This window comes from Martinezella tropici (genome assembly GCF_008370325.1).
Classification (GTDB): Bacteria; Pseudomonadota; Alphaproteobacteria; order Rhizobiales; family Rhizobiaceae; genus Rhizobium; species Rhizobium tropici_B.
In genome coordinates this window covers 115344-171849 of record NZ_VNIP01000004.1, presented here as the reverse complement: position 1 = coordinate 171849, position 56506 = coordinate 115344, and the positions used below count along the sequence as shown (strand labels likewise).

Annotated in this window: 59 protein-coding genes and 2 pseudogenes (2 of these 61 only partly in view); 27 read left to right on the top strand and 34 right to left on the bottom strand. The window is 58.7% G+C overall.

All coding sequences use genetic code 11. The features are described from left to right. Positions 1–931: the 5' portion of a polysaccharide biosynthesis/export family protein gene (locus tag FP026_RS06585; RefSeq protein WP_149633827.1), read on the bottom strand. 410 nt of this gene lie to the left of the window's left edge; the window shows 931 of its 1341 coding nt (coding positions 1–931); the start codon lies at positions 929–931; its stop codon lies off the left edge, out of view. A gap of 323 nt (positions 932–1254) precedes the next feature. Between FP026_RS06585 and FP026_RS06580 the strand changes: the two genes are divergently transcribed. Next, complete coding sequence (locus FP026_RS06580) at positions 1255–2451, top strand: glycosyltransferase (RefSeq protein WP_149633826.1); 1197 nt, start codon at positions 1255–1257, stop codon at positions 2449–2451. Between the two features lie 237 nt (positions 2452–2688). Beyond that, complete coding sequence (locus tag FP026_RS06575; protein WP_149633825.1) at positions 2689–2940, top strand: hypothetical protein; 252 nt, start codon at positions 2689–2691, stop codon at positions 2938–2940. A 122-nt stretch (positions 2941–3062) separates the two neighbouring features. On the opposite strand, the gene FP026_RS06570 is transcribed toward FP026_RS06575, so the two are convergent. Continuing rightward, positions 3063–4136, bottom strand: coding sequence for a LacI family DNA-binding transcriptional regulator (locus FP026_RS06570; protein ID WP_149633824.1), 1074 nt, complete (start codon positions 4134–4136; stop codon positions 3063–3065). A 219-nt stretch (positions 4137–4355) separates the two neighbouring features. On the opposite strand from FP026_RS06570, the gene FP026_RS06565 reads away from it, so the two are divergent. The 6 genes from FP026_RS06565 (at position 4356) to FP026_RS06540 (ending at position 11189) form a co-directional block, all read left to right on the top strand. Next, complete coding sequence (locus FP026_RS06565; protein WP_149633823.1) at positions 4356–5309, top strand: sugar phosphate isomerase/epimerase family protein; 954 nt, start codon at positions 4356–4358, stop codon at positions 5307–5309. 58 nt (positions 5310–5367) lie between these two features. Then, positions 5368–6600: an ABC transporter substrate-binding protein gene (locus tag FP026_RS06560; protein WP_149633822.1), complete on the top strand. Its 1233-nt coding sequence runs from the start codon at positions 5368–5370 to the stop codon at positions 6598–6600. Between the two features lie 71 nt (positions 6601–6671). Continuing rightward, positions 6672–7559, top strand: a complete 888-nt coding sequence (locus tag FP026_RS06555) for a carbohydrate ABC transporter permease (RefSeq protein ID WP_149633821.1) — start codon at positions 6672–6674, stop codon at positions 7557–7559. After that, the gene (locus tag FP026_RS06550) at positions 7559–8446 is read left to right on the top strand and encodes a carbohydrate ABC transporter permease (RefSeq protein WP_149633820.1); all 888 of its coding nucleotides are present in this window, start codon (positions 7559–7561) and stop codon (positions 8444–8446) included. Before FP026_RS06555 ends, FP026_RS06550 begins: the two co-directional genes overlap by 1 nt. A gap of 4 nt (positions 8447–8450) precedes the next feature. After that, complete coding sequence (locus tag FP026_RS06545) at positions 8451–9533, top strand: ABC transporter ATP-binding protein (RefSeq protein ID WP_149633819.1); 1083 nt, start codon at positions 8451–8453, stop codon at positions 9531–9533. Positions 9534–9551: 18 nt separating this feature from the next. After that, complete coding sequence (locus FP026_RS06540) at positions 9552–11189, top strand: GMC oxidoreductase (protein ID WP_149633818.1); 1638 nt, start codon at positions 9552–9554, stop codon at positions 11187–11189. A 110-nt stretch (positions 11190–11299) separates the two neighbouring features. Here the strand turns inward: FP026_RS06540 and FP026_RS06535 are convergent, their stop codons facing one another. Next, positions 11300–12202 carry a LysR family transcriptional regulator gene (locus tag FP026_RS06535; protein WP_246665269.1) on the bottom strand — a complete coding sequence of 301 codons (903 nt, stop codon included), beginning with the start codon at positions 12200–12202 and terminating at the stop codon, positions 11300–11302. Positions 12203–12423: 221 nt separating this feature from the next. On the opposite strand from FP026_RS06535, the gene FP026_RS06530 reads away from it, so the two are divergent. Next, positions 12424–13305 (top strand): NmrA family NAD(P)-binding protein, encoded by an 882-nt coding sequence (locus tag FP026_RS06530; protein WP_149633817.1) that lies wholly within the window; start codon positions 12424–12426, stop codon positions 13303–13305. A 75-nt stretch (positions 13306–13380) separates the two neighbouring features. Here the strand turns inward: FP026_RS06530 and FP026_RS06525 are convergent, their stop codons facing one another. From FP026_RS06525 to FP026_RS06495, 7 genes are all read right to left on the bottom strand, one after another. Next, on the bottom strand, positions 13381–13680 hold the full coding sequence (locus FP026_RS06525) for a hypothetical protein (protein ID WP_149633816.1): 300 nt from the start codon (positions 13678–13680) through the stop codon (positions 13381–13383). Positions 13681–14234: 554 nt separating this feature from the next. Beyond that, positions 14235–16028 (bottom strand): ABC transporter ATP-binding protein, encoded by a 1794-nt coding sequence (locus FP026_RS06520; RefSeq protein WP_432444105.1) that lies wholly within the window; start codon positions 16026–16028, stop codon positions 14235–14237. An 11-nt stretch (positions 16029–16039) separates the two neighbouring features. Then, a complete protein-coding gene (locus tag FP026_RS06515; RefSeq protein WP_149633814.1) occupies positions 16040–16900 on the bottom strand; it encodes an ABC transporter permease in 861 nt (286 codons plus the stop codon). Continuing rightward, positions 16897–17838 (bottom strand): ABC transporter permease, encoded by a 942-nt coding sequence (locus tag FP026_RS06510; protein ID WP_149634102.1) that lies wholly within the window; start codon positions 17836–17838, stop codon positions 16897–16899. The genes FP026_RS06515 and FP026_RS06510 overlap by 4 nt, the downstream gene beginning before the upstream one ends. A gap of 21 nt (positions 17839–17859) precedes the next feature. Further along, positions 17860–19377 carry an ABC transporter substrate-binding protein gene (locus FP026_RS06505; protein WP_149633813.1) on the bottom strand — a complete coding sequence of 506 codons (1518 nt, stop codon included), beginning with the start codon at positions 19375–19377 and terminating at the stop codon, positions 17860–17862. Between the two features lie 82 nt (positions 19378–19459). After that, positions 19460–20941 (bottom strand): M81 family metallopeptidase, encoded by a 1482-nt coding sequence (locus FP026_RS06500; RefSeq protein WP_149633812.1) that lies wholly within the window; start codon positions 20939–20941, stop codon positions 19460–19462. Between the two features lie 505 nt (positions 20942–21446). Beyond that, a complete protein-coding gene (locus FP026_RS06495; RefSeq protein WP_188112519.1) occupies positions 21447–21821 on the bottom strand; it encodes a hypothetical protein in 375 nt (124 codons plus the stop codon). 342 nt (positions 21822–22163) lie between these two features. Between FP026_RS06495 and FP026_RS06490 the strand changes: the two genes are divergently transcribed. Further along, entirely contained in the window at positions 22164–22601 is a 438-nt protein-coding gene (locus FP026_RS06490) for a CBS domain-containing protein (RefSeq protein WP_149633810.1), read from the top strand. A 273-nt stretch (positions 22602–22874) separates the two neighbouring features. On the opposite strand, the gene FP026_RS06485 is transcribed toward FP026_RS06490, so the two are convergent. Continuing rightward, a complete protein-coding gene (locus tag FP026_RS06485; RefSeq protein ID WP_149633809.1) occupies positions 22875–23072 on the bottom strand; it encodes a hypothetical protein in 198 nt (65 codons plus the stop codon). Between the two features lie 10 nt (positions 23073–23082). Next, the gene (locus FP026_RS06480; protein ID WP_149633808.1) at positions 23083–23265 is read right to left on the bottom strand and encodes a hypothetical protein; all 183 of its coding nucleotides are present in this window, start codon (positions 23263–23265) and stop codon (positions 23083–23085) included. Between the two features lie 363 nt (positions 23266–23628). Here FP026_RS06480 and FP026_RS06475 point away from each other — a divergent pair, with 363 nt between their 5' ends. The 3 genes from FP026_RS06475 (at position 23629) to FP026_RS06465 (ending at position 25711) form a co-directional block, all read left to right on the top strand. Continuing rightward, complete coding sequence (locus FP026_RS06475; protein WP_149633807.1) at positions 23629–23832, top strand: hypothetical protein; 204 nt, start codon at positions 23629–23631, stop codon at positions 23830–23832. Between the two features lie 157 nt (positions 23833–23989). Beyond that, positions 23990–24991 (top strand): DNA topoisomerase IB, encoded by a 1002-nt coding sequence (locus FP026_RS06470; protein WP_149634101.1) that lies wholly within the window; start codon positions 23990–23992, stop codon positions 24989–24991. A gap of 114 nt (positions 24992–25105) precedes the next feature. Then, a complete protein-coding gene (locus FP026_RS06465) occupies positions 25106–25711 on the top strand; it encodes a hypothetical protein (protein ID WP_246665268.1) in 606 nt (201 codons plus the stop codon). A 23-nt stretch (positions 25712–25734) separates the two neighbouring features. Here FP026_RS06465 and FP026_RS06460 read toward each other — a convergent pair whose 3' ends face one another. From FP026_RS06460 to treS, 3 genes and pseudogenes are all read right to left on the bottom strand, one after another. Continuing rightward, positions 25735–25956 (bottom strand): hypothetical protein, encoded by a 222-nt coding sequence (locus FP026_RS06460; protein WP_149633806.1) that lies wholly within the window; start codon positions 25954–25956, stop codon positions 25735–25737. 186 nt (positions 25957–26142) lie between these two features. Then, on the bottom strand, positions 26143–26376 hold the full coding sequence (locus tag FP026_RS06455) for a DUF2934 domain-containing protein (RefSeq protein ID WP_149633805.1): 234 nt from the start codon (positions 26374–26376) through the stop codon (positions 26143–26145). A gap of 329 nt (positions 26377–26705) precedes the next feature. Beyond that, a pseudogene (gene treS / locus FP026_RS06450) lies at positions 26706–28352 on the bottom strand (maltose alpha-D-glucosyltransferase); the annotation flags it as partial. A gap of 221 nt (positions 28353–28573) precedes the next feature. Between treS and FP026_RS06445 the strand changes: the two are divergent. Then, positions 28574–28861, top strand: coding sequence for a DUF3175 domain-containing protein (locus FP026_RS06445; protein WP_149633803.1), 288 nt, complete (start codon positions 28574–28576; stop codon positions 28859–28861). Between the two features lie 67 nt (positions 28862–28928). Here the strand turns inward: FP026_RS06445 and FP026_RS06440 are convergent, their stop codons facing one another. Continuing rightward, the gene (locus tag FP026_RS06440; protein WP_149633802.1) at positions 28929–29348 is read right to left on the bottom strand and encodes an HD domain-containing protein; all 420 of its coding nucleotides are present in this window, start codon (positions 29346–29348) and stop codon (positions 28929–28931) included. 346 nt (positions 29349–29694) lie between these two features. On the opposite strand from FP026_RS06440, the gene FP026_RS06435 reads away from it, so the two are divergent. The 3 genes from FP026_RS06435 (at position 29695) to FP026_RS06425 (ending at position 31802) form a co-directional block, all read left to right on the top strand. Next, positions 29695–30222: a hypothetical protein gene (locus FP026_RS06435; RefSeq protein ID WP_149633801.1), complete on the top strand. Its 528-nt coding sequence runs from the start codon at positions 29695–29697 to the stop codon at positions 30220–30222. Between the two features lie 67 nt (positions 30223–30289). Then, positions 30290–30451, top strand: a complete 162-nt coding sequence (locus FP026_RS06430; protein WP_113248975.1) for a DUF1328 domain-containing protein — start codon at positions 30290–30292, stop codon at positions 30449–30451. Positions 30452–30791: 340 nt separating this feature from the next. Beyond that, positions 30792–31802 carry a PAS domain S-box protein gene (locus FP026_RS06425; RefSeq protein ID WP_210247959.1) on the top strand — a complete coding sequence of 337 codons (1011 nt, stop codon included), beginning with the start codon at positions 30792–30794 and terminating at the stop codon, positions 31800–31802. 177 nt (positions 31803–31979) lie between these two features. Here the strand turns inward: FP026_RS06425 and FP026_RS06420 are convergent, their stop codons facing one another. The 5 genes from FP026_RS06420 to FP026_RS06405 form a co-directional block, all read right to left on the bottom strand. Then, the gene (locus FP026_RS06420; protein ID WP_149633799.1) at positions 31980–32480 is read right to left on the bottom strand and encodes a ferritin-like domain-containing protein; all 501 of its coding nucleotides are present in this window, start codon (positions 32478–32480) and stop codon (positions 31980–31982) included. 96 nt (positions 32481–32576) lie between these two features. Beyond that, positions 32577–32753 (bottom strand): hypothetical protein, encoded by a 177-nt coding sequence (locus tag FP026_RS30155; RefSeq protein ID WP_188112518.1) that lies wholly within the window; start codon positions 32751–32753, stop codon positions 32577–32579. A 345-nt stretch (positions 32754–33098) separates the two neighbouring features. After that, entirely contained in the window at positions 33099–35384 is a 2286-nt protein-coding gene (locus FP026_RS06415) for a xanthine dehydrogenase family protein molybdopterin-binding subunit (protein WP_149633798.1), read from the bottom strand. Then, complete coding sequence (locus tag FP026_RS06410) at positions 35381–36370, bottom strand: FAD binding domain-containing protein (protein WP_149633797.1); 990 nt, start codon at positions 36368–36370, stop codon at positions 35381–35383. The genes FP026_RS06415 and FP026_RS06410 overlap by 4 nt, the downstream gene beginning before the upstream one ends. After that, positions 36367–36897, bottom strand: a complete 531-nt coding sequence (locus tag FP026_RS06405; protein ID WP_149633796.1) for a 2Fe-2S iron-sulfur cluster-binding protein — start codon at positions 36895–36897, stop codon at positions 36367–36369. Before FP026_RS06405 ends, FP026_RS06410 begins: the two co-directional genes overlap by 4 nt. A 361-nt stretch (positions 36898–37258) precedes the next feature. On the opposite strand from FP026_RS06405, the gene FP026_RS06400 reads away from it, so the two are divergent. The 6 genes from FP026_RS06400 (at position 37259) to FP026_RS06380 (ending at position 41490) form a co-directional block, all read left to right on the top strand. Then, entirely contained in the window at positions 37259–37408 is a 150-nt protein-coding gene (locus tag FP026_RS06400) for a hypothetical protein (RefSeq protein WP_120670580.1), read from the top strand. 194 nt (positions 37409–37602) lie between these two features. Next, a complete protein-coding gene (locus FP026_RS06395; protein ID WP_246665267.1) occupies positions 37603–39099 on the top strand; it encodes a CHAD domain-containing protein in 1497 nt (498 codons plus the stop codon). Between the two features lie 236 nt (positions 39100–39335). Continuing rightward, positions 39336–39635, top strand: a complete 300-nt coding sequence (locus FP026_RS06390; protein ID WP_149633795.1) for a hypothetical protein — start codon at positions 39336–39338, stop codon at positions 39633–39635. Positions 39636–39954: 319 nt separating this feature from the next. Next, on the top strand, positions 39955–40209 hold the full coding sequence (locus FP026_RS06385; protein ID WP_149633794.1) for a hypothetical protein: 255 nt from the start codon (positions 39955–39957) through the stop codon (positions 40207–40209). 93 nt (positions 40210–40302) lie between these two features. Beyond that, complete coding sequence (locus FP026_RS30150; protein ID WP_188112517.1) at positions 40303–40455, top strand: hypothetical protein; 153 nt, start codon at positions 40303–40305, stop codon at positions 40453–40455. 105 nt (positions 40456–40560) lie between these two features. Then, positions 40561–41490, top strand: a complete 930-nt coding sequence (locus tag FP026_RS06380; protein ID WP_149633793.1) for an NADP-dependent oxidoreductase — start codon at positions 40561–40563, stop codon at positions 41488–41490. A 119-nt stretch (positions 41491–41609) separates the two neighbouring features. On the opposite strand, the gene FP026_RS06375 is transcribed toward FP026_RS06380, so the two are convergent. From FP026_RS06375 to FP026_RS06350, 6 genes are all read right to left on the bottom strand, one after another. Continuing rightward, on the bottom strand, positions 41610–41924 hold the full coding sequence (locus FP026_RS06375) for an SDR family oxidoreductase (RefSeq protein ID WP_281408578.1): 315 nt from the start codon (positions 41922–41924) through the stop codon (positions 41610–41612). 114 nt (positions 41925–42038) lie between these two features. Next, positions 42039–42914: a shikimate dehydrogenase gene (locus tag FP026_RS06370; protein ID WP_149633792.1), complete on the bottom strand. Its 876-nt coding sequence runs from the start codon at positions 42912–42914 to the stop codon at positions 42039–42041. Positions 42915–43055: 141 nt separating this feature from the next. Continuing rightward, entirely contained in the window at positions 43056–43727 is a 672-nt protein-coding gene (locus FP026_RS06365; RefSeq protein WP_149633791.1) for a TetR/AcrR family transcriptional regulator, read from the bottom strand. An 83-nt stretch (positions 43728–43810) separates the two neighbouring features. Further along, positions 43811–45697, bottom strand: a complete 1887-nt coding sequence (locus tag FP026_RS06360) for a bifunctional sugar phosphate isomerase/epimerase/4-hydroxyphenylpyruvate dioxygenase family protein (RefSeq protein WP_149633790.1) — start codon at positions 45695–45697, stop codon at positions 43811–43813. 80 nt (positions 45698–45777) lie between these two features. After that, complete coding sequence (locus tag FP026_RS06355) at positions 45778–47118, bottom strand: MFS transporter (protein WP_149633789.1); 1341 nt, start codon at positions 47116–47118, stop codon at positions 45778–45780. Positions 47119–47392: 274 nt separating this feature from the next. Further along, positions 47393–47854 carry a MarR family winged helix-turn-helix transcriptional regulator gene (locus FP026_RS06350; RefSeq protein WP_149633788.1) on the bottom strand — a complete coding sequence of 154 codons (462 nt, stop codon included), beginning with the start codon at positions 47852–47854 and terminating at the stop codon, positions 47393–47395. 125 nt (positions 47855–47979) lie between these two features. Here FP026_RS06350 and FP026_RS06345 point away from each other — a divergent pair, with 125 nt between their 5' ends. Next, positions 47980–48396: a nuclear transport factor 2 family protein gene (locus tag FP026_RS06345; protein WP_149633787.1), complete on the top strand. Its 417-nt coding sequence runs from the start codon at positions 47980–47982 to the stop codon at positions 48394–48396. Here FP026_RS06345 and FP026_RS06340 read toward each other — a convergent pair. From FP026_RS06340 to FP026_RS06330, 3 genes are all read right to left on the bottom strand, one after another. After that, a complete protein-coding gene (locus FP026_RS06340; RefSeq protein ID WP_149633786.1) occupies positions 48393–48599 on the bottom strand; it encodes a hypothetical protein in 207 nt (68 codons plus the stop codon). The two genes, FP026_RS06345 and FP026_RS06340, sit on opposite strands and share 4 nt — an antisense overlap. Positions 48600–48746: 147 nt before the next feature. Further along, the gene (locus FP026_RS06335) at positions 48747–49097 is read right to left on the bottom strand and encodes a hypothetical protein (RefSeq protein ID WP_149633785.1); all 351 of its coding nucleotides are present in this window, start codon (positions 49095–49097) and stop codon (positions 48747–48749) included. 174 nt (positions 49098–49271) lie between these two features. Further along, positions 49272–49727, bottom strand: a complete 456-nt coding sequence (locus FP026_RS06330; RefSeq protein WP_149633784.1) for a hypothetical protein — start codon at positions 49725–49727, stop codon at positions 49272–49274. A gap of 104 nt (positions 49728–49831) precedes the next feature. Between FP026_RS06330 and FP026_RS06325 the strand changes: the two are divergent. Further along, positions 49832–50282: pseudogene (locus tag FP026_RS06325) on the top strand (chromate transporter); the annotation flags it as partial. A gap of 44 nt (positions 50283–50326) precedes the next feature. Here FP026_RS06325 and FP026_RS06320 read toward each other — a convergent pair. From FP026_RS06320 to FP026_RS06310, 3 genes are all read right to left on the bottom strand, one after another. Further along, a complete protein-coding gene (locus FP026_RS06320) occupies positions 50327–50734 on the bottom strand; it encodes a hypothetical protein (RefSeq protein ID WP_112345609.1) in 408 nt (135 codons plus the stop codon). Positions 50735–51273: 539 nt separating this feature from the next. After that, positions 51274–52149 (bottom strand): hypothetical protein, encoded by an 876-nt coding sequence (locus FP026_RS06315; RefSeq protein WP_149633783.1) that lies wholly within the window; start codon positions 52147–52149, stop codon positions 51274–51276. A gap of 143 nt (positions 52150–52292) precedes the next feature. Next, a complete protein-coding gene (locus FP026_RS06310) occupies positions 52293–53351 on the bottom strand; it encodes a helix-turn-helix domain-containing protein (protein WP_149633782.1) in 1059 nt (352 codons plus the stop codon). A 160-nt stretch (positions 53352–53511) separates the two neighbouring features. On the opposite strand from FP026_RS06310, the gene FP026_RS06305 reads away from it, so the two are divergent. Next, positions 53512–54567, top strand: coding sequence for a DUF1176 domain-containing protein (locus FP026_RS06305; protein ID WP_149633781.1), 1056 nt, complete (start codon positions 53512–53514; stop codon positions 54565–54567). A 116-nt stretch (positions 54568–54683) separates the two neighbouring features. Here the strand turns inward: FP026_RS06305 and FP026_RS06300 are convergent, their stop codons facing one another. Continuing rightward, positions 54684–55571, bottom strand: a complete 888-nt coding sequence (locus FP026_RS06300) for a LysR family transcriptional regulator (protein WP_149633780.1) — start codon at positions 55569–55571, stop codon at positions 54684–54686. Positions 55572–55648: 77 nt separating this feature from the next. On the opposite strand from FP026_RS06300, the gene FP026_RS06295 reads away from it, so the two are divergent. Continuing rightward, on the top strand, positions 55649–56506 hold the 5' portion of the coding sequence (locus tag FP026_RS06295) for an MFS transporter (RefSeq protein ID WP_246665265.1). 411 nt of this gene lie beyond the right edge of the window; 858 of the gene's 1269 nt are visible here — the first part of the coding sequence; its start codon is at positions 55649–55651; its stop codon lies off the right edge, out of view.

Here is a 56506-nt window from a genome sequence, read left to right as displayed (position 1 = left end):
CGGCAACGATCCGTTCCAGCGAGGTCTTGCGAGACGTCGTCAGGATCTTGGTATCGACCAGCTTGGAAATATCGCTCAATTCATCCTGTGCGATCTTTACCTGCTCGTCCTGCGACGACATCTTCTCATCGAGAATGTTGATTTCATTGCGCAGCAGGACTTCCAGATCCGCGGCGGCGGCAAGTTGCTGGCGCAAGGCCTCGGCCCGTGCATTGAACAGATCGAGCTCGCTCGTCATGATCTGCCAGACCGTCGACCCTTGCGGGGCGGCCTTGATCTCCGGCGGAAATGTGATTGCCGGCTGATCGTTGAGTTCCGCCAACAGGCGCGCACGCCGGGCTCCGAGCTGCTTCAGCTGCAGCTCCATGCGACTGATTTCCCCCGCATAGCTGATCTGCTGCGCCTCGGAGTAATCCCCCGCCTGGGTTGAGCGGCGCTCGCGCCCCCCGGCCATGGCGATCGCCTGCCTGACGGTCAGGCCCGGCCTGAATTCCAGCTCGCTTCGCTTCTCCACCGCGCCCGACACGTAAACCACCGGATATTTGACGACCTCGACCGAAGCCGTGGGCGCCACCGCCAAGCCGGTGATCTGCTTCAGCCTTTCACCGATATCGGCGCTGATGTCGTCGACCGTCTTGTCGCCGACCTGCATCCGCCCGATCATCGGAATCGAGATCGAGCCGGATTGCGACACGACATATTCGCCGTTCAGCGCCGTCCATTCCTTATATTCGCCGGTCGCGGCGATCCATTCGACGATGGCGACCTTGATCCGGGCCTGAGGCCCGACATGGTAGACCTCGCTGGCTGCCGCAGCATGGGTGATGTCGAACACGCCCGCGCCGGAAAGCATCAATGCCAGCAGCCATGGCGCCATGCGCCGAGGCGGCCTGGAGATGGAATGGTAAGGCAAAGCTGAAACTCTAAACATGAGCCGAAATCTCGCTTTCGTGTCGTTTGCACCGTCGGACAGCCGACGCGCCCTCTTCGTAATCTTAGCAACGAGATCAGCAGCTGAACGCATAGCGTGTAAATCCCCTACCGAAGCAACAGGGCTTATCATTTCTGACAGGGAGGAAGACGTTCCTACAGTCCCTTAGTCGGGTGGATATATCCTTGTGTGCAGGCTTCGATCCCCGGCTAAATCTTTTGGTTACTCCCTTCGGCCATTTGGATGCCGTGGTGAACCGATGTGGGCGCTGTCGCAAAAGTTGCCGTCTGACAATGTTGTTTCGACCCATGGAGGGAAGAGCAATGCGCGTAGCGATCGTCCATTACTGGCTTGTGTCGATGCGGGGTGGAGAGAAAGTCGTCGAGGCGCTCTGCGACATGTATCCGGACGCCGACATCTTCACCCTCGTCTACGATGAAAGCCGCGTCTCGGAGAAGATCCGCAAACATAAGATCGTCACATCGTTCCTGCAGCGGATCCCGGGAGCGGTCAGAGGCTATCAATCGCTTCTGCCGCTCATGCCCTTCGCGTTGGAGAGTTTCGATCTCTCGGCATATGATCTGATCATCTCCAGTGAATCGGGTCCTGCCAAGGGCATCATTCCGCCGCCGCAGGCAACGCATATCTGCTATTGCCATTCGCCCATGCGCTATCTCTGGGATCACTATCATTTCTACCGATCCCATGCGGGGCTCGCATCACGGCTGATGCTGCCGATGCTCGCGCCACTTTTGCGTTCCTGGGACGTCAATACCAGCCTGCGCGTCGATCGTTTCGTCGCCAACTCGCATCATGTCTGCGATCGCATCAGCAAATATTACCGGCGCCCCGCGACCGTGGTCTATCCACCGGTCAGTGTCGATGACTTCGCGCCGGCAGCATCGATTGAGGACTTCTATCTCTGCGCCGGCCAGCTGGTTCCCTATAAGCGGATCGATCTCGCCGTGGAGGCGTTCACCCGGATGAACCGCAAGCTGGTGGTGATCGGCGAAGGCAAGCAGATGGATCAACTGAAGCGCATTGCCGGTCCCTCCGTCACCTTCCTGGGCCGAACCTCGTTTGCAGTGCTGAAGGAGAAGCTGGCGCGGTGCCGCGCCTTGATCTTTCCCGGCGAAGAAGATTTCGGCATCGTTCCGGTCGAAGCCATGGCCAGCGGAAGACCGGTCATCGCCTATGGAAGCGGCGGAGCGCTGGAGACGGTCGTGCCGGGCGTGAGCGGCGTTCTCTTCAACACGCAGTCTGCAGATGCGCTGATCGAGGCCGTGCTCGATTTCGAGACCATGCAGCATCGCTTTCGCCCTGAAGCGCTGCGGGCACACGCGGAACAATTCAGCCTGCACAAGTTCACGACGGGCATGCGAGCGATCATCAACGAGGAACTGATGATCCGCAAAGCCATCAGACTTCGCAATCCCCAGGTCATCGCAGCGGTTCAACGCGGACTTGAAGCACAATTGCCTGCCCTTGCGGCAAAGCCGCACAGCACGACGCTGCAATAGACCACGCAGAACCATTACCTGTGATCGCCGCCGGGATAGGCACTTTCCCGCCGCGCCAGTTTTTCCGCCTGCTCACTTCCCTATCGTGCTCGTCAACCGGAGCTATGCACTCCTCGTACTGCGCGTCCGAAACCGTCGGTTAACCATCTCAAACCTACCCTTCGCACCGACGCTTCCGAATGAACTGATTCCATGTCCGGCTCCGGCAAGACAGGGCAAGGCAAAAAGGATCCGACGATGACCGACGATGCAGCCGAGATGACGCTCTCATCCGAAATCCAGGCCTTGGAGAGCCATTACTGCGAATACCCCGGCTGCCTGAAGCGGGGCAGCCTCGGCTACGATGTCGGCGATGGAGAAAGCCAGTATTTCTGCCATGGGCACAGATGGAGAGATTATCGCCGCGGCGGAGCACGGCGATGGTTCTTCGATGAAGAGGCGACGGGAATCGAAGCCATCATGGTCGAGCCGCGAAGCCTTGCTTCGTAAGGGCGCGGGTCGCATGAAGCACCCCGGGCGGTGATCTTCCAATGGCAAGCCCGCCCTGGGATATCAGGTGGTAGCGGCCCCTCCCCAGATCGCTCGGATCGCGTCACATTTCGCATCTCGCTTTAATTTTTCGGCGGCGCCACGCTTTCCCGCAGGATCAGCTTGCTGCGGATGGTGACACGCAGATCCCTCTCCTTCTCCACCTGTCCGATGGCATCAAGCAGGCGGGCGACGGCGGCCTGACCCATTTCCTCGAACGGCTGCTCGATCGTCGAGAGCGGTGGGAAACAGAATTCGCAGACCGGCGCACCATCGAAAGAAATCACCGACAAATCGTCGGGAATGCGCAGCCCCGTTCGCTTAATGCGGCTTATGAATGAGATCGCCATGTCGTCGCTGGTGGCGATCACCGCCGTCGGCCGGTCCTTCAGCAGTGCAAAATCGGCGGCAGCCTGAACGCCGATCTCGAAGCCCTGCTGATAATCGAGATTGCCTCCGGATCGCGACAACGCTTCCTTCGAAATCCCGGCATTGCGCAAGGCTTCCAGCGCACCGGCATATCGCTCGACATCGTGATAATTGTCCTGCGGACCGGCGATGTAGAAAAAGCGCCTGTGACCCATTCTGATCAGCTCTGCCGCCGCGTCCCGGACCGCCTCGCGATCGTTGGTCACGATGCTCGACACACCGGCGTCGCTCATGTCGAGCAGCATGGAGACGATCGGCAGGCCCGCATTGGCAAGAGACCGGCCATCGACCTCCGGCAGCTTCGATGACAGGATGATGGCGCCGCGAATGGTGCCACCAAAGGCGAGATTGAGAATATGCCTTTCGGATTCCGTGTCGCGGCCAAGATTGGCAATCATCAGATTATAGCCATTCCGCAGCAAGGCCTTGTTGATGCTCTGCAGGACCTGCGGGATGACCTGGGAGACGCCATAATAGTAGATCGACCCGGGAAGGATGATCATGATCGTGTTCGATTTGCCGACCCTCAGGCCGCGAGCCATGGCGTTCGGCGTATAGCCGAGCTGCTTGGCGGCCGCATCGATCTTGGCGCGCGTCTTCTCGTTGACACGTCCTGGATTGGCAAGAGCCCGGCTTACCGTGGAGATCGCGACCCCTGCGAGCCTCGCGACATCGGCCATCAACGGCCCGGATTGCTCCTCAACGGGCATATCCTTGTTATCTCTCACTTTTTTGTTTCCTTCCCGGTGCCTCACGCAGCGGATGCTATGGCAATTTCTTCCACTTAGCAAACGTTTGCCAAAAATCGCTTGCATATGGGAACGACTTGTCTATCATCAAGTGATGGCAAACGATTGCCAAATGATAGAACATTGAAATCATTGTGGATTATTCACTGCGGATGCGATCCGCAGGCGATGGTCCCTACCTTTGGAACGGACAGCATCATGGGCTCGACCGAACGGCTTCGCTTTGGCGTGGATCTCGTCACCTTCTTCCATCCCGGCTTCTGGGGTGTCGAGGATTATGACGGCGTCATCGCGCATGCCAACCGTAACCCACGCGCCTTTTGGGACAAGATCCTCGATGCGGTTGAGGTATCCGGCGTCACCGGTGTCGAGCTGACCTTCTCTCCTTTCAACTGGCAGGATGCGACGAAAACCTACGGTTCGGTCGAAGCCTTTGCGAGCGAGCTTGCCAGGCGCGGCTTGACGCTGGCGAGCGGCTTCTTTGCCGAGCTCGAGGCGGCGGGCGATTTCACCGAAGCGTCGGCGCAGGCAGCCATCATCGAAAAGGCGGAGAAGTACGCCGCGTTTCTCAAGGCTTGCGGCAGCGACATCATGGTCATCGGCGCGCCGCTGCGCCAAACGCTCGGCGCCGAGCCCGTTCGGTTCTTCGATTTCGAGCAGGCCCGCAAGATCGCCGACTTTCTCAACCGCCTTGGCGCCACCCTCTACGCAAAGGGCGTGCGGCTTGCCCTTCACACGGAGGCGCACTCGATCTTTGCCGCCTCGCGCGATGTCGATCTTCTGATGCTGCTGACGGATCCCGCCTATGTCCACATGTGTCCGGACACGGCCCACATCATCGTTGCCGGCTCCGATCCGCTTCAGGTGGTCGATCGCCATTACGAGCGGGTCATCATCTCTCATTGGAAGGATGCGCTTGGCCCCATGCCGGTAGATACGCCGATCGACGAGCATATTCACGATCGCCATCGCCCCTATTTCTGCGGCTTTGGTCTCGGCCGCGTCGACTGGCCGGGCTGGATCAGGCTCCTGCGCGACCGCGGCTACCAAGGCTGGGCCATTCTCGAGCTGGACGCCGCACCCGATCCGGTCGGCGACATCGCCAACGGCCTGACGCTCGTGCGGCAGGCATTGCTGCCGATCTATCGCTGATTTCATAAACCGAAGACCAATGGCCCCGCAAAGAGGGCCCTTTTGAAGAGGTGGAACAATGAAGAACACGATGAAATTACTCACGATGGGGGTAGCACTCGCGGCCACCTTCGCTCCGGCCCATGCCGAGGACAAGGCAAAGGCTGAAGTCATGACCTCCTGGACATCAGGCAGCGAAGCCACCGCACTCGATGTCATCAAGCAGGAGTTCGAAAAACGCGGTGGGGTCTGGAAGGATTCGTCCATTGCAGGCTTCGGTGCTGCCGACGCCGCCTTTCAGAACCGGCTGGTCGCCGGCGATCCGCCGACCGCCAAGCAGGCGGTAATCGGCCTTGCCAATGCGGATTTCGTCGGCCAGGGCCTGCTGAGCCCGATCGACGATGTCGCGAAGGCCGGCAAATGGGCGGACGTGCTGCCGAAATCGATCCATGACCTCATCGCCTATAACGGCCAAGTCTATCTCTCGCCCACAGGCGCCCATGGCGAGAGCTGGGTCTTCTATTCCAAGGATGCTTTCGCCAAGGCCGGCGTGAACGAGGAGCCCAAGAGCTGGGACGAGTTCTTCGCCGCACTCGATAAGCTGAAAGCCGCCGGCGTGCAGCCGGTTGCCTGGGGCGGCCAGTCCTGGCAGGAATCCAAGGTCTTCAACATGATCCTGCTGACGCAGGTCGGTATCGATGGTTTCCTCAAGATCTATGTCGACAAGGACAAGGGCGACGCGTCGGTCGGCGGCGTGAAGAAGACGCTCGATATTCTCGGCAAGCTGCGCGGTTATGTCGACGAGGGTGCCGCGGGACGCAACTGGAACGACGCGACGGCCATGGTCATCACCGGCAAGGCAGGCGTACAGTTCATGGGCGACTGGGCCAAGGGCGAATTCGTTGCGGCGGGCAAGCAGTTGGGCAAGGACTACAACTGCATGCTCGTTCCCCAATCCCCGGGCATGGTCTATGTCGCCGACGCCTTCTCCTTCCCGAAAATTGCCGATGCGGCATCGCAGAAGGGCCAGACGCTGCTGGCCGAAGTCGCCATGGACCCAACGGTTCAAGTCGCGTTCTCGCTCAAGAAGGGCTCGGTGCCGATCCGCACGGACGTCGACAAGTCGAAGCTCGATATGTGCGCGCAGAAGGGACTGGAGCTGATGAGCGCCGGCAAGATCGTTCCGGATCAGGCGCTGATCCTCTCACCGCAGCAGGCAGGCGCGCTTAACGACTTCGTCGACGAGTTCTGGAGCAACCCCTCGGAAGACAGCGCCTCGGGTGCCGAGAAGTTCTTCGGGATCTTCGAATAGCGCCGTTGTTTCGGGCCGATCGATGGTGCAATCGTCGATCGGCTCCTCCGTCCCTTTGAGAGAGTTTGCTCATGCAAGCCAAGCGCAGACGTTCCCTGGCTGCGACCTTTGCACTGCTACCGACATGGATTGCTGCGATCTTCGTCTATATCGGTACCATGGTCTGGTCGGTCCGGCTGTCCTTCACGGATTCGACGATCTTCCCGTCGTCGAACTATGTCGGCTTTGCCCAATATATCAGGCTGTTTAAGAATTCACGCTGGTTGGCATCGCTGGAGAACGTGCTGATTTTCGGCATACTCTATGTCGCGGGATGTCTGGCACTTGGCTTCGTGCTGGCAGCGGCCCTTGACCGCAAGGTCCGCTTCGAAAGCGTATTCCGCACCATATTCCTCTACCCCTATGCCATGTCCTTCGTGGTCACCGGTCTGATCTGGCAATGGATGCTGAACCCGACGCTCGGCATTCAAGCGACCGTTCGAGCGCTCGGCTGGCAGGGCTTCGTCTTCGACTGGATCGTCAATCGCGACATGGCGATCTACACCGTGGTCTTCGCCGGCGTTTGGCAGGGCGCCGGTCTCGTCATGGTCATCGCACTGTCAGGCATGCGCGGCATTAGCGAGGAGCAGTGGAAGGCCGCCCAGATCGACGGCATTCCGGTCTGGCGCATCTATCTGTCGATCATCCTGCCGCAACTCGGACCGGCACTTGCGGCATCCGGAATGCTGCTCTCCATGGGCGTGATCAAGACCTACGACCTGATCGTGGCGCAAACCGGCGGCGGTCCGGGCTATTCCACCGAAGTGCCGGCAAAATTCATCATGGACAACCTGTTCGAACGCCAGAACCTCGGGCTCGCCAGCGCTGGCGCCACCGTGCTGGTGCTTTCCGTCGTCATGGCCGTCGCCCCGTTCCGCTATGCGTTGGCCATGCGTGCCAGAAGAAGGGGAGCGCATTGATGACAACCCGCCTCCATCCTCGTGGCTCCAAGCCGTCCAGGCTCAGTGTCGGCCAGATCGGGCTCTACGTCTTCCTGATCCTGTCGGCGCTGTTCTTCCTGCTGCCTCTCTACACCATGCTCGTGACCTCATTGAAGTCGATGGAAGAAATCCGCCAAGGCCATATCTTCGCCCTGCCGGCCGCCATCGATTTCGATGCGTGGAAGACCGCATGGTCGGGAGCCTGCATGGGAACGCAATGCCTTGGCGTGCGCATCGGTTTCTGGAATTCGGTCAAGATCACCGTGCCCGCCGTGGTCATTTCCGTCTTCATCGGGGCAATCAACGGTTATGCGTTGTCGCTGTGGCGACCGAAGGGCTCGAACCTTCTGTTCGGGCTGCTGATGGCCGGCGGCCTGATTCCCTATCAGATCTTCCTCTATCCGCTGGTGCGGCTGCTCGCCAATCTAAGCCTCTACAATTCGGTCGCCGGTGTCGTCCTGGTGCATGTGATCTTCGGCCTGCCGCTGGTCACGCTGCTGTTCCGCAACTATTTCGTCGCCATCCCGGAAGAGCTCTGCAAGGCAGCCCGCGTCGACGGAGCCGGCTTCTGGCGCATTTTCCTCGAGATCATGCTGCCGATGTCGATACCGATGGTGGTCGTCGCCTCCATCTTCCAGTTCACCGGCATCTGGAACGACTTCCTGATCGGCCTCGTCTTTGCCGGGCGCGACAACCTGCCGATGACGGTCCAGCTCAACAACATCGTCAACACTACCATGGGCGAGCGCGCCTACAACGTGAACATGGCCGCCACCATCCTGACCGCCGTCGTTCCGCTCGCCATCTATTTCTTCTCCGGCCGCTGGTTCCTGCGCGGTGTCGCAGCCGGCGCCGTCAAAGGGTAATGCCATGCAGCCTGCCGTATCGGTAAAAGACCTCAAAATTGCCTATGGTGACCATACCGTCATCGAGAAGCTCTCCATCGACATCGCTCCGCGCGAGTTTCTGGTGCTTCTCGGTCCATCCGGCTGTGGGAAATCGACGCTTCTCAACGCAATCGCTGGACTGCAGGACATCCGCGACGGCGAGATATGGATATCGGACAAGAACGTCACCTGGGAGGAGCCGAAGGACCGCGGCATCGGCATGGTTTTCCAGTCCTACGCGCTTTATCCCCGCATGACAGTACGCAGGAACCTTTCCTTCGGCCTGCGCGTCGCCGGCTTGCCCAAGCCGGAGATCGAGGCCCGCATCGCCCGCACAGCATCCCTGCTGCACCTTGAAAATCTGCTCGACAGGCGGCCGTCGGAACTGTCGGGCGGACAGCGCCAGCGCGTCGCGATCGGCCGCGCCCTGGTCCGCGAGGTGGATGTCTTCCTGTTCGACGAACCGCTCTCCAATCTCGACGCCAAGCTTCGCAACGAGCTGCGCGTCGAGATCAAGAAGCTGCACCAGAGCCTCGGCAACACGATGATCTATGTGACGCACGATCAGGTCGAAGCGCTGACGCTTGCCGACCGCATCGCCATCATGAGGGACGGCGTGATCCAGCAGCTTGCGAGCCCCTCCGAGATCTATCACCGCCCCGCCAATCTCTTCGTTGCAGGCTTCATCGGCGCGCCGGCGATGAACTTCATCAAGGGCGAGATTGCGATCAAGGCTGCTGCCCCGGTTTTCGAAAGCAACGGCCTCACCGTCCAACTGAGCGACTATCCCTTTCTGGCGCCCGTCAAACCGGGTCCTGTGACGCTCGGGATCCGGCCGGAACATATCGCCCCGGATGGAGGAACGGGATCCCTGCCCACCATCGCCGGCATCGTCTCGGTGGTCGAGCCGATGGGCGCCGATACCATTGTCTGGTTCGATTGGGCCGGGCAAAGCCTCTCCTATCGCATCATGGGCGACACAGCACTTCCGCCCAGCGCGGCAATCTCACCCTGCATCGATATCGCCAAGGCCTCCCTCTTCGACGCCGATGGCGTCCGTCTTTGAAATATACGGAAAATATCTATGTCTCAGACTGTTTATGACGCGCTGGTCATCGGCTCCGGCGCCGCCGGCTCCTTTGCCGCCAAGGAATTGACCGCTCAAGGCCTTTCCGTGCTTTTGCTCGAAGCCGGCCCGGCGGTGAGCCAGAAGGATTTCGATCCGGCGCGCAAGAAGCTGCCGGCCAGCAGCATCAACATCTGGGAGCGCGCACGCGCGACGCTGAAGGGGCAACCCATTCAGGCGCGCGCCGCCTTCTTTACCGAGCGCTTCAGCCATTTCTTCGTCAACGACCGGAAAAATCCCTATACGACCCCGAAGGATGCGCCTTTCCTTTGGATTCGCGGGCGGCAGGGCGGCGGCCGCCTGCACAGCTTCGGCCGCGTGCTGCTGCGCTGGACGGATGACGACTTCAAGATCCGGTCGAGAACCGGCAAGGGCGTGGACTGGCCGGTCGGCTATGACGACCTCGTGCCTTACTACGAAGAAGTCGAGACCTGCCTCGGCCTCAATGGCAATCCCGACGGCGTGGAGACGCTGCCGGACGGCATCTATATCAATCCGGCGAAACTAACGCCGGCCGAACAGGTCTTCAAGAACGAGGTGGAGGGCCGCTGGCCGCAACGGCATGTCGTGTCCTGGCGCTATATCGCGCCGGATGCGGAACGCACGCCGAAACCGTTGAGGGAGGCGCTTGCGACCGGACGCCTGACCATCCGCCACGACGCCATTGTCCGCCGCATCATGACGGACGAGCAAGGGGATCGCGCTACGGGCGCAGAGTTCATCGATCGCGTCACCGGCAGGGTCGAGACCGCGCGCGCCAACCTCGTCGTGCTGTCGGCGTCGCCGATCGAAAGCGTGCGGCTGCTTCTGAATTCGGCATCCCCGCGCCATCCCGAAGGCCTCGGTAACAGTTCCGGCGCGCTCGGGCGTTATTTCATGGATCAGCTGCCCTGCCTTGCCTTCGGTTCCTTTTCCAAGGCGAAGGGATGGGCGGTGGATGATTCCGCGCCCGTCGATCCATTCTACAACCCCTCGGGAGGCATCTTCGTGCCGCGTTTCGGCGCCGGCGATGCAGGGCGCGGTGATTTCGACTACCAGGGGAGCATCGGCCGGGCACCCACGCCCGATGACGAGCCGGCGCGGCTGGCATTCTTCGGCTTCGGCCGCATGCTGCCCTATGCGGATAACCGCGTAAGCCTCAACGCGCGGCGAAAGGACGCTTGGGGGATTCCCGTTCCTCATATCCGCTGCGTCATGGGCGAGGAGGAACATGCGCTTCTGCGCCAGCAGGAAGAGGTGCTGATCGAAATGGTGCGCAGCGTCGGCGGAGATCTGGAGTTCATCGGCTCACCCACCGGCCTCAGGGAAATGGGGCGCGGCGCTTTCCCGGATGCCGATCCCTTCAGCCGCTTCATGTTCCGCAAATGGTTCCGCAAGACCATGTGCATGGGCGCGGCAATTCACGAGACGGGCGGCGCGCGGATGGGGGATGACCCAAGCAATTCCGTGCTCAACCCCTATAACCAGCTTTGGGACGCACCCAACGTCATTGTCACGGACGCCAGCGCATTCCCCGGCAGCGGCATCGCAGGCACGACCCTCACCGTCATGGCCTTGACGATCCGCGCATGCCGGAATCTCATCGGCCAGTTCTAGGAAAATCACGGGAGCCGCAATCGGAAGAACGCGGTTCCCTTCTCCGAGCCGCAGCCGCCTTGCGCTGGGATTGAACCGCTCTCGAGCGATCGAGGCCCTGGGCAGGCCCTTCACATTGCTCCTCTCGCAACCTCCTCGACGAATGCGAGAAATGCCCTCACTTTCGCAGGTGGCAGATGGCGGGAAGGATGATAGGCGTAGAGTGGATAGTGCTCATCCGACCAATCGGAAAGGATGGGCACGAGTTCGCCTCGCGCGAGGAAAGGCGCAAGCCCGATCGACAGGCTCTGAAAGATGCCCTGCCCCGCAACGCAGGCGGAGATCGCAACGGACGGGTCATCCAGCATAAGACGGCTTGAGATTTTAAGCTCCATGCTCTCGCCTCTGCGCTGAAACTCCCAGGGAAATGGCAAGCCGCTTTGGGGATCGCGAAAGAGAAGCGCTTCGTGATGCGCAAGATCATGCGGCGAGCGCGGTTCACCATGCCGCTTGAGATAGGATGGGGCAGCGACCGTCATCACCCGGGTCTCCAGGAGCTTGCGGACAATGAAGGATGACGTGTCCGGAGGACCGAAGCGCACTGCCACATCGATCCCGCTCATCATCTCCTCACGGTAGTTGCTGGTGGAAAGATCGAGCGATAGCTGCGGATGGCGAGCCAGAAACTGCTGCAGCTCGGAGGCAAGAACGGTTCGTGCGAACCAGGGGTCGACCGAAACGCGCAGCCGTCCCCGCACCGCCGACGCTGTCCCCGAAACCTCGGCGGCCGCCTCTTCCAGACCGCTGAGAAGTGGAATGACCTGCGAATGAAATCGGCGCCCTTCCTCGGTGAGGCTGACCTGCCGAGGGTTTCGATCAAACAGCCGTACGCCGACCCGCGCCTCCAGCCGCCCTATCGCCCGGCTGACGCCCGACGGGGTCAGCCCCAACATCTCGGCCGCCCGCGCGAAATTTCCCGCTTCGGTGACTGCGGCCATGACGCCAATACCGGTCAGAAGACGAGTATCGAACACACTTTATCTCCGTTGCCATACGGGTCGGTGGCGCCAAGGTGCGCATAGTGATTTTTAGTCATCTTAGCATTGATATTAATGCGCGTGAATCACGGCTCTTTGGAGCTTACAAGCAAGAAGTATTCACGCAGTCGACCTCCACGACGCCTTCGAGCATGGCTTTTGCCAGGCTCGCCCGGGCTTGTGCTCTGTCAACTCAACCGTGTCCCTGGAGAATTATCATGTATGCAATTACCGGAATCACCGGAAAGGTGGGCGGCGCGCTGGCGCGGGAACTCATTGCCAAGCAGCAGCCGGTCCGCGCTGTCCTTCGAAACAAGGCGAAGGCGGCGGAATGGCGCGATCGTGGCTGCGATATCGCCCTGGCGGAGATGGATGACGAGAAAAGTCTTGCTGCGGCCTTCAGCGGAGCCGATGGCGTTTTCATTCTGCCGCCTTCCGAATTCGATCCGGAGCCGGGCTTTCCCGAAGCCAGGCGCGTGATCGAAGCGGTGGGTAATGCACTTTCCCAGGCTCGCCCCGGCAAAGTCGTATGCCTGTCGACCATTGGAGCGGATGCACCATACGAGAACCTGCTGAGCCAGCGCACATTGATGGAGCGGGTGTTGAGCGGTCTCGATCTTCCGCTCACCTTCCTGCGGCCCGGCTGGTTCATCGAAAACGCGATATGGGATGTGCCATCAGCAAGGGACGAAGGCGTTTTGCGTAGCTTCCTTCAACCCGCCGACAAGGCATTTCCGATGGTCGCGACGCTGGACGTCGGAAAATGTGCCGCGAGCCTGCTCATCGAGGATTGGAGCGGCATCCGGATCGTCGAGCTCGAAGGAGCGGTTCGCGTATCGCCGAACGATCTGGCCCGCGCCTTCGCTGCAGAGGTCGAACGTCCTGTTCGTGTCGAGATCGTGCCGCGTGAGAGCTGGGAAGAGATTTTTCGAGCCCAAGGGGCGCGAAATCCCCTCCCGCGCATTCGCATGCTGGATGGTTTCAACGAAGGTTGGATCGAATTTCGCGACCAAGGCCGATCGGCCGTGAAGGGGACAACGCCATTCGAGCATGTCATCCACGAACTCGTACAGGGAAACCGCGTTCACGATCAGGATTGATGCAATCGAGACGTCTCGGACCGCTCCCGGTCCTCATGGACACTTCGAAGCTTCCTCCGCCGGCGGAGGCTTCTGCTAGCCGGTGATCGAAAGCCGCTCGATCCCACGCCCATTGTTCGCCGGCTTTACCCGACCCGTTCTTGCGCCGTTGCGAACAAAATCGCTCACCGCCCAGGAAACACCGACAGTTTGAAGATGCGCCGCGTTTTCTATTCCCATTTTGATCAAAATTGCCAACCGTTCGGCTAGGATGTCGCGCGAGTGTTCACTGTCATCGAACCACGGCTGTTTGGTGATGCTGGTCAATACTTTTTGGAGTGTATCGGTCTGCTTAGGCGACAGACAGCCACTCATAACACGGCGAAAACGCTCCATTACGCATTCTCCAAACGCTATCGCTCGTGTCGTTTCGCGAACTGCTGCATCTTCGAAGGGAATTTGCCTTATTGGCCTGGGTGCCATCAGGCCCTCTTCCCCCGATCGACGCTTGCCGACGATCCACTCTCACATTGCGATCACCCTGCCTTCACGGCTTGGGACATTAGGCAGATCCCTATCCCGGTTCCTACGTCCATTTTTGACGAGCGACGGATACAGCAAGCATCAGCGTGGGCATTTGGACACCTTTTGATGGTGCTGTGGAGCGGTTCGCTCTATCAAGTCAGTGTGCGTCCGGCGACAATGAAAGGGGCATATTGATTGCCGCCGGACGCTGCACTCTTCGGCTCGCGGGTGGCATCCGGGCCGACAATTAGAATATTAGCATCAAGCGTAAGTCTGACGTACCTACCCGAATGGGTTGCTGCATTCGCCTGCCACCTACCCGCCGGAGGGGAGCGCATGCCTCCACCTCGAAATGGTCGGTAGAAGCGATCGGAATGCCGGTTGCCTCGGCGGCGTTTTTGCAATTCATCGCGCGAGCCGCGCCGCTATGCTTCCTGTACGAAATGCCCCGGAGAAACCTCCCGGTAGGTCCGTTTCGGCGGCTCGTAATCGAGCGGCCTTACCGCACTCTTGATCTCATCCGAAGGCTGCGGCACCAACTGGCCACGACGCGACGGATCCGGGATCGGCACGGCCGAAATCAGCCGCCGCGTATAGGGATGCTGGGGATTATCGAAGATCGCCGCACGCGGGCCTATTTCAACGATTTCTCCAAGAAACATGACGGCGACCCGATGGCTTACCCGCTCCACGACCGCCATGTCATGGCTGATGAAGAGATAGGCGAGCTGACGTTCCTCCTGCAGCTCAAGCAAGAGGTTGGAAACCTGCGCCTTGACCGAAACGTCGAGCGCCGAGACGGCCTCGTCCGCGATGATAAACTTCGGATCGAGCGCCAGCGCCCGGGCGATCGAGATACGTTGACGCTGGCCGCCGGAAAATTCGTGCGGATGGCGGTCGGCCATCTTCGCTGACAGCCCGACCTGTTCGAGCAGCTCGCTGACCCGCCCCTTCGCTTCACGCCTGCCTATCACGCCATGGGCAAGCATCGGCTCCGCGATTGCCGAGCCGATGGTGATACGCGGATTGAGCGATGCAAACGGGTCCTGAAAGATCATCTGCGACGTGCGACGCATCGCGCGCAATTCGCGTGTATTCGCTTCCGTAACGTCCCGCCCATCGATCATGACAGAGCCGGCGGTTGGATTGATCAACCGGATGATCGCGCGACCAGTCGTCGATTTGCCGCAGCCGGATTCGCCGACCAGCGAAAGGGTTTCGCCGGGACGCAGATCGAACGAGACACGCTCGACGGCATGGATGCGGCCATTTGGCAGGTCGAACCGGACCGAAAGATCATCGACCTTGAGAATGGGTGCAACCGCCTCGGAAACGCCGCGCATTTCGCGGCCGTCGATCGCTTCTCCGCTCGCCTGATCGACCTCGGGAAAGCGTTTGGGCGCCACGGCATTGCCCATCGTGCCGAGCCGCGGAATAGAAGCAAGCAGCGATTTCGTGTAGACGGCCTTCGGCGCGGCGAAAATCTCGCGCGTCGGGCCGGTCTCGATCATCTCGCCGCGAAACATGACGACCGTGCGGTCGGCGATTTCAGCAACGACACCCATGTCATGCGTGATGAAAAGTACGGCCATGTTCTCTTCACGTTGCAACTCGCGAATGAGGTGAAGGATTTCCGCCTGGATCGTGACGTCGAGCGCCGTCGTCGGCTCGTCGGCAATCAGCAGCTTGGGCCGGCAGGCAAGCGCCATGGCAATCATGACGCGCTGGCGCATACCGCCCGAGAATTTATGCGGATATTCGTTCAGCCGGGTTTTGGCTGCGGGAATGCGCACGCGCTCCATCAGCCGCACGGCCTCGGCCTCGGCCGCGTGCCAGGAGAGGCTCTGGTGCAGCACAAGCGCCTCTGCGATCTGGTTGCCGATGGTGAACACCGGATTGAGCGATGTCATCGGCTCCTGGAAGATCATGCCGATCGAACCGCCGCGAACCGAGCGCATTTCCGCCTCGGAAACCTTGAGGAGATCCTTGCCGGAAAGCAGGATCCTGCCTTCACTTCGCGCCCTGTCTGAGGGCAGAAGACGCATTGTCGAGAGCGCCGTCACACTCTTGCCGGAGCCGGATTCACCGACGATGGCGACGGTTTCCCCGGCACCGACCTGCAGATTGATATCGCGGATGACGGCACGCCAGCCCTCGCTCGTCCTGAACGACGTCGTCAGGTCCTCAATGGCGAGGACAGGCTGGGTGGCGGAGGTCATGTCGGTCATGATCAGCTCTCCTTCACAAGACGCGGATCGACCAGATCGCGCAGGCCATCGCCGAGCAATTGCAGCGATAGGACCGAGAAGACGATGGCAAGGCCGGGAAAGACCATGAGCCAGGGCGCATTGTTCATGAATTCCCGGCCGGAAGCGAGCATGGTTCCCCAGGTTGGAGTGTCGGAGGACACGCCGACGCCGAGGAATGAAAGGCTTGCTTCGGCCAGCATGGCGGAGGCGAAGACGAAGGTGGCCTGCACCAGAATGGGTGACGCCAGATTGAGTAGGACGTGGCGACACAGGATCTGCCAGGTGGGCAGACCCATAGCGATCGCCGCCTCGATGTAAGGTAGTTCCCTCAAGACCAAGGTCGAGCCCCGGACGATGCGGGCCAGTCGCGGCGCATAGGTGATGCCAAGCGCCAGGATCACGGTCACCAGCGACGGTCCGAGCGCTGCGACCAAGGCGATCGCAAGCAGAATGTCGGGAAACGACATCATTGCATCGAGCAGGCGCGAAATCGGCGCATCGAATTTGCGGAAATACCCCGCAATGACGCCAAGAAACACGCCGAGCACCGTCGAAATGCACACCACCCCGAGACTGACCAGCAGCGAAACGCGGCCCGCGAAGATCGCGCGCGAGAAGATGTCACGCCCGAATTCGTCGGTACCGAAGATATGAGCCTCCGATGGCCCCTTGAGCTTGTTGATGATCGACAGCTTGTTCGGCGCGTAAGGGGCAATCCAGGGCGCCAGGATGGCGGCAAGGATGACGACAAGCAGAATGATGGCGCCCAGCAGCATGGCGCGATTGCCAAAGAGGCGTCGCAGGCTTGCGGCAAACGGCAGAGTGAAAGAACCGGCCGTCATAGACGCACCCTGGGATCGACGAGAATATAGAGCATGTCGACGATGAAATTGATGAGGACGTAGATGGCGGCGACCACCAAAAGCGTGCCCTGGATCACCGGATAATCGCGCCGCAGGACGGCGGACACGACCAGATTGCCGACACCGGGCAATCCGAAGACGGTTTCCGTGACGACGGCGCCGGCGACAAGCATCGCAACGGAGAGGCCGATGACGGTAATGATCGGAATCAGTGCATTCTTCAGTGCGTGCTTCAGGATGACGCGGCGTTCGCTCGCACCCTTGGCGCGGGCGGTGCGCACATAGTCATCGCCGAGCACATCCAGCATTGCGGCCCGCGTGAAACGCGTGATCATGGCGGAGTTGACGATACCCAGAGTGATCGCCGGCAGGATCAGATGGTGCAGGCGCTCGAGGAAGCCGGTGTCCGGACCGCCATATCCGGAGGCTGGAAACCAGCCCTGGCCGACGGCCAGGATCTGGATCAGCATCAGGCCGAGCCAGAAACTCGGCACACTCGCGGCCACCATGGTCAGAATAACGACGATCTGATCGAAGAGCGTTCCGCGCTTGACCGCCGAGATGATCCCGACGGGAAGCGCGATCGCCGTGGCGATCAGAATGGAGAACAGCGTCAAGAAGAAGGTGGGCTCGGCGCGGGCGGCAAGCGCCTGCGTGACCGGCTGGTTGAGAAAGATCGATTGCCCGAGATCTCCCTTCAACAAGCCGAGAACAAACTGGACGTATTGAACCAGCAATGGCGCATCGAGCCCCATCTTGGCGCGCAGCTGCGCGATATCCTGCGGCGTGGCGTCGGCCCCCAGCATCACGGCCGCCGGATCGCCCGGGGTAACCCGGACGATGATGAAGACGACCGTGACGACGAGCGCGAGCACAATCACCATGCCTCCGAGACGTCTCAAAAGCGCCTGGGCGATCTTTGCCATGTGCTTCGAGCCTTATTTCTTGGGAGTGACGTTCCAGAAATGCGGCCAATAGGTCGGCATATAGCCGGTGACCGACGCGGAAATCCCCGAAAGGGCATTGAAGTTGCCGACCTTGTAAAGCGGCGCGTCATCGTAGATCACGGTCTGGATGCCCTCCCAGGCCTTCTGCTTGGCATCGTCACTCGTGGCGTCCATATAGGCCGAGACGGCCTTGGCCTTCTGGTCGGACACGTACCAGCCGGGGTAGCTGTCCGTGATCGTATTGATCGTCGTGGGATCGCCGGGGAAGTTGGAATGGGTGATGAAGATATCCCACTCCTTCGGATCGGCGCGGCGGGTGGTCAGGGTCGCCCAATCGACGACCTGCATGTCCACCTTGAAGCCTGCAGCCTCCAGATAGGCCTTGGCGACCTCGCCGATCTTATAGTGGAATTCATACTGACGGCTGGTCAGAAGCCGCAGCGGTGTGCCGTCATATCCCGCGTCCTTCAGAAGCTTCGCCGCGGTATCAGGATCGCCTTCGCCGTAGCGGACAACACCGGCGTCGGTATGCCAGAAGGACCCCTTCGGGAAGAAAGAACCATCGACGCTGAAGAAGCGCTGGTCGTTGAAGGCGGCAAGCATCATGTCGGAAGAGTTCAGCGCGGCCTGCACGGCCTGGCGCAAGGGCTTCTTCACCAGCAGACCTTGCTTCATGTTCATGTTGAGCGAAACCCACCCGGTATTTTCGAAAATCACGGGTTTAGCGTTGCCGCTTTTCTCGACGCGCTCATAGGCGCTGACCGGCAGAGAGTCGGCGAAATCGAACTGTCCGGAAATCAGGCCTTCGACGCGGGTATTGGCATCCGGCACTGGTACGAAACGGATTTCCTTGGCGATCGCTTCGCGTTTGCCGGCATAGTTGTTCGGCTCGCCCTCGGGTGACTTATAGCCATCAAAGCGGACAAGCTGGGTGTATTGGTCGGGCTTGCGCTCCTTCAGCATATAGGGGCCGGTGCCGATGAAATCGGCAAGCGTATCGGCGACCTTTTCCGAAGGAAGGATGATCGAGGACTGCGACAGTGTTGCCAGCAGCGGCGCATAGCGCGACTTCAGCTTGATGACAACGGCATGATCACCGTCGGCCGTCAGGCTATCGATAATGCCGGCAACCTGCTTGCCCTTGGAATTGACGGTCATCCAACGCTTCAGCGAAGCGACGACGTCTTTAGAGTCAAAGTCACTGCCATCGTGGAACTTGACGCCTTCGCGCAGCGAAATGCGATAGGTAAGACCGTCATCCGAAATCGTCGGCATGGCGGCCGCCAGCAGCGGAACGGATTTCCACTGGGCATCGTAGGTATAGAGCGTCTCGAAAATGTGCTGATCGACGGTCAGCACGATGTCGGTCGGCGTCTGCATGGCATCGAGCGTCGGCAATTCACCGATGGTGGCGACGGTCAGGACGCCATCCGAGGATTGGGCGGTCGCCAAGCTGCTTGTGCCTGCAAGCATGGCCAGCGTGATCAAAACGAATGCGCTCTTCTTCATCTCATTCCCCTTCTATTTTCGTTGGCATTTGGTCGAGTTCGTTTCTTTTAAGGCCGGCAGCCGGTTCCCCTCGGCTGACGGTTCATGCGTCCAATCCTAGGGGGTCGGCGATGCGCGGCCACAAGTCGAGGCGCGCCTTGCGATAGGGTGTCGTTGCCGGATCCGTCGGATAGGAGGTCGGCGCGGCGACGTAGACGATCTCGGAGGACACCGGCAGGAAACCAGCATGGAAGTGATTGGTCGATTTGACCAACAGATAGGCCTTCTCCGCAAAATCGACGCCTTGATTGGAGAAGATATCCGGCTCGTAGGTCTGTGTTCGGCTGGTGATCAGCACGATGTCGATATTGGTCCCGACCGGACGGACGACAGCGGTGCTGCCAAGCACGACGTGGCTATTGCGGAAGCTCTGCCAACCGGCATGGAAAAGCCGCTGCACGGTGACGCGAAGGTCAAGCGGCTCGCCGCCTTCCGGCCCCGACTTGCCGCCGACGCGCAGGTTGAGCACCGCCCCTTCGCCCGCCGCATGGCAGAAGGTCACCGCAATCGGATCCCAGATCGTCGCAACGGCAAAGTCATCCAGGCCGCGTTGCATCATCCGCCGCAAAATATGCGTTGCATCGCCGGCAACGCCGCCGCCCGGATTGTCCCAGACATCGGCGATCGTTACCGGCAGCTCCGGATGCGCGGCGCGGATTGCTATCGCCCGATCGAGACCTGCCTCGGTATCGAACATCGGCATGGCTGCTTCCTTGCGCAAGCCGTAAAGCTCGCGTCCGAGTAAAGCGGCCAAGGCATCGCCCTTGGCCTTGTCATTGTCGGTCAGGACGACGATGCGCGTGCCCATATCGGGCAGGTCGCCGGCCATGAAGCCATGGATAACGGAGATGGAGAGCACGCCATCCTTGCCCTCCATCGCCTTCAGGCGGTCGACAAAGGATCGCATCGGTTCGCGGCTCGTCGGAAAGATGGTGATCATGCGGCAATCGAACGTGGAGATGACCGGCTTGATTTCGCCCCGGAGCGTCCGAAGCGCCAGCTCGACGACGTGCTCACCGCGCTCTTCGAAATCGATATGCGGAAATTCGAGAAAGGCTGCCATGATATCGAGATTGGCGACGCGCAGAGCCGTCAGATGGCTATGTGGATCGAACTCCGCGGCGACGAGCACATCGGGGCCGACGATATCGCGCACCCGCGAGAGTAAATCACCTTCGGGATCGTCATACCCTTGAGCTGCCATCGCGCCATGGAGGCCGAGAACGACGGCATCGACCGGCATCGCCGCGGTCAGTTCGGCAAGGATTTGGTCGCGAAGCGTCTCATAGGTCTGGCGCTGGATGAGCCCGGCCGGCTCTGCCCAGCAGGAGGTACCCTCGATAGTGACGAACCCCTCCGCCTTGGCGCGGCGACGCAGGATCGGCACGACCGAGGAACACAGGGTCGGCGTTTCCGGATGCTCGCCTGGTCCAGCATAAAATGCCGCCTTGAAGGCGTTCATATCGGTCGGAACGGGAGAAAATGTGTTTGTTTCAGTCGCCAATGAGGCGGTGAAAATGCGCATACCTGTTACCCGAATAAACAGAGTTTCGGAGCCGGAAACCGACCAACACCGGACTATCCTCGCTCATTACGTTCGAGCGATGCCCGGAACCGCCAAAGCCGCCGTATTGGATGACCGTCCGTGAAATCGAAGGCCGACCGCAGCCGCCATCGACGTCGTCGACAGATTTAGCTCCCGTTCGTAAGTTCACCCGCTCATCGCTTCTTATGTAATTTATTTTCATCATAATGCGTCAAATAAGCGGAAAGTCAACGCCACTTGAATATTTTCAGGAAAATTTGTAATTTTTTTTCTTCATGAACAAAAACCGGCGCCGAGCTTTCATAGTCGCTCAAAGGACCACTTGCGGAATGAAAAGCGCGCCTTCGTGGATCGGCAAATGCATGGCGAAACACTCTGCCGATCGCCGTTGCAATATTTCATCGTCCTGACGACAGGCATGGATTGGCCACGTCTCAGCTATTGGCGAAGATGCCTGCCGTCCACCTTATCCGTAGGATGTTGCTTACTTTTCTGCTCTCTGCAAAAGAATGCGCATTTCCTCGAACCGTCGTTTCCGGTCGGCATCCTGGTCGTTGGCCGTATAGCAGGTGCTCGATACGCAGAACTTGGCAAGGTTATGAGGCTTGTCCGCCTTGTCGAACTCGCATTCGAACGTGTCGCTCATCTCAGATGGCGCCGTTCCCTGCCGTGTGGAATAAGCCATGCGCACGCCCGGCGGCTTCAGTTCGGGAAAGGATTGGATCGCGCCGATCGAGAGCCCGTCGGACAGGAAGAAATTCTTGGCCACCGTTTTGCAGGTTGCCTCGAGATCGGTCGATTGCGCGAATGCGGCCGCCGGAATCAGCGTAAGGGTAAGCAAAACCAGATGTTTGAACACCGGAACCTCCATTGGATACGCTATGGATTCACTTAAGAACGTGAGTGACAAAGACAAGTAGGGGCTGCGTCATCTTCTGCCATCAGCGCATGGATGGTGGCCTTAGCTACCCAAATTTTCCAGACATCCGATCAGGCAGGGAACATTCGCATTCCGCGCTTGTTCGGTGTGCATGTCGGAACAAGTGTCTGGGAACATAACCGACGACGTTTCCGGCGTCTCGCATGTCCAAAACAATCTCCGGGTCAAGACAACCGGAGAAAGCGTCGGCGGCCGCCGGCTCGTGTCCACCGGACCCAGATGCATGGGTCCGGTGGCGCTAACGGAGAATGGAGGTTCATCATGCAAGTCAGTGAAGCTATGACACGAGACGTGCGTATTGCTCGTCCCGACCAATCGATCCGGGATGCCGCTTTGATCATGGCGGATATCGATGCCGGCGTGGTTCCGATCCGTGACAATGATCGCCTGGTCGGCGTCATCACGGATCGAGATATCGCCATCCGCGCGGTTGCCCGAGGCAAGGGGCCGGACGCCAAGATTGCCGATGTGATGAGCTCTGATATCAAATACTGCTTCGAGGACGAAGACATCGATGATGTCATGCAAAATCTCGGCGACCAGCAACTTCGCCGCCTTCCCGTGGTCAGCCGTGACAAACGCCTGGTCGGCATACTGTCTTTGGCAGACATCGCTGTAAAAGCCAGCGACGGGGCAGCCGCATCAGCGCTTTCCGGTATTTCGAGACCGGGGGGCAGGCACACGCAAACTGGCGTCTAGCCGACAAGCTGCCGATTTCTTGACTTCGTCGATCGCCCGTCTCCGATAATGAGACGGGCGATCGATTATTGCCGACTTGCAAATCGCAGCCGGACAGAATCAGCATTCAAGATTTGATGCCACACTTAGTATTCTCAGGCATTGCCTTCTCACAAAGGCGCGAGGGATCCCTGCGTCACAGTGCTAACGCGCCAAACCAGCCGTCCAAGCTGAAGCCCGCCATAGGCGAGTTCTTCGATTACGACAGAGCGGAAACTCCTCTAAAAGGCTGTCCTACTTGCCGCCCTTCCGCTTGGGCTCATGGCCATGATGACGATCGCGTTCTCCGCCACCGCCGGAAATCTTGCTTCGGTCGCGCCGATCAGGCTCTGCAGGTGGCTTTGGAATATTCAATGGCGCCTTGGCATTTTTATGCGATGCGCCCGGACCACCCTGGCGGATGCTGGCCGGCGTCTTGGTCGAAGTGGACATTGGCACCTCCCTATCGATCCTGCTGATTGCCTTGGTGGCTGGTGTTGATCCTGCTGTTTCCCTGCTGGCCCTTCTTCTCGGGATCGACCGACATGTCAGGCTTGCGGGGGTCGGATATCGACGGTCTGGCGTGATCGCCGACGCCCTTATCGCTTCGGTTTGCTTCGGGAACTGGTGGTGGTCTGCTATTCATCATCTCCTCCTATCGCTGCTCTTGCCGAAACCTGCTGCGGGAAATCGCAAAGCCAGTATGTCTGGAGCAGGGCAGCACGGGTTCTTGTCAGGGGGACCTGAGGCGACGACGCGCGCAGCCTCGTATCAGCAGATGCCCGTAAAAATCTGCGTCACCGAATTCCCCTGAATTCGCTCTGATAATGAGGTCAAACGAAAACTGGGATTGAAAGTTCCCACTCTCGCCTGAACGCCCCAGTGCGATCATCCAACGGCCCAGCCCCTGCCCAAGCCGAAAGGAACAATGCGGCGTACCGACGGTTTCATTGGCAAAAGCGAGACGTCACGATGATCTGACGCATCGAACGTTCGAAAGGAGACAGCAATGAAACATCAGCGGCCACGCGACGGCGCAGCCGGAACCACGGACCAATCACCGCGATGGGAAGTACCGGCCGGATCGAAGCCGGCCGGATATCTTCCGGCGAAGGATGGCGGGGAGAAAGCGCGCGATGCACACGGCGAAAATATCGACCATCCCCGCAAGCGCCGGGTTTCCGACGCGCTGAAACAGAAGGGTGACGATTGACGGCGGTGCGCGGGTGAAAACGGAGGTTATTATTCCCGGTGAGCGCGACGATGCATCGACGGCTGAGAGCCGTCTCGCGGGGGAATCGGCTGACCGCACGGAAACAGATCCATCGGGCAAGCGGATCGGCAGTCAGCCGGCTTCGGCAAACGACGAGATCGTCTATCTGGCAGGACTTGAGACGGGCATAAGCCGCAAAAGAAGCGGCGCAGGCTTTGCCTATTTTGATCGACAGGGACAAAGAATAACCGACTCGAAAGAGCTCGATCGGCTATCCGCTTTAGCCATTCCCCCCGCCTATACGGATGTGATCATATCGCCGGATGCGAACAGCCATTTGCAGGCGGTCGGTCGTGACGCCAGGGGGCGCAAGCAATACCGTTATCATCCAAGCTGGATCGCCATGCGCGAAAGCGAGAAATTTGCCCAACTGGCCGAGTTTGGACGATCGCTGCCGGCCATTCGCAAGCGCGTCGACGCCGACCTCAGGCGACGCAAGCCGGGCTTGGCAAAGGGGCTCGCAACCGTGGTCTCGCTGATGGACAATCTCTTTATCCGTATCGGCAACGAGGCCTATGCTCTTGAAAATGGCTCCTATGGCCTGACGACGCTGCGCGGCCGCCATGTCAAAGCGATCGGATCACGCCTGCAGTTTCGCTTCAAGGGCAAGTCCGGCAAGGAATGGCGCCTCAATGTCACGGATAGGCGGATCATCCGCGCCATTCGCATGCTTCAGGAACTGCCTGGCCAGCACTTGTTTCAATATGCCGACGAAAACGGACTAACCCACCCGATCCGTTCACAGGACGTCAATGCCTATATCCGCGAAGCAACGAGCTGCGACTTCAGCTCGCGCCAATTTCGCATATGGGGCGCCACGCGCATGGCGGCAACGGCGCTTTCGGTACTCGAACCGGCGGACACCGCAAGAGGAAGAGCAAGACAGATCAATGAAGTCATCGACAGCGTCGCGACGAAATTGGTGAACACACGTGCCGTCTGTCGCGGCTCCTATATCCACCCCCGCGTATTCGAGGATTTCGACAACGGCCGCCTCGGCGAAATCGCCAAAATGCGCGTGCGAAAAGGATCGGCCATTCTCAAATGGATGGATGAAGACGAAGTGGCGGTGCTGCGCTGGCTGGAGGCAATAGGCTGAGCGGCCGCCGGGAGCTCGATGCACCTTCAATTGTGCGCGTGAGCGCGGAACATGTGGTCTTTCAAATAGTTAAATCTGCAGGCGCTAGTTCCGACCGACGAAAGGAGATGGCTCATGCCGATGATCGCCGGACTTTTCGATGAATATTGCAAGGCAAAGCTTGCCGTCGAGCTGCTGGAAGATGCCGGAATTGCACCGAAGGACATCTCGATCATTTCTCGCACGCTTGATGGTCGCAGGATCGACGAGGGAGAAAATCAAACGGCGGCGGATGCGATCACGGGCTCCGGCGTTGGAGCCGTCGCAGGTGCCGCAGGCGGCCTTTTGGCCGGCATGGGCGTCATCGCGATTCCCGGTATCGGTCCCGTCCTCGCCGCGGGCTGGCTTATCACGATGCTGGTAGGCGCTGCAGGCGGCGCCGTCCTCGGCGGTGCGACGGGGGGTATCATAGGAGCATTGACCGGTTCGGGCATTTCAAAAGATGATGCCGATGTTTACGCCGAAAGCCTACGCCGAGGTGGCGCGCTGGTTATCGCCCGTGTCAGAGAGGCACAGGTTCCGCTTGCCAATGAAATTCTCGACCGGGTGCCGCGGATCGATATTGCGGCGCGCCGGGCATTCTACGTTCAAGGCGGCTGGAAGCGATTTGACGAGAAGCGCGGCCTTTACGATCCACCGGATCGTGATCCCATACATTATGCTCCGCCGCCGCGTGTATGAGGCCAGGCGTAGTTAGCAAGGGATCAGGGTCGTACGTCAGCTGCCTTGGCCAGAAGCAGGAGCTGCTTCTCATCACGGATACCCTTTTGATACAGCTCGATGATCAGCGCCGCCGCTGCTTCCGCTTCTTCGCTGTCGCGTCTCGCATCCCGCTCGATAAGGAAGGCGTCGAAGGCGCGTTGGCAAAGTTTGAGTTCGGCGGGAGCCAATGGATAGGTTCGATTTTGCAGAGATTTTCGGATCATTGCGTTCTCTTTTCTATCAAAAAGCCACGAGACAGGGCGGGAGCGCAGTCGAGGTCGGCAACGCTAGGCGTCCGATCCCGCCATCATTCGCTCGCCTCAGTGGGGCGATACACTTGACGCCCTGAAGGATGCCCAGAGCGGACGGAAAACCGCGACCTACTGTTCCCTGCTCTGACGATCCTGGCTCTAAGGGCGCGACTTCTGCGCGGCCGAAAGCATCGGCGGCGCTTGCGGCGAGGTCGTGGCCTGCGTCACGGCCTCGGTCTCATCCATTTCAGGCTGCTGCTGCCCGTCTTCGGCAAGGATTTCTTGGGCTGCACGATGCCAATGGACAATATCCTGTCCATCCGGCTGGCCCTCGTCCTGCCATATTTGATAGGCGCGCAGGCGTACGGCTTCTTCCTGTGAAGTCTGGTTCATCGAACGCGATCCTTCGGATAGTATATCGGCAAGGCCCAACTCCGCTCACGGCAAGCCAGTATCGTTGGCTTGCTCACCTCAAGCATCTACGCACTCCGGACGGGAAACCGCTGCGCACGTTTCCAGGAAATGCTCTGAATATGTCAAACCGCGACACCGTGCGGATGTTCCCGGAGATACCTCATTTTTCGTGGGAATGCTGCCATTTCAGCGAATTCGATGAGGATTGCGATCATAAGAGCCGATCGCGCATGAGCATGCAGAAGAATGGCGGCCGCCGGGCGAGCGATGCCAAGCCTACCGGCAAAGCATTCTCATCTGGAATGGCGCTCCATCTGGAGCCAAAAATATCCATAGGGCTGAAATGTGAGCGTATAGGGACGCTTGCCAATGACCGGAAATGCCGCACCGCCAAACAATTCCCTCGGGCGTTGATCCGCATACCCACGCAGATCGAGATCGGCGGCTTGCGGAACCTTCGACAGGTTCGCGACGCAAAGCACGTGGTCGCCGCGGTATTCCCTGACATAGGCAATGACGGCGGCGTTATCCGCGTCTACGAAACGAATATGACCCCGCGCGAAGGCTTCATGCTCGGAGCGAATTGCCAGAGTGCGGCGAATCCAGTTTAGCAGAGAATGCGGGTCGTTCTCTTGCACCTCCACATTGACGGCGCGAAACCCATACCGGGCATCGTCGATGGGCGGAAGCGCGAGCGCGTCCGGGTCGCCATTCGAAAACCCGCCATTTCTACCGTCGGACCATTGCATCGGCGTGCGAACACCGTTTCTATCGCCCAATTCGACATTATCGCCCATGCCGATTTCATCGCCGTAGTAGAGGACGGGACTGCCCGGCAGCGAGAGCAGCAGCGCCTGCAGAAGTTCGACGCGACGCCTGTCCTGATCCATCAAGGGCGACAGACGGCGCCGGATGCCGAGGTTGAGCCGCGCGCGCTCGTCGGACGCATAAGTATTCCACATGAAATTGCGCTCGGCCTCGGTGACCATTTCGAGCGTCAGCTCATCGTGGTTTCTCAGGAAAATGGCCCATTGGCAATTCTCCGGAATATCGTGGGTCTGCTCAACCATCGTCACGATCGGTTGACGGTCTCCCGTGGCGACCGCCATGAATATTCGCGGCATCAGCGGAAAATGGAAAGCCATGTGGCATTCATCGCCCTTTCCGAAATAATCCCGTGCCTCATCCGGCCACTGGTTGGCTTCGGCGAGAAGAATGACGCCCGGATAGCTGGCATCGAGGGTCCTCCTGATGCGCTTGAGCAGCTCATGGGTTTCTGGAAGGTTCTCGTTGTTGGTGTTTTCGCGCTCGACCAGGTAGGGAACGGCGTCGAGGCGAAACCCGTCAACCCCGAAATCAAGCCAGAAGCGCATGATGCTCAAGAGCGCTTCGATGACCTCGGGGTTGTGATAATTGAGATCCGGCTGATGCGAATAGAACCGGTGCCAGAAATAGGCTCCGGCAACGGGATCCCAGCTCCAATTGGATCTTTCGCTATCGACAAAAATAATGCGCGTCTCGGCAAACTTGTCGTCCGTGTCCGACCACACGTAGAAATCCCGCTCCGGCGAACCGGCGGGTGCGTGTCTCGCCCGTTGAAACCAGGGATGCTGATCGGATGTATGGTTGATGACCAACTCGATGATCACGCGCATCCTGCGCGCATGGGCAGCGTCCACGAAGACCTTGAAATCGGCAAGGGTACCGAACTCCGGGCTAATGCTTTCGTAATCCAGGACATCATAGCCATCGTCGCGCTTGGGGGATGGATAGAAGGGCAGCAGCCAGATCGTGTCGACACCAAGCGATGCCAGGTAGTCCAGTTTCTGGGTAAGCCCTTCGAAATCCCCAAATCCGTCACCGTTGGCGTCGAAGAAGGATTTGACATGCAGCTGATAGATCACGGCATCCTTGTGCCAGGACGGATACCGAAGCTCACGTTCAGTCCTGTTCAATCGGCTGCTCCTCGGGCAATCCCTGTTCGCCAATCCACACTTCCGGAATTAATGTCTCCCGCCGCCTCTTCAAGGCCGCAGATTGCGAATGTCTGCTTCGAAGGCGAAGTTCGGCCGGCCGATATCCCGGGAACACGGGAGGATCCCGTGTGTTTGGCTTAATTGCCATGGGGTGCCCAACGCGACTGTCCTCGTGGCGCCCCCTCAAGGAGGAAGGAACGATGTCAGAAAAGAAATCGAAAAAATGGTCACAGCAGGTGACGGATAATAGCGACGCAATGGATCTCGACAAGGACGTCTTCACGCAGCGTAGCGCCAAGAAGATCGCGGATTCTCTCAAGCAATCTGCCGAGCAAAGCCACCGTCGCAAGGCCAGCCCGTTTCAATCGGCGATGTCCATGCTGAACTTCTATATCAACCGCGCCGGCGATCAACTCTCCAAGTCGAGACGGACAACGCTGGAAAAGGCAAAGGCCGAGTTGCGCAAGGATTTCGGCCGCGAACCCTAGATTACATCTGCGATCGGCTCATGCTTGGATCGAACAGCAAAGATGCTTGAGCGGCGGCGAACCGAAGTTAGATCTTTCCCATAATCCCGAGCAGGATCTGCAAACCGCGCTGATACTTCTCGCCGCTTTTGCCGATTTGTTCGCTTTGCCACAGATTATCCTCCAGATCGGCCTTCTTCACCGGCAGTGCCAGTGCATTCGACGCCGCCCGTTTGACGAATTCGTCATCCGGCTCGTCCGATCGCCGCGTCAACGCGTTCACGGCGGAGACGATCTTTGGAGGAAAACCCTCTTCCCTCAGTCGATCGAGTGTCCATCCTCTTCCTTTTTCGACGACATCGTGAAGATAGGCGACCGTGCGGGCATCGTCTCCGGAAACGAGAAGTGCGATCCTCTGACAATGCTCGAAGAATGGGCGTCCCGTCTTATCGGTCTGCCCCTCATGCGCCTCGAGCGCAATCTGTATGGCTTGGTCAAGGTGCTTCATGATATTCAACGCCTCCAGTGATCGCGAATGCCCGCCGAACGGACACGAGAGATCGAATTGCAAGGGATATCTGGCCGTCGTCAACGCCCGAGGAAGGTGTCCCGAGCGCCGGGCCGACATCCTACCCTCCTTTCCGACGGACACGAAGGCCGGCCACATGTGAGCCTTCCCAAGAAGCGCACCCCCCGCGAAATCAGCCAATGAACCAAGCTCAAAACGGATTGTTCCCTCTTCGCGGCCCGCGCGGCGGCGGGATCATCGAATATTTTCATCGCGATTGGCTGGCTGCCATGCTGATGCCGGATTTTTCTGGTCTTGGCTTCCCACGACTTTGGAAGGGCGCCGCATGGAATTCATCAATCGTTATGTTGATCGACCGTTGCTTGATTGTGGAGCGATGGCGCTGCGGACGTGGCACGAGCACACAGGTCAATCGCCGCAGAAACTTGCTCCTTTCTGGAATCTTATCGTCATTTTGTTGCTTCTGTCCGCAAGCAGCCTGTTCCTGGCAGGCAGCGCCTACAGGTTGATCTTTGTCGCCCTGTTGATGCTCTCCATTCCATCGCTCCGGGTGCTAGCGTTCGGTCGGAGCGCAAGGACCTATAATATCCGTGCCTATCGCGCGCTGGCCGCCATTGCGGTTCGCAAGCGCGAAGCCGAATGGGCTGTTCGCCTGACGGTGCTTTTCACCTCGGTCGCCTTTCCATTCTGCGTCCACGTCGAGGATCAGACGACGGCGTTGTTTCTCCTCGGCGCCAGTCTTTGGTTCGCACTCATCGTGCCGGCAAGACTATATCTGGAAGCCGCCGAACCGCCGCCACCGGCTGATGATGGCCGCAAGGTTTCTTCGCGAGAAACGATGTTTGCCGCTTAACCTTTTCGGCCATGGAACAAATTGATAACCGATCCCGTTCTCTATTGGGTAACAAATGGAGAGTGAGATGCTTTACTATGCGTTGGTATTTCTCGTCGTAGCCCTGATCGCGGGCGCCCTTGGATTTGGCGGTATTGCCGGTGCGTCGGCGTCAATTGCTCAGGTACTGTTCTTCATCTTCCTGCTATTCTTCGTTGTCTCGCTGGTCATGAATGTGATGAGGCGTTAGGCATGGCAGCCGGAAAAACTGGCCTCGACAGGGCGAGCCAAGATATTGCTCGGCCGTGGGCGACCTGGTCTCCGCAAGGAGCTTAAGAATGTTGCTATTCCTTGGCCTGAAAATCCGAATGCGGGGATCGTAGGTGAGCTGAGCATCGAGGCCATCTGCATCTGGCAATCAGGCTGATCCATATCTGTTTGAGTGCCGAAAACCTGGGAGATCATCGTTCTCCGATAACGGAGTGATAGAAAACGGGAGGCAGTGAATGCGTGAGGAGGCACCTCACTTACTACAATCGATAGATTTGCAACGCGAAACAGCAACAACTTCATCATCACGAGCCACGATCGTGACGTCTGCAGAACCCGCCGGCGTGGACGCTCCTCCAGCGCAGGCCTTGCTCGCGGCCATCGTCGAGAACTCCGACGACGCGATCGTCAGCAAATCCCTCACCGGCCACATCACGAGCTGGAACCGAAGCGCCGAACGGCTTTTCGGATATACCGCGAACGAAGCGATCGGCCAGCATATTTCCATTATCATCCCCGAAGATCGACTGCATGAGGAAGACGTCATCATTGGCAGCATCCGCGGCGGAAAGAGGATCGAACACTATGAAACCGTCCGCCGCCGCAAGGATGGGACCTTGCTGGATATTTCGCTGACGGTTTCCCCGGTCCGCGACAGTAATGGCAGCATCGTCGGAGCTTCGAAAGTCGCCCGTGACATTTCCGAGCGCAAGCGCGCCGCCGAACGGCAGATCCTCCTGCTTCGGGAAATGAACCATAGAATCAAGAATATTTTCGCTATCGCGAACGCAGTGATCGGCTTGAGCGAGCGTACGGCAACGACGGTCCCCGAACTTGCACGCGACGTGCGAGCCCGTATAAGCGCATTGGCAATCGCAAACGATCTGACCCTCCCCGATGTCGGACTTGCAGTGAACTATCAGCCGCAGGAAACGACGTTCTTTGCGCTCGTCAAGGCTCTCTTTGCCGCCCATCAGGTCGATGGCGTGGAGCGTGTCTCCATAGGAGGCCAGGATGTTCCGGTGCGCGGGAATATGTTGACGTCGCTTGCCTTGCTCCTGCACGAATTCTCGACGAACGCGACGAAGTACGGCGCCTTATCGGTACCCGAGGGCCGCATCGAAATCGAGGTGCGCAACGACACGGACTTCTCGCTCATCTGGAGGGAAATCGGAGGGCCGGCCGTCCATCAGCCCGATGGCCCTGGGGGCTTCGGTTCGCAGCTCGAGAAAGCGACGGTTGGGTCGCTTCAGGGAGCCATCGAGCGCGAATGGAATCCGGCAGGGCTGAAAATTTTCTTGCGTATTCCCTCCGCTGTCCTGCGTCGTTAGAGCAATTCCAGGAAAAGTGCGCAGCGGTTTTCCGTCCGGAATTGCGTAAAAACAATGAGATAGAGCGGCTCAGAGATTCCGTGAAATGCTGCACCGCTGCAGCAGGACGCCGTCATGCTTGACCGAGCGATGCGCTGCCCTCGGCAGCGCATCGACGAATGAAATACGACCAAGGTTCTACGCCGCTTTTTTCGCCTTTGCGTTCGCCGCCGTTTCCGCAAGCTTGGTAAGCTTCTGGTCGGTGGCTTTTTCTTCTGCCAGCGTCTGCTGAAGAAGTGGCACAGCGTCCTTCAACCCAAGTTGCTTGGCCCACTCGATAAGAGTGCCGTAGCGGGCGATTTCATAGTGCTCGACAGCCTGGGCGGAGGAGATGAGGCCAGCGTCGAGAGCGGGCGTACCCTTGAACTCTTCGGTGATCTCGTCGGCTTCGGCTATGATGCCCTGGATCGCTTCGCATGTCTTGCCCCGCGCTGGCTTTCCCAGCATTTCGAAAACCTGCTCCAGGCGCTCGACATGACCTTGCGTTTCATCGCGATGATGCAGAAAGCCTTGCTTGCCTTCTTCTGCCTGCGCCGCACGCGCCATCTTGGGCAGGGCCTTGAGAATTTGCTTCTCGGCGTAGTATATGTCCTTCAAGGTGTCCAAGAACAGATCATTCAATGTCTTCTGTGATGCCATTGTTTCCTCCAACGATTATTGGTGAGTTCTTTTGCGCGGCTGGCTTTTTACCGCCGCAGAGAAAGGCCGCCTACGCGGCATTGCATGAAAACTAGATCACGAGTTCTTGTGACTCTGCTGGCCGGCCTTCACATGTTGTTCGTGGCTGCCACCACGCGTTCCCTCTTTTGATTGCTCTTTCCGAGATGAAGCTTGCTGCTTCGTGCCGGTATTCTTGTGGCTTTTCTGACCAGCTTTGACGTTCTGGTCATGTGAACCGCCTTGAGTTGCCATGTTCTTTCTCCTTGGCTTGATTGCGAGACCTTGCCGGTCTCGACTTCCAAACAGACGGATTAGGCTTTGGTTCCCCCACGACTTTCAAAAAATACTGTCTTCCTATTTCGCCAATCAATGCGAGCGACACGGGGCGGCGGTCTTTCCATCTCGATAGCTTCGCTGTTAATAGCTCAGTCCTCGCCATCATGCGAAATACTTACTCGATAGAATAGAGCCGGCGAAAGGAGTCCAAATAGATGCACAGCTTTCACGTGTGAAGCACGCAGCTTGTACCCCCTTGCGAAACTCTTCATCGGCCAAAGCGCAGCGATGTAATCCGCTTAACTTAAGGCTGCACTTACGTTAGATCATTTTATCAAGCGTGATCGGCAGCTCGCGAACGCGCCTGCCGGTCGCGTTAAAGACAGCGTTGGCAACGGCTGCCGCCACACCCGTTATGCCGATTTCGCCGATCCCGCGCGCTCCCATTGGCGCCTGCGGATCGGCGACATCGGTGTAGAGGATATCGATCTGCGGCACATCCATGTGCACTGGCACATGATATTCGGCGAGTGAGGCATTGACGACGCGGCCTGTCCGCTCATCGAAATTCGTCTCTTCCGTCAAGGCGAGACCAATTCCCATGACGATGCCTCCCTTGAACTGACTGGTCGCCGTCTTGGCGTTCAGAATACGTCCGGCATCAAATGAACCGAGGAAGCGCGTAACTCGAATTTCTCCGGTAATCTCGCTGACACGCAATTCGCAGAATTGCGCACCGTAGGAATGCATCGAGAAAGCTTCCATCTCGGCCGGCGGTGGTGCTTCGGCCTGGCAGACAAGCTCATTGCGGCCGGAGCGACGGAGAATCGATTCATATGTCTCGAAGCGGTCGGCATCGTCACGATGCCCGATCCCGCCATCACGAGGCTCGACGTCGGCAAGCGAAAGGCCGGCGAGCGGCAAGGCATTTCCTGCAAGCTTGATCAACTCTTCGATAAAGACCTCCGTCGCGGCAATGACAGCGCCGCCGATCGAAGCCGTCTGTGTCGAGCCCCCGGCAATGACGCCGCGAGGCAACGCGCTGTCGCCATATTCGAAGTTGATCCGATCGGCCGGAATGCCAAGGCGCGCGGCAATGTGCTGCACCTGCGCCGTTGCCGTGCCCATTCCCATGTCGTGAACCGCCGTCGAAACCGTGACGCGACCGTTAGCCGTCAGCCTGATACTGGCCGCCGTTCCGGGAAAGCGATAGTAAGGATAGGTCGCCGTCGCGCAGCCCATGCCGATCAGCCATTCTCCTTCGCGCTGCCGACGCTGCTCCGGATTGCGGCGATGCCAGCCGAATTGCTTCGCGCCCTTCTCATAGGCGTCGAGCAAATGACGCGAGGAGAAGGACTTCCCGCTCGTCGGATCGTTTTCCGGCTCGATACGTTTGCGCAGTTCGACCGGATCGATACCGAGCTTATCGGCCAGTTCGTCCAGCGCGCATTCCAGCGCGAACGTCCCGATGGCTTCGCCCGGTGCGCGCATGAAGGTATTCACCAGCATATCCATGTCGGCAACCTCCTGAGCCAGGCGGAAGGTTTTGGCGGCATAGAGATGGCGGGCCGGAAAGGTGAACTGTTCGGGGCAGGAATTATGCAGCGTCATAGCGACGATGCCGGTATGTATGAGCGCATTCAGCGTTCCGTCGGCATTGGCGCCCAGCGCCACCCGCTGCTCCGTTAGCGTACGGCCGCCGACGAGGCGAAAGACGCCCTCGCGCGACAGCATGATCCGGACCGGGCGCTGCGCGAGCTTGGCGGCCGCGCATGCCAGGATCTGATGATCCCACAGGCACTTGCCGCCAAAGCCTCCGCCGACATAGGGGGAGGTCACACGCACCTTGCTCGGATCGATGTCGAAAATGTCGGCGAGTTGCCCGGCGGTCAGATCGATCATTTGTGTCGCATCGTGTACGCGCAGTTCATCCCCCTTCCAGACGGCCGTCGCGGCGTGCAGCTCAATTGCGTTATGATTGTACCGAGGCGTTCGATAAATGTTGTCCACCTGCACTTCAGATGCCTTTAAGGCACCTTCCGCATCGCCGATTTCCAGGATGGGCGGCTCGCCGAGCAACGTCTCCAGCTGACGCGGCTTCCTCTTGGCCTCCTCAAAGGAAGTGACTGCGCGAAGCGGAGCATATTCCACCGCGATCAGCGATGCCGCGTAGTCGGCTTGCTCCTGCGTTTCGCCGAGAACCACCGCGACAGCCTGGCCGTTCCAGTGGATTTCGTCGTTCTGCATGACGGGCAGGTCGCTTGCACCGGCGGCCGACGGCGAGGACATCATCAGGGACGGCGCTTTCATTCGGGGCGCATTCCGGTAAGTCATCACCAGCACGACGCCGGGCGCCTTTTCGGCAGCCGCGGTATCAAGCGCGGTAATGCGGCCCCGCGCGATCTTGCTGAAGACGAGCGCGGCGTAGCAGATATCCTCATAAGGATATTCGGCTGCAAAGCGGGCCTTGCCCTGGACTTTGAGCGGCCCGTCGACACGTGAGATCGGCCGTCCGAGCGCGCCGTGCTTGCGCAGCAGCGGATCAGATGTAACGGCCGGCTGCCAGCTGCCGGGCATTCCTTTCGAAGTGTCGGATTGTACGCTCATGCGCCCTCTCCCTTCAACTCATCGAGAACGGCGACGATCGTTCGTTTCGCCAGTTCGATCTTGAATCCGTTATCCTTCAGCCCAACCGCCGCGGCGAGTTCCGCTTCGGCTGCCGCGCGAAAGCTTTCGACATTGGCAGGCTTGCCTTTTAGAACCGCTTCGGCCTTTAAGGCGCGCCAGGGCTTATGGGCAACGCCGCCGAGTGCCAGGCGGACATCGCGCACCTTGCCCGCCTCGTCGATGTCGACTGCGGCGGCGACGGAGATCAAAGCGAAGGCGTAGCTCGCGCGGTCGCGCACCTTGCGATAAGTGGAGCGTCTGGCGAAGGGAAGCGGCGGAATTTCAACCGCCGTGATCAGTTCGTTCGGCTGCAATTCCGTTTCGATATCAGGCCTTTCTCCGGGCAATCGGTGTAGATCCAGGAGAGGCATGCTGCGCAAACCGATAGAACCCTTCAGGTGCAGCCTCGCATCCAGCGCGGCAAGCGCGACGCACATGTCGGACGGATGGGTGGCGACACAGGAAGGCGAGGCGCCAAGGATCGCATGATAACGGTTGAAGCCGTCTCTGGCATCGCAGCCATCACCCGGATGCCGCTTGTTGCAATGGGCGGCATCGTCATAAAAATACCGACAGCGCGTGCGTTGTAAGATATTGCCGCCGACGGTTGCCATGTTGCGGATTTGAGCGCTCGCCCCCGCAAGGATGGAGCGGGCAAGCAGTGGAAAGGCCGAGCGAACATACGAATCCGCCGCAAGCGCGGTGTTCTTTGCCGCGGCACCGATCAGAAGGCTGCCGTCGGAACGTGGTTCGATGTCGGCGGGCAATTGCGTGATATCGATCAGCATGTCCGGGCGTTCGATGTCTTCGCGCATCAGATCGACGAGATTCGTGCCTCCGCCAAGATATCGCGGCGCGTTGCCGGCTTTGGCAAGATCGATGGCGGCGGTGGCGTTGGATGCCTGCTCGTAAGAGAAGAGGTTCATGCCCGTACCCTCCTCTTGTTCTCCGTTTCACTTTCCGCGAAAGTCTGCGAGATGGCCTCGACAATGCCGTTATAGGCGCCGCATCGACAGAGATTACCGCTCATTCGTTCGCGGAGCTCGATCTCGTCGAGAATGACGCTCGTTGCCGAAAGGTCCTTCGTGACCGCACTCGGCACGTTGCGATCGACCTCATGCATCATGCCGATCGCCGAGCAGAGCTGCCCCGGCGTACAATATCCGCATTGAAAGCCTTCACATTCGACGAAAGCCTGCTGCAACGGGTGAAGCTGGCGTTCCGAAGCAATACCCTCGATCGTCGTGATGCTGCGGCCCTGATACTGGACTGCGAGCGCCAGGCAGGAATTGATGCGCTCACCGTCGACCAAGACCGTGCAGGCGCCGCAAGCGCCCTGATCGCATCCCTTCTTTGTACCGGTAAACCCAAGGATATTGCGCAGCAGATCGAGCAGCGATGTGCGAATATCAGGCTGCACTTCAACGTTTTCACCGTTGATCGTGAACTTCATGATCTTTGCCTCCCTGATGGCAACCGATGCGCTTGTCATATCGGGCAATAGCGTCCAACCAGCGTTTCCAGGCCGGCATCCGATCCGCAGACCTCACGCGCCTTTGCCTGGCAGCCGGAGCGGACAGCGCGCTTGTTCATCTCCAAGCCTCCGCTGCTGCCTGAGCGAAAACCAGACGGGCGGCCAATTGTTCCCGGAAGATTGCGCGTGCCTTGGATTTAGTGAGGACCGTGCCAGCGATCGTTCCGGCTTTCACGAGGCACGATGGCAATGGCAATGGCAACGGCATCGCGCCAATCGGGTCCCTTGGAACCAGAACAGGCCTACGAGGATTAAATCTCTTTGAACGGAGAATATGACCATGATCCGCAAACTGAAATCTGGCGAATACCGGCTTTACTCACGCAAGGTCGATCCGAAGACAAACAAGCGCAGGAATCTCGGAACCTTCAAAACCCGCGAGGCTGCCGAAAAGCACGAGCGCGAGGTGCAATATTTCAAGCACCATTAGTTGGCTGCCTGCGAAACGGCCGGCCGTGGCATCGGGCCTGCCGATGATGCTCAAGAAGAAACTCGCCACAATCGAGGGCGAGCCTTTGGCTGCGTCACCGATTTTATCCGGCCATACCCCTGTTTTCAGTCGATTTTCTCACGCCAGACAGTGATCTTGCGGAGAAAGCGTGCTTTCATCTGGATGTGAGACGATTGAACTATCCCTACTACGAAACCGTTCCACAGATCATAGAGGGCATAGGGAGCATCAAGGTGGCTGAAATCGAACTGAAGCTTGATCTGTCGCATTCGGAGATGGATAGCCTCGTCTCGTCGGACCTTCTTGGCGAACCTGCCGAGACGGTCGAGCAGCGTTCGATTTATTTCGATACGAACGACCGCAGGCTGTTCGACGCAGGTTTCACACTCCGTATCCGCCGTTCTGGTGCCGCGAGGACGCAAACGGTGAAGGCAACCGGTCCCAGCGCCTCGCTGTTTGCCCGATCGGAATGGGAGACCGCCGTCGAGACGGACGTTCCTGCCCTCGACCATACAAGCCCTCTTCTCAATCAGTTCGGCGACATTCGGGAAGATCTCTTTCCTCAGTTTGAGGTTTCCATCGACCGCAGAATCTGGAACCTGATCGAGAACGGCTCCAAGATCGAGCTCGCTGCCGATCGGGGCACGGCCGTGGAGGCTGATCGGCAGGCGCCTATCTGCGAGATAGAGCTGGAATTGAAGGACGGTGATCCGAAGGACTTGTTTGCTCTCGCCCGCAAGATCGAGGCGATCGTTCCATTCAAGTTCGGCATTCATTCCAAGGCCGAGCGCGGCTATCGGCTGCTGGCCGCGGCGCAACATGTGTATAAATCAGCGGAAATCGACCTGGAGTGGCGGTCGACCGCCGTGGAGGGATTCCAGGTGATAGCGCAAGCCTGTTTCCGCCAGTTTCGATTGAACGAAACCGTACTGCTGCACCGAAGAAGCGCTGAAGCGCTTCACCAGGCACGCGTCGCGATGCGGCGGTTGCGATCCGCCATTTCACTCTTCAAGCCGATCCTGGACGATGAAGCTCGTCGATTATCCAGCGAATTCCGCTGGCTAGCCGGCGTGCTGGGCGAAGCCCGCAACATCGACGTGCTTTTGCCGAAAGCGAAAGACGGGGATTTTGCGGACAGGCTGCAGGAAGCACGCGAGGCCGCCTATGACGAGGTCGAGAACGCTCTGGGATCACCCCGCGCCAGAGCGCTGATGCTGGATTTCCATGAATGGCTGCACACGGGCGCCTATCTGGCTGGGCCGGCAAAAGACAAGACGATCGCCGAACAGGCGGTCGAAGCGCTCGACAAGATGCGGAAAAAGCTGAAGAAGCACGGCCGGGATCTCGCACATGTCGACGACGAGCAGCGGCACGAGGCGAGGAAGGATGCCAAAAAGCTGCGCTACGCCGCCGAATTCTTCAAAACATTGTTCGCCGACAATAAGAAGGCTCGCCGCCACAAGCGTTTCATCAAGGCCATGGAGGAATTGCAGGATCAGCTTGGAGCGCTGAACGACCTGGCAACAGGCCCCAGTGTGCTGGAGAAGCACGGCCTGCAAGACCACCCGGAGGCCGAATCGGTCATCCTGCACGCCGACAAGGGGTCATTGATCGCGGCCGCGCAGGCGGCCCTCGACGACGTCCTCGACACCAAGCGGTTCTGGCGATAGGCAGGCTACGATGATGGCATTGGCGGCGTCGCTTCGGCGGGCCATTGCCAACATTCAGGCCATGATGATTACGGTTTGATATCGAGATAGATCGACGTCGTTGCCTTGCCATCGCATTTGGCATGGACTCCCGTCCACGAAGGAGTACCATCAAAACATCGTCGCCAACGATGATGTAGGCGGTGACGACTGAGGGTTAATACGTGCTCCCGCCTTCAAGGACATGGGAGAGCATGATGATCCTCCTGAAACCAGCAAAATTCCCAAAAGATCCGACACTCCGCGCCATGCTGAGAAATTGGGCGCGCGGGTTTCTCGTCAACGAAGCGGCTGTAAACCGCGTGGTGGAGCGGACCATCAACGTTGCCTGTGACGATCCCGAAATCTTCAATGGCGCAAACATGAACGATGCCCTGTTTGCCCTTCTGCACCGGCACGCATTGGATGAGATCCACCCGACCATAGCGCGGCATTCGGAAACAGAAATGTCGATCCTGCCGCAGTTGGATGATATTCAGCACCAGGCGCTCTGGTGAAAATTCCAGGCTTCGGACCGAACCAGATCCGCGGATCCCCCTATTCGCCCGTGGCCCGTTACGACAAAAAATCGAAGACGCCGTCCTACATGCTACTGCCGGTCTCGGTCTCTCACTCGATTGGTACGACTGCCGTGGATGAAATGACGCTCCACCCTGCTCCTTCACGTTGGGAACAGAGGGGCCGGCCACAAGTCGGTGTCATCATGGCTGCAAACTATTATCGGCACGCGCAGGTACTTCAAGCGAACCTGCTGGGGAATTCTGCCTGGTTGACGGCATTGGTGCAGCCTCGTTCTTTATCGGAGGCGCCGATGTCGTGGAAGACGTCGTCACACTATCCGTCCCTGAATTTGTGCTCAGCTGGTTTTCCGATTTCATTAAAAGCGCACCCGCAAACAAAGCGAAAATCAGCGCCGCTATCCAGGCGATCAGAGAAGAACCGACCCTGCGACGAGATGCCGGCGTTGTGCGAATGTCCGGCTCTTCCTTTGACTTGCGGTTCATCGTCAACTCCGAGCCCGGGATGGGGTCGCGAGCATTCGCGCCGCCGACCGAGCATGTCTTTGATTGAACGACGGCCACGGGTATTTGTTCCGATCGGATCGCATGCGACGTGAAACCAATTCAATTGCGCTACGTTTGCTTCCGAGAGGAAGTCGCGCGCATGGTCGGCGCAACCATGGGCGTGGCAATACTCGGATCGGTTTTTGCATTTTTCCATGAACCTCCGCTCGGCTTCATCGCAGCCATGCTCTATGGCGGCGTCGCTCAACTTCTCGGCAGCATGGCGGCATGGAGATATCTGAAACGGGCATGAACGCTTTCGGATCATTCATTCTTCGTATCTCCCGCTTTGGGAACTTCCGGCACAGTGGCTTGTTCGGTTGCGGTTCTAAGATTTAATCAGCACGGAGATTCAACGATGCAAGCCGTACGAATTCATCGTTTTGGCGGGCCGGAGGTCATGCAGCTCGACCAAATCGAGCAGCCGATACCAGCGACCGACGAAGTGGTCATCAAGGTCTTTGCCGCGAGCGTCAATCCGGTCGATGCGAAGATGCGCGAGGGCAAATATCCCGTCGTCACCGAAAAAGATTTCCCCTATGTGCTCGGTCGCGACGTCAGCGGCGAAATTGCCGATGCGGGACAGTCGGTTTCAAGTTTTCTGATGGGTGACGAGGTCTTCGCCTTTCTGACGCCGGATCACGGCGGCTACGAAGAATTCGTGATCGCAAAATCGGACGAGATCGCCACGAAGCCTCATTCTCTGGACCATGTTCAAGCCGCTGCGGTGCCGCTTGCGGGCATCACGGCATGGCAAGGCCTCTTCGATCACGGCAAGCTCGAAGCCGGCCAGCGTGTTCTCATCCATGGCGGCGCAGGCGGTGTCGGCCATCTTGCAATTCAGTTCGCCAAAGCCAGCGGTGCTTGGGTGGCGACCACGGCTTCAGCGGCTGACCGGGACTTCCTGAGTGGCTTGGGCGCCGACCAGATCATCGACTATAAATCAGAGCGCTTCGAGACTATCGTCGAACCCGTCGATCTCGTCTTCGATCTTGTGAGCGGCGAGACACAGGATCGGAGCTTTTCGATCATTAAAAGCGGCGGTGCGTTGATTTCCACCCTGTCGGAGCCCAATAAACAGCGCGCCGAAGCCCAAGGCATCAGGACCGGCCGCTACACCGCGCAGCCGAGCGGCGCCCAACTCCAGAAGATCGCCAAACTCATCGACAGCGGTAGGGTGAAAGTCCGCGTCGATCGCACCTTCGGGCTTCGTGAGGCAGCGGCGGCACAAAAGGCGCTTCAAGAAGATCACATTCGAGGCAAAATCGTCCTGAAGGTGCTGAACTGAATGAGAGGAACCGATGCGGCCGATGAGATGACGGGATAAAAGTCCTGGTTGAAGATCAGCTCTTTCTTGTCGGGAACGCCCGGATCGATCTGCCATTAGCCGAACCGTCAATCCAGCGGCTAGGCCTGTTGTGTCGGATAGAGCGTAAGGATGTTGACATTGACCCTGGACGGTTGCGTGACCGCGTAGAGAATGGCATTGGCTACGTCCTCGCTCTCCAGCTGCACCATATCTCCCAGTCTTTGTTCGACGGATTGGCGAACGTCTGCGCGCATATGCGATACAAATTCAGTTTTGACGGCGCCGGGCTCAATGCAGGTCACGCGAATCCCGTCCTTGCCAATTTCGCGCCGAAGCGATTCAGCCATGGCACTCGCCGCATGCTTGGTTCCCGAATACACCACGCACAGACTTTCTTTGACGCACACAGGCATACACCTCCACGCGCGCGTCGTCGATCATCGTCAGAGCCGACATTGATCCTGCGCAGAGACAGTCGGAATGATCAATGATCTTCGGATTCCCGCATCGACTGCTTCAGCCGCAGGTCAGATCATGGTGCGCAGCGAATTGAAATGCTGCATCATCCGCCCAGTCGTCGGACGGATGCCGGTGAACAGCTCGAAAGCCTTCACCGCTTGGAATACCGCCATGCCGCCACCGTCGAGAACGCGGCATCCCTTTTTCTTTGCAAGCATCACCAATTCGGTTTCGATCGGGAAATAGACGATCTCGGCGACCCAGAGGCGGTCCGATAGAAGTTGCGCATCGAGCGGCAGCCCAGGATGGGCGGCCATGCCCGTCGGCGTTGCGTGAACCAGGCCGTCAGCAGTATCCAGGGCCGCGGCCAGATCACGACCAACCGAGAAAGTGCAAGTGCCATGTGCCGGCTGCAGCTGGTCCACGAGTGCCTTTGCACGCAAGGGATCCAGGTCGAATATCTCGATCGAACGTGCACCCATCCCAGCCACCGCATGGGCAACGGCAACGCCGGCGCCGCCCGCACCCAGTTGCACGACGTGAGCAAGCGAAACGCCCGCCAACCCGCGCCGGAAACTTTCGGCAAATCCCCACCAATCGGTATTGTGGCCGACCCTGCGTTTTCCTTGGAAAACGACCGTATTGATGGATCGCAGCGTCTGGGCATCGGGCGACAGATCGTCCATCAGTACGACCGCTGCCTGCTTGCAGGGATGGGTGATGTTGAGGCCGGCAAAGCCCTGCGCCTCGGCCTCGTCGATAAGAGCCGGCAGGTCCGATACGGAGAGGCCACGAACATCCAGGTCGATGAGATCGTAACGATAGGATAGGCCACAATGTTCGCCTTCACGCATGTGCATGGCCGGCGTCAGCGAACGGCCTATGCCGGCGCCGATCAATCCAACATGAAGCTGGCGCGGAATAACGGCGGGTTGAGTATCCAATTCTTCCTCCCGAGCGGCGAATGAAAGCCACGCCACAGGCCTTCCCGCAAAATGTACGAACTAGTACGTAAAGTCAATATGAGGACGCGCGCTCCTGCTCCGGAAAAATCCCCCGACGCAAACCAGGCGGCTCTATGCGCGTCAGACTATTTCGGAGGAAGTATGTCTCAGAAAGGCAAGAATGGCGTCGACGATCAGGGACTTGTGCCGCTTTTTCAGCTCTTCCGAGGACAGGTCCCGCTCGAAGATCGCTCCGAAGGTGTGGCGATTGGAAACGCGAAAGAAGCACTGGGCGCTGATCATCATATGCAGATCGACCGGATCCACCCGACGCACGAAGCTGCCGTCGGCATAACCTCGCTCGAGGATGTCCGTGATGATATCGATGATCGCGATGTTCATCTGCGACAGGACGACCGATCGCTTCATATGCTCGGCACGATGGATGTTTTCGATGCTGACCAGGCGCACGAAATCCGGATTCTGATCATCATGATCGAAGGTGCTTGCGATCAATTGCGCCATCGCCTGAACCGGCGGCATGTTTTCGAGATCGAGCTCGCTCTCCAGTGTGCGGATCTTCGTATAGGCTTGCTCGAGAACGGCGAGATAGAGCCCTTCCTTACTGCCGAAATAATAATAGATCATGCGCTTGGACGTCTTGGTGCGCTCGGCGATCTCATCCACGCGCGCACCGGAAAAACCGGCTGCGACAAATTCCTCGGTGGCGATCTTCAGAATATTTTCCTTGGTCGCGTCTGGATCGTTCTTTCGCGTCAGACGCTCGATCTTGGCCGCTTGCGCTTTCGTCATGCCCTGCCCGTCTTCCTGGGTCTGTCTCTGCCCATCATAGAAGATCAAAGCTTTAACACAGGCTTTACACGAATGGGGAGAGACTAAAGTTTCGGCACACCAATCGGCCGCAGGTGACGCCGGAGCGCCGCTATGCGAAAGATGGCATTCGCCGCGCCATATCCGCGATAGCCGCTGCGCTGAACAATCTCGAAAAAGAAGCCTTCGCCATAGGTCGGGCTATAGAGCTGGAAATATTCGCCGTGATCGTCGCGATCATAGAGGATGTTGTGGGCCTTCAGGCGATCGGTGAAAGCCGGATCCAAACCGAACCTCGCCTCCAGATCGTCGTAATAGTTGGGCGAGATCATCAAGGTGGCAAAGCCGTTATCCGATAAGGCAGCCGCTGCCGCGAAAATATCGTCTGTCGCGAAGGCGAGATGCTGAATGCCCGAACCGAAGGTCTCGGCGATAAAGTGCCCGGCCAAGGTGTTGCGATTTTCCGCGCCGTTCAGTGTAATGCGCAAGCTGCCTCGCTCGTTTTCGACGACCTGGCTGCGAACGACCCCGGCAGGATCGATGATATCGACCATCGGCGTCTTATGCGCATCCAATATCGCCGTGTAGAAAAGCAGCCAAGTCAGCAGTTCCTCATATTTCGTCGTTTGCGCAATATGATCGATACCGGTCAGACCGACCGGCCGCAGATCGGCATCGTCGTTGACGGGATCGAATTCGATCTCCCATATGCGCGCGAGGGGGCTTTTGCGGTCGAGAAAGTACAGGACGCCACCGCCAACGCCCCTGACACCTGGCATTTCGATCTCGCCGGGTGCCAATGGCTGCTCGAAACGTTCCGCACCTAGGGCCACAGCCCTCGCAACTGCGGCTTCGGCATCATCCACCCACAATCCCATCGCATAGGCCGATTGTCCGTGCAAAGCATAGGAGGCACCGGCGAACCCGTCCGGATCGGTATTGACGACCAGATTGATATCGCCCTGCCGGAAGACATAGACACGCTTGGTTTTGTGACGCCCGACATGTCGAAAGCCCAGTGCCCGCAGCCGATCAGAAAGAACGGGCGCTTCGGCTTCGTCGACGGTGAATTCGATAAAGGCGATGCCGTCCACATCGGCACGCGCCGGCATGGGCGGCAAAGTCAGGCTGCTGCTTTCCGCGCGGCGAACCTGATCGCCAAGATAGACGAGCGACCGCCGGCCATCCACGGCTATGGCGGTCGGCGAGCCGCCGCGAAACTGGTCGTTGAAAATCTCCAGCGACAGATATCCGTCATAGCCCGTCGCGGCGACGGCCTTCATGAATTCGAGAACGGGAAGATCCCCCTCGCCCGGCATGTTGCGGAAGTGGCGGCTCCAATAGAGAAGATCCATATCGATCAGCGGCGCATCGGCAAGCTGGATGATGAAGATCTTCTCCTTCGGGATCGACCGGATCGAATTGACGTCGATCTTGCGCGAAAGCGTGTGGAAGCTATCTAGAATGAGACCGATATTCGGATGATCGGCCCGACGAACGATTTCCCAGGCGTCACGGTGATCGTGAATGTGCCGTCCCCAGGCAAGCGCCTCATATCCAACCCGCAGGCCGCGCTTGGCCGCCCTCTCGCCGAGTTCGAAGAAATCGTCCGCGGCGCGGTCGATGCCGCCAAGCGCCGCGGACGACACGTTGGAACAAACAAGAACGAGGTCCGTCCCCATTTCCTGCATCAGATCGAACTTGCGTTCGGCCCGATCGAAGGTCCGGCTGCGCAAGGGTTCAGGCATGCCCTCGAAATCCCGGAAGGGCTGAAACAGCGTGATTTCCAGCCCATGATCCCTGACCATTCGACCGACCTGGCGCGGCGATTCATCGAAGGCGAGGAAATCGTTCTCGAAGATTTCGACGCCCTCGAAGCCGGCCTTGGCGATGGCCTGGAGCTTTTCCTTGAGGTCACCGCTGATCGAAACGGTCGCGATCGAGGTTTTCATTGTTTCATCCCGTTCTCTTGGCGATTTTCAACAAATTCATCCGCGATCGCTGGAGGTCATCCCTGTCCGGAGACTAACCGCTAGACCGTCCGGTCGACGTGGCGAACCGAGGCTGCAAAGCCTCGTCCATCCTTGCCGAGTTGATCGATCGGCGTTCGGTAGGTCTCCGTTGCCGTCGCCGCGGAGACGGCAGCAATCAAGGCTGTGATCGAGGTAAACACGGCCACCGGTACCCATCCCATCGGCCCGGTGCCCATCACGGCGGCACTGATCGTCGGTGCGAAACCACCGAGCGCAAAGCCGATCTGGGTGCCGACCGCCATGCCGGACAGACGCACGCGGGTGTCGAACATTTCCGCATAGAGCGCCGGCCAGACGCCGTTGGAGGCGCTGTAGACCACACCCGAAAGCAGAATGCCGAGAACGAAGACGAGCATGAGGTTGTTCTGGCTGATGGCCCAGATATAGGGCCAAATCAGCACCGCGCAGCCGATGGCGCCGAAGATGAACACCGGCTTGCGGCCGATGCGATCCGCGAGAGTGGCCCATGCCGGAATGGCGCCTAATGCCACGATATTGGCAAGCACCAGAACGGTCAGCATCGTCGAGCGGTCGATATGCATGGTATTGACCGCATAGGACAGCGTGAAGACGCTGAAAATGGTGCTGACGACGGAAATCAACGCGGCGAAGATGATGCGGAGAACATCGGTCCAATAGTTGGTGAGAAGCGAGACAAGCGGTACTTTCGCAACCTCTCCCTTCTTTGTTTCCTCCAGGAAAGCAGGCGTTTCAGCGAGTGTTCGGCGAACCCAGAATCCGACGATGACAACCACGAAGCTCAGAAAGAAGGGCACGCGCCAGCCCCAGGACATCAATGCGGCCTCATCGAGCTTTCCAAGCGGGATGAAGACCAATGTTGCAAGGATCAACCCGGCTTGCGTTCCGCTCAGCGTGAAGCTGGTAAAGAAGGCGCGTCGGTTTTCAGGGGCATGCTCTAGCGTCATGGAACTGGCGCCGGCCTGTTCGCCGGCAGCCGAAATGCCCTGGAGCAAGCGCGCCAGAACCAGAAGAATCGGCGCCAGAATGCCAGCTTGATTGTAGGTCGGCAGGCAACCGATGATGAAGGTCGAAAAGCCCATAAGGAGCAAAGTGAAGGTCAGCACCTTCTTGCGGCCGAACTTGTCGCCGACATGACCGAGAATGACCGCACCTAGGGGCCGCATGATGTAGGCTACACCAAAGGTTGCAAAGGAGGCGATGGCTGCCGTTTGCGGATCTTCCGCCGAAAAGAAGATTTTTGGAAAAATCAGCGCGGCCGCTGTCCCGTAGACGAAGAAATCATAGTACTCGACCGCACTTCCGAGCCAACTCGCGAGCGCTGCCCGCTTGGGCATCTTATGTTCAACCTGTGTTGTCATTGTCGTTCCTCCCGAAGAATTCCGATGTCAAAAGAGCGCCGCGACCGGGTGCATCCGGGTTCTACCCGCACTCGCTCGCAGGACATTCAAGTTCATCCTGACGGTCATCGGTGCTGCCAAGGCAGCATTCCTCACTCCTCTGGGCAATAATGTACGAACTAGTTCGTTTTGTAAAGCTCTACCGTTTCGCGATGGCTCGACGCATGGCCTGCGGCGACGCATCGCGCCGGCTCGGCTTTTACCCGCATGGTCGTTTGCTCGGCTTCGTCGAAGCCTAGGATGTGTGTGATGATGGCTCAGCGCCGGTGATTTGATCCAGATTTGCGATCAGCCGGGTGAGTAGGGCAACGAATTGTGCCGCTTCCTCTTCCGTAAACCCGTCCAGCGCATCACGATTTCCTTGGAACAGGGTTTCGATCGCATCAGGCATGCGCTTCTTCGCAGCCTTCGTGAGATTTATATGGCTGCTTCGCCCGTCCTCCGGGTGCGGTTTTCGCTCGATCAAACCGTCCCGCTCCATGCGGGCGAGCATTTGCGCCATCGGCGGCTGCTCGACCTTGGCGAAGCGAGCAAGATCGCGCTGCGTGCTTGCCTTGCCGTTCCGCAGCGCGACCAGCACCGGCAATTGGCCGACGCCAAACCCAAGAGGCTTCAAGCGCGCCTCGCTTAGACGGGCAAACCCGCGCGCTGCGAGACTAATGAGATGCCCCGGCGTCGAAAGCACGTCGTCTTGCATTTCAGCCTTTCCCTTGCCTGTGTTGACTGCGATATACATATGTACATATATATATTGGCGAAAGCGCTGGCAAGTTCGGCTTCATCCTGCCCAGCGATGGTTTCAATCCAGCTTGAGGAAACGATATGTCGGAAACCTATAGGCAACTTATCAAGCGCATCTATGACTCGTTCAACGCAAGAGACATTGACGGCGTGCTCGTCGAGCTTGCCGACGATGTCTCTTGGGCCAACGGCATGGAGGGAGGCCACGTCCATGGGCGTGAGGCCGTGCGCGATTATTGGACACGGCAATGGACGGTCATCAGCCCACATGTCGAACCGGTTGCCATTCAGACAAGCGGTGATGATGTCATCGCCGTCGAGGTAATCCAGTCCATATTCGATCTTGAAGGCCAGCCGCTGAAGGACCAGGCCCATGGATTGAAGGACAAACGCGTGATGCACATCTTTCGTATGGCGAACGGCAAGATCGCACGCTTCGACATCGAGGACACCCCACAAGTCTCCTCAGAAGACCGTGCGAGAGGTCGTCAGGATTAGTGAATGGCGGCGGACGTGGGCGCGTTGATTTTCGTCGGCCAGATGCCGATGTAGGTTCCGATCAACATCACGGCAATGTCCTCTGTCGTTTGATAACCATCACGAAAGAATTCGAGGGCCGCACCGACGAGGGCGCTCGAAGCCTCGTCATCCGGCGGCACTTCGTAGAAGCAATACCATTGCAACACAGCTTCCGCGAGCATTCGGCAATCACTTCCTGTGGGAGCGCGATGGGGCATGGCAGATCTCCTCCGATCTTATGGAGGCGGATGTAGCGGACCATCGCAGCAATTCAAGGAAGCGGCCGCTTTCGTCATCTGGCGGGATAGGAAGCTTGCCGGCAAGCATCTTCAACGCGTCAACCCGAAAGCAAATCCTATTGCCATGGCAGCCAGAACGGAAGCGATGGGTTTTTCGCGAATTCGCCGCTCAACCCCAAAAGTACCGAGATCGGTGTTTGATTCCATTGCGGAGTCGGATTGATCCTCCCGGCGCGCAGGGCCACCTCCTGACACATCTCCAGCTTTATCCTCAAGGGCAATACCGCCCAGGGCTGAGGTATGCGTCGCCGAAGCCGGATCCGAGGCGGGAAAGGTGCCTTCAAGCGCTTTGTCAAATTCGCTTGCCGGCCTGCTTCTTTGCTGCCGCTTCTGTTCTTTCCGCAGGGATTGAACCGCTGGTGACTCATTTCGCTCGGGCATTTTTCGCTCCGTTAACAAAAGATCAGATCGGAAAAAGATGTTCGGTGAACGCTGGCCGCCGGCACATGGGCGCTCCTGTGAACGCAACGGGCGATTTGATAGATTTGTTCCAACGACTTGATTGCACCACCCTATCCGCTCCGACACCAAGAGGCTCGACCTTAGACTGGACGATCAACGGCCGACCTGCGCGGGAACAATCGTATCGACCGAGACCTCGCCTTCCAATATGCCCCGTTTCAGGTCGGTTCGGCCACGGTCGATCTCGATGACGGTGTAAAGTTTGTCGTCTCGAAACGCGCTCGCGTTACTGGTCGTGACACCTTCGGCGGGTGCTGCATCGACTTCCATAAAATCAAGCTCGTTGCCCGCCGCTACAATGCGTGCGTCGCCCGCGGTTCTTGCTGCCACGATGACCGTGCCTTGATTGGGCGCATTGTCCCAGTGCGGGTCTTCCGGAGCAGCGATAGGTTCCAGGCGATAGATATTCAGCGTTTCCGTACCATCGATTGCCGATGAAAGGGTAGCTGCATCCCGCAATTGGGCCTTGCTCTCGACGGAGCGTCCGAATCTTGTGCGGCTAGTTGCATTATTGACATCGTCGGTTCCCGTTCTCGAAACATTCGACATGTTGTTCTCCTATCCCTGTTTTTTCTCCTTCTTCCGTTTGATCCTAACTGGCGTGCAACCAAATTGGTTCCGGGTTTTCAAGATTGTCGAGGCGATCAAGGCGAATGGAGGCGGAGGTAGTCAACACCGGCTAGGTCAATGCCGACACGTTCCTGGCGGGCTATGGCGCAGCCCAGGCAGTCCCAGGACCGCTGTTCACCTTCGCGGCGCATCCCGGCGCCGTGACAGACCCACCCCCGCATGGCATCGTCGGGGCGGCGATTGCGCTTGTCGGGATCTTCTTGCCAGGTCTTTTGCTATTGATCGGCGCCCTGCCGTTCTGGGATGATTTCCGTCGCTATTCCCTAGCGCAGGCAGTCTTGCGCGGTGCAAATGCCGCGGTCGTCGGGATTCTTGCCGCAGCGCTTTATAATCCGGTTTGGACCAGTGCGTTCTAAAGCCTATGATTTTGCGTTGGCGATGACGGGCTTCGTGCTGCTCGCCGCTTGGCGCGCGCCACCATGGGTGGTCGTGCTCCTGATAGGCGCGGGAGGCATCGACCTCTCTTTCATTTGAGATATGCGGCCATCGCCAAGTACTTTTGGCGATGGCCGCAGTGCTTATTCAGCCACCGCATTGACGACACGGCAGAGATTGTCGCTCATGCTGGGAGCAACCTGTCCCTGCGGCACCATGAAAACGGCATCGACACGGCTGCCCTTGCCGCTCTTACGGACGACGACGCGCAAGGTCTGCGGGCGGCCGGATCCGGTCGTTTCCTGTTGAGCTGTCAGTGTGCCGAGCTGTTTCTCGACATTCACATCCACAAAACCTTCGGCCAGGACCGCCCTCGATACCTTATCGAAGGCAGCAGCTGGGCCGACGGAGGGGAATTCCATCCAGGTCTTATAAGTCACACCTGTGACGAGGGGAACGCCGCTGCTCTGGTAGTGCTGCGAACATACGCTGGCTGCTGCGGACGTGAATGAGAGTGCGACAAATGCAAAAGCGCAAATTATCTTACGCAAGGGAATTTCCTCTGTTGACGGATGACTGATGCATACTTCCGTGATTGCTCATGCCGTGGTCACGGCCGAGCTTTGCGACTGCGCGGCGGTCTGTCCCTTGGTTCCCGACAGCGCTGAAAAGCGCTCGTTTCGCGCGGGGAATAGGGAGCGTAACGCGTTATGACAGCCACGGCGATGAATGAATGACGACCTCAGCGGTATACCCGCCTATACTCCCGCACATAATTGCCACCATTGCAGGCTTTGAAAAAGAATTGCGGCTCCTGACAAATTTCCATTCCATTTCAGTAAGATAGCAGCAAAACTCTCTCGAGCAACGACGGCAACTCGTTCATCTTGTGCAGTCTCGTCCATAACAAGTGCACGTAGGTTCCAATCTTGAGAATTTCACACAGCCAACAACCGTACCCGGATATTTGCACTCGGCTGGAGTGGGAAAAGACGACCTATGGCAGTCTCTCCTCCTAAGGAGGTGCGCAAGGTCACCAAGCAAGGCCGATCGAGCTTGAATTCCGAGGAAACGCGCCGGCCGTTAGCCGCTACTGCGCCTTATGCCATTTCGAACGCTCGCAGACCGTGTCATAATCCGAAACCGTTGGTGTCCCGTCTCCAAAGCTGCTCACATCCAGCTCCATGTCGCCCTTGCGGTAGAAATAACTGCAATAGGCGAAACCGGTGCCGGCGCAATCAGTCGTCTCGACGACCCCCATCTTGCGAATACTATCGCCGAAAGGATCCGGGTAGGATGGCGACGGGCTCTGAAATGGCTCCCACCCCTTGGCAATGATTGCCTGTCGGGCTTCGGTGATGGGCTTGCCATAGACGTTCGGCACCACCGCCTTGCCGTCACAAACCTGTTCCTCGGCCGCCAGCGGCTTCACCTCCACATCCCCACCTTCAAGCTTGATCTCGCCAATAGGCATCTGCACGAGATCGCCGTCGAGAATACGCAGATGATCGGTGACCGCAGTGATCCTGCCGATCGTCAATTTGCTGTTCTTCTCGGCATAAATCAGAGCCAGCAGGTTCGAACCGTCAAAGAGCGCAATGTTGCCTTGGTCTATGGCGCAGGCCGAACCGGTCGCCTGGTCGAACTCGCCCGCGAAGCTGACGGCCTCATAGGGGCCGAGTTTCGCCTCGCCGGTCACGCCCCATCCGAGATCGGAGGCAATCTTGCCGCCCGCGCTTTTGGTCTCGGGCAATACGCCGCATGACGGCGCTCCGGAGGAGTCCGAGTCCGGCACCTCGGGCAATTTTGCAAGACGGGTGATCTTCAGACCCGGCACCTCGGATTTCAGGGCAATCCGGTCCTTCGCGCTCGCTGGAACGGCAAACGAACCCGCCGAGATCAGTATGATGAAGATCAGCAGACCATAGCCCACCGAGAAAATGGAGAAACATTTGGAGGCAAGCATGGGTGGAAGATGCCGATCAGTTGAAAAACTCAGCGATTTCTAATGAAGGGCCAAACATCCTTCAAGGCATGCTGACCAGCGGCCGGTTTGCTCATGTCCATTTCGAGTGTACTTTCATACATCTCATGCTCGCGCAAACGACCTTAGCGGTCCGGCACACCAAAGGGCAACGTCCAGCCCAAGGGGCCGTCGACCGGATTCTCGCGGGGATGAAGAGCAATCGATCCTGAAGCTAGATTCGGGCGAGACATGATTTCCAGCGTCTCGCCCGGCGTATGGCCGAATTCAGCCTTGAAGAGACGATAAAAGTACTTCTCGTTCGAGAAACCATGTTTCCACGCTAGCTCCGCTATATGGAGCCTCGGCCCGCTCGGATTCGCCAGCATCTGATAGGCCCGGCGCAGGCGCTTGCGCTGTATCTGCCGCATGATGCCCCCATTGCCCTCGAACAAATGGTAAAGCTTCGCGCGCGAGACCCCGATATCACGGCAAATTCGGTCCGGTGTCAGATCGGATTCGAGCAAATGGGCATCGAGGTAGCGCAAGATGCGGCCAAGTAACAGCTCGCGTATCGGACCGGCTGCCGCCTGCATCGCATCGGATGCGGACGAAACCACGGCCGTCAGGAGCTGCAGTGTCGATTGCACCACATAGGGGATTTCCTGCGGCCGCAACCTGGTGAGATTGCGCAACAGCGAAACGAGATGATCTGTGAGGAGCTGGGCGACGCCAGTTGAAATCGTATGCCCGTGCAGGAGCGCTGTTTGGCTCGGCAACAAATCCCGCGGAACGGCAATCGAAATAGTATTGTCGGCCTCGACCAGGCAATCGTTGACCTGGGCGGCATCTAGTATGAACAAGTCGCCAGCCGTCTTGATCGATGAAGCGTCGGTCGACCGATAGGTGAAGCGGCCACTCAGAATTGACGTAAATCGATAGAAGTCATATCCGTCGGTCCGGATGCGCTGCTCGGATCTCAGAACTTCATAGGCGGGAGATCGGCCTTGGTGAAGCAGCCTTCGGCCGGACAGGATGAGCGGACCAAACGCGGCACCGGTCGCCTCCGCGTCGAATGGGCCGGATTCGAAGTCCCGTAACCTGCAGTCGCAGTGATTGTCCTTGACCCAAAGATGAAACCGATCTTTCTCGGGAAAATTGAGGGTCGAAAAATTGTAGATTAAATCGGACGAAGTCTGCGCCATGAATGCAATCCCGGCCCTCGTTTGGCCTGCGAAGCAAACATAGGCGAACCATAGCTTGTGGCAATAGGCCGGTTGTACGTATTGGGTGTTTATCCGAGTGCATTTTCTAAATTAGAAAAGTCGAACTTCATTCGAGGCGTGATCGATAAGGAAAATCTGCATGAAGCATCTCCACAAGCGCCTCATGGTATTCCTGCTGGTGAGCCTTGCTCTGGGCGGCACGGCAAACGCGGCGGATCCCTCCTATAATCGTTACAAGTCCTGGCTGATTGCATGCGACAACGGTTTGACCTGCGAAGCCAAGGGCTTCAGGAATGGCGTCATAAGCAGTCCCGATATGCACTTTCATCGCGCCGCCGGTCCCGACGCGCTCACGAAAGTGACGATTGGAGTCCCATTTCCGGTCGGCTTGAACGATTTTCGCGCCGATGGCACATCCTTGCATTTTGGATCGGCATGGCAGCTCAGCCTCGACGAAAATCTCACAACGATCTCGAGCAGCGATCCCGCGGCGGTCATGGAGCTGCTTTCCGGTTTACGCAACGCCACCCAGCTGGAGGTTGGGGCCGATAAAGCCGTGATTCCGCTCGATGGCATGGTCGCCGCTCTGCTGCATATGGATGATCGTCAAGGCCGCCTCGGCAATGTGACCGCTCTGATCAAGAGAGGGGTTGCTCCCGCATCGAGCGTGACAGCCGCACCCGCCCTGCCCATCGTCGCTCGCCGAAAGATTGATATCGCTTTATCGGATGCGGAAAAACAGCAGCTTATCCTGCAAGCAAAAAATTCCGGCAAGGCCGTGTTTGAGGCGGAAGAATGCCAGGTCGACGCGTCGAGGGAAGATCTCAAGGAAGAAGCTTACCCGCTCGACGCAGATCACGCCCTTGTGTTCATTCCTTGCATCATGGGCGCTTATCAAGGATCGTCGCTGGCTTTCATCGTGCCGCGGAACGGAAATGGTGCCCCTATTCCGTTTCAGCCGAAACTTCCTCTCGGCGGTGACGGAACCGAAATGAAAATACTGACGGAACCGGGCTTCGATATGAATACGGGATCATTGCAGATGGCAGGCAGGGGGCGCGCAGTTGGCGATTGTGGGCTCACCGCCGAATGGGTATGGGATGGCGCGTGGTTTCAGTTGGCGGCGGTATCCTATCAGGGCACCTGCGGCGGCAGCCAACTCGGAGATTGGCCGGTTCTGTTTCGGACGAGGTGAAGCGCTATTTGGGCAATCCTTCGGCGGCAGAAAATGCGCTCAACAAGCTCTGGCGGAATAATCGCACGCGCGTTTCGACACAGTTCGCCCGCGACGGGCACCCGCGGTCGCGACCCTCACTGCCGGAGGGCATCGATAACGATCCTGAATGCGGGCGAATTCTGCCGCCGGCTCGGATAGTAGAGATAATAGCCGGGAAAGACCGACGACCAATCGTCCAGAACCTGAACCAACCGTCCCGATGCGATCGGCGCTTGAACCAGATCTTCCGGCAAGTAAGCGATACCGTATCCGCTGAGGGCTGCATCGATCATCGCGTAAGAGGTGTTGAAGGTCAGCTGCCCATCGACGCGCACGCGTAATTCCCTGCCGCCTTTGTCGAACTCCCACGCATAGAGACCACCCGATCGTGCCTGCCGATGATTGATGCAGATGTGGGTTACAAGCTCCTCCGGATGGTCCGGAATCCCATGCACGGAAAGGTATTCCGGCGATGCGACGGCGACGAGACGCCAATCGGGACCGATCCTGACGGCGATCATGTCCTTGTCCAGGCTTTCGCCAAGCCGGACGCCTGCATCGAACCTTTCCTCCACGATGTTGCGAAAGCCGTTATCGATGTTCAGCTCCAGCCTTACGTCCGGATATTCCTTCAAGACGGGACGCAGCTTCGGCCAGACGACGCTATTGAGAGCATGGTCCGAGAGCGTCATGCGCACGGTGCCGGAAGGTTTGTCCCGAAACGCCATGAGTTCGTCTATTTCGGTCTCGATCTCCGCAAGTCGTGGTGCAAGCGACCGGATAAGCCGCTCTCCCACGTCCGTAGGCACGACGCTGCGGGTTGTGCGCGCCAAAAGGCGAAGTCCCATGCGAGCCTCCAGGCGCTTGACCGCGTGGCTGATCGAGGACTGGGACGTACCGAGTTTCGCCGCGGCCTTCGTAAAGCTCCGTTCCTCCGCGACCGCCAGAAACCACAGCATCTCGTTCAGGTCTTCGCGCTTCATCTCTCATCTCCGACTCGACAATCGATTGATGTCAAAGATCGATAAGTCCAAGCGAATTGCAATGGCTAATCATGGGAATGCGCAGTGTCTATCTTGCGGTCATGACACAGCAATCCCTAGCACGACCATTGGACGGCGGCATCGCCGACCCGCATGACAACTCACGATCCGTATCGACAGCAACCCCGGAAAAGCGTCCCGCCGCATGGGGCGCCGTGCTGTCGATGGCGCTTTGCGTCGCCGTTCTCATCGCCTCCGAATTCCTGCCGGTCAGCCTGCTTTCGCCGATCGCCGGCGATCTCGGCGTAACCGAGGGCCGGACGGGACAGGCCATCTCGATCTCGGGCGTCTTTGCGGTGCTGACGAGCCTTTTCATTTCAAATATCACCCGCGGTATGGACCGCCGGATCGTGGTCATATGCTTCTCCGCCGTTCTCATCGTGTCCGGTGTCATTGTAACGCTGGCGCCCAATTATGCCGTCCTTATGGTTGGTCGCGCCCTGCTTGGGGTGGCAATCGGGGGCTTCTGGTCGATGTCGACAGCCATTGTCATGCGTCTCGTGCCCGAGGAATCGGTGCCGAGGGGCCTGGCTATGCTCAACGCGGGAAATGCCGTTGCAGCCACGATTTCAGCTCCGCTGGGCAGCCTGCTGGGCAACTATATAGGCTGGCGCGGAACCTTCTTCGCGGTCGTGCCGCTGGCATTGCTTGCTCTGGTCTGGCAATGGATCAGCCTGCCGCCCCTGCCCTCGCGGGATAAGGCGCTGCCGCCGAATGTGTTTCGGCTGCTTGTCCGGCCACAGGTCGCTCTTGGCATGACCTCGGTCATGATGCTCTTCATGGGCCAGTTCGCCCTATTCACCTATCTGCGACCGTTTATGGAGACCGTCACCAATGTTTCCATCTCCACTCTGTCGCTCCTTCTCCTGCTCATG

What these genes read in the sequence shown, in the direction of transcription:
- FP026_RS06580 (WP_149633826.1), top strand. Translation starts at nt 1,255, where the DNA reads ATGCGCGTAGCGATCGTCCATTACTGGCTTGTGTCGATGCGGGGTGGA.
- FP026_RS06575 (WP_149633825.1), top strand. Translation starts at nt 2,689, where the DNA reads ATGACCGACGATGCAGCCGAGATGACGCTCTCATCCGAAATCCAGGCC.
- FP026_RS06565 (WP_149633823.1), top strand. Translation starts at nt 4,356, where the DNA reads ATGGGCTCGACCGAACGGCTTCGCTTTGGCGTGGATCTCGTCACCTTC.
- FP026_RS06560 (WP_149633822.1), top strand. Translation starts at nt 5,368, where the DNA reads ATGAAGAACACGATGAAATTACTCACGATGGGGGTAGCACTCGCGGCC.
- FP026_RS06555 (WP_149633821.1), top strand. Translation starts at nt 6,672, where the DNA reads ATGCAAGCCAAGCGCAGACGTTCCCTGGCTGCGACCTTTGCACTGCTA.
- FP026_RS06550 (WP_149633820.1), top strand. Translation starts at nt 7,559, where the DNA reads ATGACAACCCGCCTCCATCCTCGTGGCTCCAAGCCGTCCAGGCTCAGT.
- FP026_RS06545 (WP_149633819.1), top strand. Translation starts at nt 8,451, where the DNA reads ATGCAGCCTGCCGTATCGGTAAAAGACCTCAAAATTGCCTATGGTGAC.
- FP026_RS06540 (WP_149633818.1), top strand. Translation starts at nt 9,552, where the DNA reads ATGTCTCAGACTGTTTATGACGCGCTGGTCATCGGCTCCGGCGCCGCC.
- FP026_RS06530 (WP_149633817.1), top strand. Translation starts at nt 12,424, where the DNA reads ATGTATGCAATTACCGGAATCACCGGAAAGGTGGGCGGCGCGCTGGCG.
- FP026_RS06525 (WP_149633816.1), bottom strand. Translation starts at nt 13,680, where the DNA reads ATGGAGCGTTTTCGCCGTGTTATGAGTGGCTGTCTGTCGCCTAAGCAG.
- FP026_RS06520 (WP_432444105.1), bottom strand. Translation starts at nt 16,028, where the DNA reads ATGACCTCCGCCACCCAGCCTGTCCTCGCCATTGAGGACCTGACGACG.
- FP026_RS06515 (WP_149633814.1), bottom strand. Translation starts at nt 16,900, where the DNA reads ATGACGGCCGGTTCTTTCACTCTGCCGTTTGCCGCAAGCCTGCGACGC.
- FP026_RS06505 (WP_149633813.1), bottom strand. Translation starts at nt 19,377, where the DNA reads ATGAAGAAGAGCGCATTCGTTTTGATCACGCTGGCCATGCTTGCAGGC.
- FP026_RS06500 (WP_149633812.1), bottom strand. Translation starts at nt 20,941, where the DNA reads ATGCGCATTTTCACCGCCTCATTGGCGACTGAAACAAACACATTTTCT.
- FP026_RS06490 (WP_149633810.1), top strand. Translation starts at nt 22,164, where the DNA reads ATGCAAGTCAGTGAAGCTATGACACGAGACGTGCGTATTGCTCGTCCC.
- FP026_RS06485 (WP_149633809.1), bottom strand. Translation starts at nt 23,072, where the DNA reads ATGTCCACTTCGACCAAGACGCCGGCCAGCATCCGCCAGGGTGGTCCG.
- FP026_RS06480 (WP_149633808.1), bottom strand. Translation starts at nt 23,265, where the DNA reads ATGAATAGCAGACCACCACCAGTTCCCGAAGCAAACCGAAGCGATAAG.
- FP026_RS06475 (WP_149633807.1), top strand. Translation starts at nt 23,629, where the DNA reads ATGAAACATCAGCGGCCACGCGACGGCGCAGCCGGAACCACGGACCAA.
- FP026_RS06465 (WP_246665268.1), top strand. Translation starts at nt 25,106, where the DNA reads ATGCCGATGATCGCCGGACTTTTCGATGAATATTGCAAGGCAAAGCTT.
- FP026_RS06460 (WP_149633806.1), bottom strand. Translation starts at nt 25,956, where the DNA reads ATGATCCGAAAATCTCTGCAAAATCGAACCTATCCATTGGCTCCCGCC.
- FP026_RS06455 (WP_149633805.1), bottom strand. Translation starts at nt 26,376, where the DNA reads ATGAACCAGACTTCACAGGAAGAAGCCGTACGCCTGCGCGCCTATCAA.
- FP026_RS06445 (WP_149633803.1), top strand. Translation starts at nt 28,574, where the DNA reads ATGTCAGAAAAGAAATCGAAAAAATGGTCACAGCAGGTGACGGATAAT.
- FP026_RS06440 (WP_149633802.1), bottom strand. Translation starts at nt 29,348, where the DNA reads ATGAAGCACCTTGACCAAGCCATACAGATTGCGCTCGAGGCGCATGAG.
- FP026_RS06435 (WP_149633801.1), top strand. Translation starts at nt 29,695, where the DNA reads ATGGAATTCATCAATCGTTATGTTGATCGACCGTTGCTTGATTGTGGA.
- FP026_RS06430 (WP_113248975.1), top strand. Translation starts at nt 30,290, where the DNA reads ATGCTTTACTATGCGTTGGTATTTCTCGTCGTAGCCCTGATCGCGGGC.
- FP026_RS06420 (WP_149633799.1), bottom strand. Translation starts at nt 32,480, where the DNA reads ATGGCATCACAGAAGACATTGAATGATCTGTTCTTGGACACCTTGAAG.
- FP026_RS30155 (WP_188112518.1), bottom strand. Translation starts at nt 32,753, where the DNA reads ATGGCAACTCAAGGCGGTTCACATGACCAGAACGTCAAAGCTGGTCAG.
- FP026_RS06415 (WP_149633798.1), bottom strand. Translation starts at nt 35,384, where the DNA reads ATGAGCGTACAATCCGACACTTCGAAAGGAATGCCCGGCAGCTGGCAG.
- FP026_RS06410 (WP_149633797.1), bottom strand. Translation starts at nt 36,370, where the DNA reads ATGAACCTCTTCTCTTACGAGCAGGCATCCAACGCCACCGCCGCCATC.
- FP026_RS06405 (WP_149633796.1), bottom strand. Translation starts at nt 36,897, where the DNA reads ATGAAGTTCACGATCAACGGTGAAAACGTTGAAGTGCAGCCTGATATT.
- FP026_RS06400 (WP_120670580.1), top strand. Translation starts at nt 37,259, where the DNA reads ATGATCCGCAAACTGAAATCTGGCGAATACCGGCTTTACTCACGCAAG.
- FP026_RS06390 (WP_149633795.1), top strand. Translation starts at nt 39,336, where the DNA reads ATGATCCTCCTGAAACCAGCAAAATTCCCAAAAGATCCGACACTCCGC.
- FP026_RS30150 (WP_188112517.1), top strand. Translation starts at nt 40,303, where the DNA reads ATGGTCGGCGCAACCATGGGCGTGGCAATACTCGGATCGGTTTTTGCA.
- FP026_RS06380 (WP_149633793.1), top strand. Translation starts at nt 40,561, where the DNA reads ATGCAAGCCGTACGAATTCATCGTTTTGGCGGGCCGGAGGTCATGCAG.
- FP026_RS06375 (WP_281408578.1), bottom strand. Translation starts at nt 41,924, where the DNA reads ATGCCTGTGTGCGTCAAAGAAAGTCTGTGCGTGGTGTATTCGGGAACC.
- FP026_RS06365 (WP_149633791.1), bottom strand. Translation starts at nt 43,727, where the DNA reads ATGACGAAAGCGCAAGCGGCCAAGATCGAGCGTCTGACGCGAAAGAAC.
- FP026_RS06360 (WP_149633790.1), bottom strand. Translation starts at nt 45,697, where the DNA reads ATGAAAACCTCGATCGCGACCGTTTCGATCAGCGGTGACCTCAAGGAA.
- FP026_RS06355 (WP_149633789.1), bottom strand. Translation starts at nt 47,118, where the DNA reads ATGACAACACAGGTTGAACATAAGATGCCCAAGCGGGCAGCGCTCGCG.
- FP026_RS06350 (WP_149633788.1), bottom strand. Translation starts at nt 47,854, where the DNA reads ATGCAAGACGACGTGCTTTCGACGCCGGGGCATCTCATTAGTCTCGCA.
- FP026_RS06345 (WP_149633787.1), top strand. Translation starts at nt 47,980, where the DNA reads ATGTCGGAAACCTATAGGCAACTTATCAAGCGCATCTATGACTCGTTC.
- FP026_RS06340 (WP_149633786.1), bottom strand. Translation starts at nt 48,599, where the DNA reads ATGCTCGCGGAAGCTGTGTTGCAATGGTATTGCTTCTACGAAGTGCCG.
- FP026_RS06335 (WP_149633785.1), bottom strand. Translation starts at nt 49,097, where the DNA reads ATGCCCGAGCGAAATGAGTCACCAGCGGTTCAATCCCTGCGGAAAGAA.
- FP026_RS06330 (WP_149633784.1), bottom strand. Translation starts at nt 49,727, where the DNA reads ATGTCGAATGTTTCGAGAACGGGAACCGACGATGTCAATAATGCAACT.
- FP026_RS06315 (WP_149633783.1), bottom strand. Translation starts at nt 52,149, where the DNA reads ATGCTTGCCTCCAAATGTTTCTCCATTTTCTCGGTGGGCTATGGTCTG.
- FP026_RS06310 (WP_149633782.1), bottom strand. Translation starts at nt 53,351, where the DNA reads ATGGCGCAGACTTCGTCCGATTTAATCTACAATTTTTCGACCCTCAAT.
- FP026_RS06305 (WP_149633781.1), top strand. Translation starts at nt 53,512, where the DNA reads ATGAAGCATCTCCACAAGCGCCTCATGGTATTCCTGCTGGTGAGCCTT.
- FP026_RS06300 (WP_149633780.1), bottom strand. Translation starts at nt 55,571, where the DNA reads ATGAAGCGCGAAGACCTGAACGAGATGCTGTGGTTTCTGGCGGTCGCG.